General features: G+C 62.9%; 55 protein-coding genes (1 of these 55 running past the window's edge). 13 read left to right on the forward strand and 42 right to left on the reverse strand.

Annotated elements, in window-relative coordinates:
* Positions 1-213 precede the first annotated feature (213 nt).
* Positions 214-657: a MarR family winged helix-turn-helix transcriptional regulator gene (locus tag ACQ4WS_RS17305; protein WP_436478220.1), complete on the forward strand. Its 444-nt coding sequence runs from the start codon at positions 214-216 to the stop codon at positions 655-657.
* A gap of 48 nt (positions 658-705) precedes the next feature.
* Positions 706-1,968, forward strand: a complete 1,263-nt coding sequence (locus ACQ4WS_RS17310; protein ID WP_436478222.1) for an MFS transporter — start codon at positions 706-708, stop codon at positions 1,966-1,968.
* Between the two features lie 2 nt (positions 1,969-1,970).
* On the opposite strand, the gene fliR is transcribed toward ACQ4WS_RS17310, so the two are convergent.
* From fliR to ACQ4WS_RS17380, 14 genes are all read right to left on the reverse strand, one after another.
* A complete protein-coding gene (gene fliR / locus ACQ4WS_RS17315) occupies positions 1,971-2,825 on the reverse strand; it encodes a flagellar biosynthetic protein FliR (RefSeq protein ID WP_436478223.1) in 855 nt (284 codons plus the stop codon).
* 16 nt (positions 2,826-2,841) lie between these two features.
* Positions 2,842-3,111: a flagellar biosynthesis protein FliQ gene (gene fliQ / locus ACQ4WS_RS17320; RefSeq protein ID WP_436478224.1), complete on the reverse strand. Its 270-nt coding sequence runs from the start codon at positions 3,109-3,111 to the stop codon at positions 2,842-2,844.
* A 10-nt stretch (positions 3,112-3,121) separates the two neighbouring features.
* Positions 3,122-3,898: a flagellar type III secretion system pore protein FliP gene (fliP, locus tag ACQ4WS_RS17325; RefSeq protein WP_436478226.1), complete on the reverse strand. Its 777-nt coding sequence runs from the start codon at positions 3,896-3,898 to the stop codon at positions 3,122-3,124.
* Entirely contained in the window at positions 3,888-4,469 is a 582-nt protein-coding gene (fliO, locus tag ACQ4WS_RS17330) for a flagellar biosynthetic protein FliO (protein WP_436478228.1), read from the reverse strand. The genes fliP and fliO overlap by 11 nt, the downstream gene beginning before the upstream one ends.
* A complete protein-coding gene (gene fliN / locus ACQ4WS_RS17335; RefSeq protein WP_034754038.1) occupies positions 4,466-4,900 on the reverse strand; it encodes a flagellar motor switch protein FliN in 435 nt (144 codons plus the stop codon). The genes fliO and fliN overlap by 4 nt, the downstream gene beginning before the upstream one ends.
* Before the next feature lie 52 nt (positions 4,901-4,952).
* Positions 4,953-5,939 carry a flagellar motor switch protein FliM gene (gene fliM / locus ACQ4WS_RS17340; RefSeq protein ID WP_034754035.1) on the reverse strand — a complete coding sequence of 329 codons (987 nt, stop codon included), beginning with the start codon at positions 5,937-5,939 and terminating at the stop codon, positions 4,953-4,955.
* Positions 5,940-5,945: 6 nt separating this feature from the next.
* Complete coding sequence (fliL, locus tag ACQ4WS_RS17345) at positions 5,946-6,458, reverse strand: flagellar basal body-associated protein FliL (RefSeq protein ID WP_436478231.1); 513 nt, start codon at positions 6,456-6,458, stop codon at positions 5,946-5,948.
* A gap of 186 nt (positions 6,459-6,644) precedes the next feature.
* Positions 6,645-7,910 carry a flagellar hook-length control protein FliK gene (locus ACQ4WS_RS17350; RefSeq protein WP_436478233.1) on the reverse strand — a complete coding sequence of 422 codons (1,266 nt, stop codon included), beginning with the start codon at positions 7,908-7,910 and terminating at the stop codon, positions 6,645-6,647.
* 19 nt (positions 7,911-7,929) lie between these two features.
* On the reverse strand, positions 7,930-8,370 hold the full coding sequence (fliJ, locus tag ACQ4WS_RS17355) for a flagellar export protein FliJ (RefSeq protein WP_436478235.1): 441 nt from the start codon (positions 8,368-8,370) through the stop codon (positions 7,930-7,932).
* Between the two features lie 32 nt (positions 8,371-8,402).
* Positions 8,403-9,719 (reverse strand): flagellar protein export ATPase FliI, encoded by a 1,317-nt coding sequence (gene fliI, locus ACQ4WS_RS17360; RefSeq protein WP_225317475.1) that lies wholly within the window; start codon positions 9,717-9,719, stop codon positions 8,403-8,405.
* A gap of 89 nt (positions 9,720-9,808) precedes the next feature.
* Entirely contained in the window at positions 9,809-10,522 is a 714-nt protein-coding gene (locus ACQ4WS_RS17365; RefSeq protein WP_436478339.1) for a flagellar assembly protein FliH, read from the reverse strand.
* Positions 10,523-10,565: 43 nt separating this feature from the next.
* A complete protein-coding gene (fliG, locus tag ACQ4WS_RS17370) occupies positions 10,566-11,564 on the reverse strand; it encodes a flagellar motor switch protein FliG (protein WP_034787109.1) in 999 nt (332 codons plus the stop codon).
* The gene (gene fliF / locus ACQ4WS_RS17375) at positions 11,557-13,272 is read right to left on the reverse strand and encodes a flagellar basal-body MS-ring/collar protein FliF (RefSeq protein WP_436478238.1); all 1,716 of its coding nucleotides are present in this window, start codon (positions 13,270-13,272) and stop codon (positions 11,557-11,559) included. Before fliF ends, fliG begins: the two co-directional genes overlap by 8 nt.
* 85 nt (positions 13,273-13,357) lie before the next feature.
* Positions 13,358-13,702, reverse strand: a complete 345-nt coding sequence (locus tag ACQ4WS_RS17380; protein WP_436478349.1) for a hypothetical protein — start codon at positions 13,700-13,702, stop codon at positions 13,358-13,360.
* On the opposite strand from ACQ4WS_RS17380, the gene fliE reads away from it, so the two are divergent.
* Positions 13,599-13,901: a flagellar hook-basal body complex protein FliE gene (gene fliE / locus ACQ4WS_RS17385; RefSeq protein ID WP_436478341.1), complete on the forward strand. Its 303-nt coding sequence runs from the start codon at positions 13,599-13,601 to the stop codon at positions 13,899-13,901. The genes ACQ4WS_RS17380 and fliE overlap by 104 nt on opposite strands.
* 78 nt (positions 13,902-13,979) lie before the next feature.
* Here the strand turns inward: fliE and ACQ4WS_RS17390 are convergent, their stop codons facing one another.
* From ACQ4WS_RS17390 to ACQ4WS_RS17445, 12 genes are all read right to left on the reverse strand, one after another.
* Positions 13,980-14,726, reverse strand: coding sequence for a flagellar brake protein (locus ACQ4WS_RS17390; RefSeq protein ID WP_436478240.1), 747 nt, complete (start codon positions 14,724-14,726; stop codon positions 13,980-13,982).
* 25 nt (positions 14,727-14,751) lie between these two features.
* Positions 14,752-15,078, reverse strand: coding sequence for an EscU/YscU/HrcU family type III secretion system export apparatus switch protein (locus ACQ4WS_RS17395; RefSeq protein WP_436478343.1), 327 nt, complete (start codon positions 15,076-15,078; stop codon positions 14,752-14,754).
* A complete protein-coding gene (fliK, locus tag ACQ4WS_RS17400) occupies positions 15,071-16,249 on the reverse strand; it encodes a flagellar hook-length control protein FliK (RefSeq protein WP_436478242.1) in 1,179 nt (392 codons plus the stop codon). The genes ACQ4WS_RS17395 and fliK overlap by 8 nt, the downstream gene beginning before the upstream one ends.
* Before the next feature lie 26 nt (positions 16,250-16,275).
* Entirely contained in the window at positions 16,276-16,602 is a 327-nt protein-coding gene (locus tag ACQ4WS_RS17405) for a flagellar protein FliT (RefSeq protein WP_436478244.1), read from the reverse strand.
* A gap of 3 nt (positions 16,603-16,605) precedes the next feature.
* A complete protein-coding gene (fliS, locus tag ACQ4WS_RS17410; RefSeq protein ID WP_436478246.1) occupies positions 16,606-17,052 on the reverse strand; it encodes a flagellar export chaperone FliS in 447 nt (148 codons plus the stop codon).
* Positions 17,053-17,074: 22 nt separating this feature from the next.
* Entirely contained in the window at positions 17,075-19,753 is a 2,679-nt protein-coding gene (gene fliD, locus ACQ4WS_RS17415; protein WP_436478248.1) for a flagellar filament capping protein FliD, read from the reverse strand.
* Between the two features lie 244 nt (positions 19,754-19,997).
* Positions 19,998-20,366: a flagellar protein FlaG gene (locus ACQ4WS_RS17420; protein ID WP_436478250.1), complete on the reverse strand. Its 369-nt coding sequence runs from the start codon at positions 20,364-20,366 to the stop codon at positions 19,998-20,000.
* Between the two features lie 84 nt (positions 20,367-20,450).
* The gene (locus ACQ4WS_RS17425; RefSeq protein ID WP_436478252.1) at positions 20,451-21,932 is read right to left on the reverse strand and encodes a flagellin N-terminal helical domain-containing protein; all 1,482 of its coding nucleotides are present in this window, start codon (positions 21,930-21,932) and stop codon (positions 20,451-20,453) included.
* Positions 21,933-22,261: 329 nt separating this feature from the next.
* Positions 22,262-23,833 carry a GGDEF domain-containing protein gene (locus tag ACQ4WS_RS17430; RefSeq protein ID WP_436478345.1) on the reverse strand — a complete coding sequence of 524 codons (1,572 nt, stop codon included), beginning with the start codon at positions 23,831-23,833 and terminating at the stop codon, positions 22,262-22,264.
* Between the two features lie 201 nt (positions 23,834-24,034).
* Positions 24,035-24,682 carry a response regulator gene (locus ACQ4WS_RS17435; RefSeq protein WP_034753998.1) on the reverse strand — a complete coding sequence of 216 codons (648 nt, stop codon included), beginning with the start codon at positions 24,680-24,682 and terminating at the stop codon, positions 24,035-24,037.
* An 18-nt stretch (positions 24,683-24,700) separates the two neighbouring features.
* A complete protein-coding gene (locus ACQ4WS_RS17440) occupies positions 24,701-26,215 on the reverse strand; it encodes a sensor histidine kinase (protein WP_436478254.1) in 1,515 nt (504 codons plus the stop codon).
* 17 nt (positions 26,216-26,232) lie between these two features.
* A complete protein-coding gene (locus ACQ4WS_RS17445; RefSeq protein WP_436478256.1) occupies positions 26,233-26,820 on the reverse strand; it encodes a hypothetical protein in 588 nt (195 codons plus the stop codon).
* Positions 26,821-26,935: 115 nt separating this feature from the next.
* Between ACQ4WS_RS17445 and greB the strand changes: the two genes are divergently transcribed.
* Both greB and ACQ4WS_RS17455 read left to right on the forward strand, forming a co-directional pair.
* Positions 26,936-27,502, forward strand: a complete 567-nt coding sequence (gene greB, locus ACQ4WS_RS17450; RefSeq protein ID WP_436478258.1) for a transcription elongation factor GreB — start codon at positions 26,936-26,938, stop codon at positions 27,500-27,502.
* 69 nt (positions 27,503-27,571) lie between these two features.
* Positions 27,572-28,213: a transposase gene (locus tag ACQ4WS_RS17455; protein WP_436478260.1), complete on the forward strand. Its 642-nt coding sequence runs from the start codon at positions 27,572-27,574 to the stop codon at positions 28,211-28,213.
* 60 nt (positions 28,214-28,273) lie between these two features.
* Here ACQ4WS_RS17455 and ACQ4WS_RS17460 read toward each other — a convergent pair whose 3' ends face one another.
* The 4 genes from ACQ4WS_RS17460 to ACQ4WS_RS17475 all read right to left on the reverse strand — a co-directional run bounded on the left by ACQ4WS_RS17460 (position 28,274) and on the right by ACQ4WS_RS17475 (position 32,567).
* Positions 28,274-30,556, reverse strand: coding sequence for a RelA/SpoT family protein (locus ACQ4WS_RS17460; protein WP_436478263.1), 2,283 nt, complete (start codon positions 30,554-30,556; stop codon positions 28,274-28,276).
* Positions 30,557-30,638: 82 nt separating this feature from the next.
* Positions 30,639-30,842: a DNA-directed RNA polymerase subunit omega gene (gene rpoZ / locus ACQ4WS_RS17465; protein WP_010400723.1), complete on the reverse strand. Its 204-nt coding sequence runs from the start codon at positions 30,840-30,842 to the stop codon at positions 30,639-30,641.
* 59 nt (positions 30,843-30,901) lie between these two features.
* Positions 30,902-31,540 carry a guanylate kinase gene (gmk, locus tag ACQ4WS_RS17470; protein WP_099762610.1) on the reverse strand — a complete coding sequence of 213 codons (639 nt, stop codon included), beginning with the start codon at positions 31,538-31,540 and terminating at the stop codon, positions 30,902-30,904.
* Positions 31,541-31,676: 136 nt separating this feature from the next.
* Positions 31,677-32,567 carry a YicC/YloC family endoribonuclease gene (locus ACQ4WS_RS17475; RefSeq protein ID WP_436478266.1) on the reverse strand — a complete coding sequence of 297 codons (891 nt, stop codon included), beginning with the start codon at positions 32,565-32,567 and terminating at the stop codon, positions 31,677-31,679.
* A 301-nt stretch (positions 32,568-32,868) separates the two neighbouring features.
* On the opposite strand from ACQ4WS_RS17475, the gene rph reads away from it, so the two are divergent.
* From rph to hemW, 3 genes are all read left to right on the forward strand, one after another.
* Positions 32,869-33,597, forward strand: coding sequence for a ribonuclease PH (gene rph, locus ACQ4WS_RS17480; RefSeq protein ID WP_086140126.1), 729 nt, complete (start codon positions 32,869-32,871; stop codon positions 33,595-33,597).
* A 138-nt stretch (positions 33,598-33,735) separates the two neighbouring features.
* Positions 33,736-34,320: an RdgB/HAM1 family non-canonical purine NTP pyrophosphatase gene (rdgB, locus tag ACQ4WS_RS17485; RefSeq protein WP_425253697.1), complete on the forward strand. Its 585-nt coding sequence runs from the start codon at positions 33,736-33,738 to the stop codon at positions 34,318-34,320.
* The gene (hemW, locus tag ACQ4WS_RS17490) at positions 34,317-35,591 is read left to right on the forward strand and encodes a radical SAM family heme chaperone HemW (RefSeq protein WP_436478269.1); all 1,275 of its coding nucleotides are present in this window, start codon (positions 34,317-34,319) and stop codon (positions 35,589-35,591) included. Before rdgB ends, hemW begins: the two co-directional genes overlap by 4 nt.
* Here hemW and ACQ4WS_RS17495 read toward each other — a convergent pair.
* The 3 genes from ACQ4WS_RS17495 to ACQ4WS_RS17505 all read right to left on the reverse strand — a co-directional run bounded on the left by ACQ4WS_RS17495 (position 35,588) and on the right by ACQ4WS_RS17505 (position 39,819).
* Positions 35,588-36,775 (reverse strand): tetratricopeptide repeat protein, encoded by a 1,188-nt coding sequence (locus ACQ4WS_RS17495; RefSeq protein WP_436478271.1) that lies wholly within the window; start codon positions 36,773-36,775, stop codon positions 35,588-35,590. The genes hemW and ACQ4WS_RS17495 overlap by 4 nt on opposite strands.
* Before the next feature lie 130 nt (positions 36,776-36,905).
* Positions 36,906-38,624 (reverse strand): methyl-accepting chemotaxis protein, encoded by a 1,719-nt coding sequence (locus ACQ4WS_RS17500; RefSeq protein WP_436478273.1) that lies wholly within the window; start codon positions 38,622-38,624, stop codon positions 36,906-36,908.
* A gap of 121 nt (positions 38,625-38,745) precedes the next feature.
* Complete coding sequence (locus tag ACQ4WS_RS17505; RefSeq protein ID WP_436478275.1) at positions 38,746-39,819, reverse strand: patatin-like phospholipase family protein; 1,074 nt, start codon at positions 39,817-39,819, stop codon at positions 38,746-38,748.
* 204 nt (positions 39,820-40,023) lie between these two features.
* On the opposite strand from ACQ4WS_RS17505, the gene ACQ4WS_RS17510 reads away from it, so the two are divergent.
* Complete coding sequence (locus ACQ4WS_RS17510) at positions 40,024-40,884, forward strand: hypothetical protein (RefSeq protein WP_436478276.1); 861 nt, start codon at positions 40,024-40,026, stop codon at positions 40,882-40,884.
* A 67-nt stretch (positions 40,885-40,951) separates the two neighbouring features.
* On the opposite strand, the gene tal is transcribed toward ACQ4WS_RS17510, so the two are convergent.
* The 3 genes from tal to zwf form a co-directional block, all read right to left on the reverse strand.
* Positions 40,952-41,887, reverse strand: a complete 936-nt coding sequence (tal, locus tag ACQ4WS_RS17515) for a transaldolase (protein ID WP_436478277.1) — start codon at positions 41,885-41,887, stop codon at positions 40,952-40,954.
* Between the two features lie 154 nt (positions 41,888-42,041).
* Positions 42,042-42,896 carry an SIS domain-containing protein gene (locus ACQ4WS_RS17520; RefSeq protein ID WP_034750862.1) on the reverse strand — a complete coding sequence of 285 codons (855 nt, stop codon included), beginning with the start codon at positions 42,894-42,896 and terminating at the stop codon, positions 42,042-42,044.
* 230 nt (positions 42,897-43,126) lie between these two features.
* On the reverse strand, positions 43,127-44,599 hold the full coding sequence (gene zwf / locus ACQ4WS_RS17525; protein ID WP_436478280.1) for a glucose-6-phosphate dehydrogenase: 1,473 nt from the start codon (positions 44,597-44,599) through the stop codon (positions 43,127-43,129).
* A 563-nt stretch (positions 44,600-45,162) separates the two neighbouring features.
* Here zwf and ACQ4WS_RS17530 point away from each other — a divergent pair.
* Positions 45,163-46,116: a chemotaxis protein gene (locus tag ACQ4WS_RS17530; RefSeq protein ID WP_436478282.1), complete on the forward strand. Its 954-nt coding sequence runs from the start codon at positions 45,163-45,165 to the stop codon at positions 46,114-46,116.
* A 94-nt stretch (positions 46,117-46,210) separates the two neighbouring features.
* On the opposite strand, the gene ACQ4WS_RS17535 is transcribed toward ACQ4WS_RS17530, so the two are convergent.
* Positions 46,211-47,107: an SMP-30/gluconolactonase/LRE family protein gene (locus ACQ4WS_RS17535; protein ID WP_436478284.1), complete on the reverse strand. Its 897-nt coding sequence runs from the start codon at positions 47,105-47,107 to the stop codon at positions 46,211-46,213.
* A gap of 10 nt (positions 47,108-47,117) precedes the next feature.
* Positions 47,118-48,782: a glucose-6-phosphate isomerase gene (pgi, locus tag ACQ4WS_RS17540; RefSeq protein ID WP_436478286.1), complete on the reverse strand. Its 1,665-nt coding sequence runs from the start codon at positions 48,780-48,782 to the stop codon at positions 47,118-47,120.
* Between the two features lie 334 nt (positions 48,783-49,116).
* On the opposite strand from pgi, the gene edd reads away from it, so the two are divergent.
* The 3 genes from edd to ACQ4WS_RS17555 all read left to right on the forward strand — a co-directional run bounded on the left by edd (position 49,117) and on the right by ACQ4WS_RS17555 (position 52,363).
* The gene (gene edd, locus ACQ4WS_RS17545; protein ID WP_436478288.1) at positions 49,117-51,030 is read left to right on the forward strand and encodes a phosphogluconate dehydratase; all 1,914 of its coding nucleotides are present in this window, start codon (positions 49,117-49,119) and stop codon (positions 51,028-51,030) included.
* Between the two features lie 3 nt (positions 51,031-51,033).
* On the forward strand, positions 51,034-51,663 hold the full coding sequence (gene eda, locus ACQ4WS_RS17550; RefSeq protein ID WP_070260457.1) for a bifunctional 4-hydroxy-2-oxoglutarate aldolase/2-dehydro-3-deoxy-phosphogluconate aldolase: 630 nt from the start codon (positions 51,034-51,036) through the stop codon (positions 51,661-51,663).
* A 187-nt stretch (positions 51,664-51,850) separates the two neighbouring features.
* Entirely contained in the window at positions 51,851-52,363 is a 513-nt protein-coding gene (locus ACQ4WS_RS17555; protein WP_436478290.1) for a Rhs element Vgr protein, read from the forward strand.
* An 8-nt stretch (positions 52,364-52,371) separates the two neighbouring features.
* Here ACQ4WS_RS17555 and ACQ4WS_RS17560 read toward each other — a convergent pair whose 3' ends face one another.
* The 4 genes in view from ACQ4WS_RS17560 to ACQ4WS_RS17575 are tightly spaced (at most 19 nt apart) and all read right to left on the reverse strand, a layout consistent with a single transcriptional unit that may run on beyond the window.
* Entirely contained in the window at positions 52,372-53,379 is a 1,008-nt protein-coding gene (locus ACQ4WS_RS17560) for a LytR C-terminal domain-containing protein (RefSeq protein ID WP_436478292.1), read from the reverse strand.
* A gap of 13 nt (positions 53,380-53,392) precedes the next feature.
* Positions 53,393-54,343, reverse strand: coding sequence for a type II secretion system F family protein (locus ACQ4WS_RS17565; protein WP_436478294.1), 951 nt, complete (start codon positions 54,341-54,343; stop codon positions 53,393-53,395).
* A gap of 19 nt (positions 54,344-54,362) precedes the next feature.
* The gene (locus ACQ4WS_RS17570; RefSeq protein ID WP_436478296.1) at positions 54,363-55,337 is read right to left on the reverse strand and encodes a type II secretion system F family protein; all 975 of its coding nucleotides are present in this window, start codon (positions 55,335-55,337) and stop codon (positions 54,363-54,365) included.
* A gap of 10 nt (positions 55,338-55,347) precedes the next feature.
* Positions 55,348-55,748: the 3' portion of a TadA family conjugal transfer-associated ATPase gene (locus tag ACQ4WS_RS17575; protein ID WP_436478298.1), read on the reverse strand. Its footprint extends 967 nt past the window's final position; 401 of the gene's 1,368 nt are visible here — the last part of the coding sequence; the start codon falls outside the window, past its right edge — the gene reads right to left on this strand; it ends in the stop codon at positions 55,348-55,350.

Below are 55,748 nucleotides of genomic sequence, written 5' to 3' on the forward strand. Positions count from 1 at the left end.
GTTTCGCTGCTGGACACCCAGCAGCGCTTCCAGCTTGTGAAATGAACCGCCGTATGCGGAACCGCACGTACGGTGGTGTGAGAGGGCGGCTGAGGTAACTCAGCCCCCTACTCGATTCCGCCAAATGGCCGCCTTGACAATATAATCAGGCAAACTGTACAGTTTTCCTGACTATATGTTATAGTGGACTCCGTTGATCCACTTTCACTCCCAATGCACACACCACAAGAAGAGCACGAACAAGTCCTGCAACTGGCCGGCGAATTGCGCATCCTGGTCGGCAAGTTGCGCCGCCGCCTGCGCGAAGAGGCGCACCTGGGCGATGTCAGCATGTCGCAGGCATCCGTGCTCAGCCGTCTTGAGCGCGACGGCCCGGCCACGGCCAGCAGCCTGGCGCGCGCCGAAGGCATGCGGCCCCAGTCGATGGCCGCCACCGTGCAAGCCTTGACGGAGGCGCAGATGGTGACGGGTTCGCCCGATCCGCTGGATGGCCGGCAAACGATATTGAGCCTGACGGACAGCTGCCGCGCCTGGATTGCGGCCAGCCGCGCCGCGCGCGAAGACTGGCTGGCGCGCACCATTGAAACCCGGCTTACGCCGGCCGAAGTCGCCGAACTGAACCATGCGGTGGCATTACTCAAACGCTTGGCGGAGTGATCCGCTGAATTTTTCACCACGACCCCGGCAAGGAGCCCGCACGCCCAGATGAACAACACATTCCGTTCGCTACGCATTCCCAATTACCGTATCTGGGCCGGCGGCGCCCTCGTGTCGAATATCGGCACCTGGATGCAGCGCACGGCGCAGGATTGGCTGGTGCTGAGCGAATTGACGCAGCACAATGCCAGCGCCGTCGGCATCGTCATGGCCTTGCAATTCGGTCCGCAGCTGCTGTTGCTGCCCCTGACGGGCATGGCGGCCGATCTGCTCGACCGGCGCAAGCTGCTGCTGTGTACGCAGGCGGCCATGGGTTTGCTGGCGCTGGGCCTGGGCTTGTTGTGCATCAGTGGACAGGTAGCACTGTGGCATGTGTATGTGTTTGCTTTCCTGCTGGGTTGCGTGACGGCCTTCGATTCGCCCGTGCGCCAGACTTTTGTTGCCGAAATTGTCGGCGAGGAAGATTTGACGAACGCCGTGGCGCTCAATTCCACCTCGTTCAATGCGGCGCGCATGCTGGGTCCCGCAGTAGCAGGGTTGCTGATCAGCAGCGTCGGCAGCGGCTGGGTTTTCATCATCAACGCCGTCTCGTTTGCCGCCGTGATCGGTTCGCTGTTGCTGCTGCGCGTGGAATTGTTGCGCCGCGCGCCGCGTATCAAGGCCACGCGCGCCAGCCTGGGCGAGGGTGTCCGCTACGTGCGCCAGCGGCCCGACCTGATGGCCATCCTGCTGATGCTGTTCCTGATCGGCACCTTTGGCCTGAACTTCCCGATTTTCCTCTCGACCATGTCGGTGACGGCCTTCCATGCGGGCGCCGGCCAGTATGGCGTGCTCAGCTCCGTGATGGCTTGCGGTTCCGTGGCCGGCGCCTTGCTGGCGGCGGGGCGCGGCCAGCCCACCCTGGCTTTGCTGCTGGGCGCGGCTGCGCTGTTCGGCCTGGCTTGCGCGCTGGCCGCCGTGATGCCCAATTACTGGCTGTTCGGCATGATGCTGGTGGTCATCGGCATTGCCGCGCAAACGTTTACCACCAGCGTCAACAGCAGCGTGCAACTGTCGACGGCGCCCGCCATGCGGGGCCGCGTGATGGCGATACTCCTGGCCATCTCGGCGGGCGGCACGCCGCTGGGCGCGCCCATCGTGGGCTGGGTGGCCGACACCTTCGGCCCGCGCTGGGCGCTGGGCATCGGCGCCCTGTCCGGCCTGGCGGCGGCCCTCGTCGGTGTGCGCTACCTGGTCAAGCATCACCAGTTGCGTTTGCATGTCGACCTGCGGCGCTGGCGTCTTGCGCTCAGCAGCGACCAGCGACGCTAGTCTTACGGCACTGGCGTGGCCGGCGGCGCGGGGCGCAAGGGGTTCGGCGGCGCGGGCGGCGGTGGCCGGTCGCGCGTGGCAAAGCCGCGCGGCAGCAAACGCGCCGTTTCTATGCCGCGCAGGAACATGTTCTGGAAGGGCGTGGCCAGATAGGGCAGGACCATGCCGATCACCAGCAAGCCTACGCCCAGGGTGACGGGGAAGCCGATACCGAAAATGTTCAGCTGCGGCGCGGCCCGCGTCAAGATGCCCAGCGCCACGTTGGTCAGCAGCAAGGCGGCGATAATGGGCAGCGAAATTTGCAGACCGGAACGGAAGATTTCCCCGCCCCAGGCGGCCAATTGCTGGAAGCCGCCGCCGCTGATGGGACTCGACGAAATGGGCAGGCTGACAAAGCTTTCCGCCAGTGCCGCCAGCAAGACCAGGTGGCCGTTGACTGTCAAAAACATCAAGGTGGCCAGCATGACGAGGAACTGGCTGATGGCGGAAGACCTGCCCTTGGTTTGCGGGTCGAAGAACGAGGCGAAGCCCAGGCCCATGGTGAGACTGCTGAGCTCGCCGGCCATTTCGATGGCGGAAAAGACGATGCGGATGGAAAAGCCCATGGCCAGGCCCACCAGCATTTCCTGCGTCAGGATCAGCAAGCCGGGCAGGGACATCGGGTTGACGGCCGGTAAGGCCGGCACGGTGGGGGCGATGATCATGGCCAGCAGTGCGCCCAGGGTCACCTTGACGGTGGCCGGTACGGCCGCGTTGCCGAACAGGGGCGCGGCCGCGATCAGGCCGAGGATGCGGCTGAGCGGCCACAGCAATGCTGCGATCCAGGTATTGAGTTCGATGCTGGACAGGGTCAGCATGGCAATGGCGGCGGCACTAACCCACCAGGTTCGGGATGCCGGTAAATACCTGGCGCATGTAGTCGAGCATGATGGACAGCATCCAGGGGCCCGCCACGACGATGGCGACAAAGATGCCGACCAGCTTGGGGATGAAGGACAGGGTCGCCTCGTTGATCTGCGTGGCAGCCTGGAAGATACTCACGATCAAGCCGATGATGAGGGCGACGAGCAGCATGGGCGCGGCCACCATGAGGGTGATTTCCATCGCATTGCGGCCCAGGGTCATGACGCTTTCGGGTGTCATCGTATTTCCCCTAGTAAAAACTCTGAGACAAGGAGCCCAGCAGCAACTGCCAGCCATCGACCAGGACGAACAGCATCAGCTTGAACGGCAGCGAGATCGTCGCCGGCGACATCATCATCATACCCATCGACATCAGCACGCTGGCGACCACCATGTCGATGATCAAAAACGGAATGAAGATGGCAAAGCCGATCTGGAACGCCGTCTTCAGTTCGCTGGTGACGAAGGCGGGCACGAGGATGCGCAGCGGCACGTCTTCCGGACCTTGCAGGGCCGGCGAGCGCGACATCTTGGCGAACAGGGCCAGGTCGGCCTGGCGCGTCTGCTTGAGCATGAAGGTTTTCAGGGGATCGACGCCCTTGTCCATCGCCTGCTGCATGGTGATCTTGTTTTCCTGATAGGGCTGGTAGGCATCCGTATACATCTTGTCGAATACGGGGCCCATGACGAACAGGGTCAAAAACAGGGAGAGGCCCACCAGCACCTGGTTCGGTGGCGCCGATTGCGTGCCGATGGCCTGGCGCAGCAGGGACAGCACGATGATGATGCGCGTAAAGCAGGTCATCATCAAGAGCGCCGCCGGCAGGAAGGTGAGCGACGTCATCAGGATGAGCGTCTGCACCGGCAACGAGTAATTTTGCCCCCCGCCCGGCGCCGGCGTACTGTTGAAGGCCGGGATGCCCGGCTGGGCCATGGCCCACAGCGGCAAGGCCAGGGCGGCGGCCGCCAGCAACCAGGTCAGGGGAGTCTTCAAGGTGGACCACGCCATCTGCTGCTTATTTCCCATTGCGTTTTTCGATGGTCTGTTTCAGCCACTCGGAAAAATTGGCGGCCGCGGGGCCGTTTTGCGCCGTGGCCAGTTGCGGCAACTCGCCTTCCTGGCGTGGCATGGTTGCCAGCGCGTTGATCCTGCCGGGCGAGGCGCCGACGACGATCCACTGGTCGGCCACTTCGACGAGGACGATGCGTTCGCGTCCGCCCAAGTTGAGCGAACTGACGACGCGCATCTTGTTGTTGCCACCCATCACCTTGGGGCCATAGCGCTTCATGAACCAGGCCAGGCCGATCAAGAGGGCCAGCACGAACATCAGCGCCAGGATGGTTTGCAGCAAGCTGCCGGCCGAGCTTGTCGGCGCCATCGTCATGGGAGCGCCGGGCGGCATGGCGGGCAGGGCGGCGGCAGGCGCTGCGGCAGGTGGGGACGCAGGCACCGCTGCGGTTGGCGCTGTCTCGCTTGCCAGCGCGACGGAAGCGTTGGCGGCGCTGGCCGCAGGCGCGGCGGCGGCCGGTTCCGCTTGGGCAATGCTGCACGCCGCCATGAGCGGCAGCAGGGTGGAAATCAACAGGCCAGGCTTCATTTATTCAATTTTCGGATGCGTTCGGAAGGCGTGATGATGTCGGTCAGGCGGATGCCGAACTTGTCATTCACCACCACCACTTCGCCCTGGGCGATCAGGCAGCCGTTCACCAGCACGTCCATCGGTTCGCCGGCCAGACCGTCGAGCTCGACCACGGAACCCTGTGCCAGTTGCAACAGGTTCTTGATGGCGATCTTGGTGCGGCCCAGCTCGACCGTCAGCTGCACGGGGATATCGAGGATGAAATCGATATCGTTGTGCGTTTCCGACTTCGATGCCTGCTTGGAAAAATCCTTGAACACGGCGGCGCTGGCCGCGCTGGCCGTATTGGCGGCCTGGTTTTGCAGCGCTTCCGCTTCCGCCTTGGCCTGCTCGGCAATGGCCGCGCCCCAATCGTCTTCCGCGCTTTGGTCGTCTTGGTTGTCAGACATGTGTTTCTCCTGTTGTACAGATGCGGGCCGCAGCGCGGCCCGGGTGCATTACTTAATGATTGTTCATGTTGTCTGCGTTAGCCAGCAACTTTTCGACTTTCAGCGCATATTGTCCGTTCAACACGCCGTAGGTGCAATCCATCACGGGCACGCCATCGACGGTGGCGGCGATCAGTTCGGGAATATTCAGCGGGATGATGTCGCCCACCTTCATGTTCAGGATTTCGTCGAACGACACGCGCGCCGTGCCCAGCGAGGCCACCAGCTCCACTTCGGCGATCTGGATTTGCTGCGTCATCAGGCGGATCCAGCGCTTGTCCACTTCCAGCGCCTCGCCCTGCAGGCTCGAGGTCAGCGAATCGCGGATCGGCTCGATCATCGAATATGGCATGCAGAAGTGGATTTGTCCGGAAACGGAGCCCAATTCCACCGTAAACGTGGACGCTACTACCACCTCGTTCGGTGTGGCGATGTTGGCGAACTGCGTGTTCATTTCTGAACGGATATATTCGAACTCGACGGGGAAGACCGGTTCCCACGACTTGGTGTAGGCTTCAAAGACGATGTCGAGGATGCGCAGGATGATGCGCTGCTCCGTCTGCGTAAAGTCGCGTCCTTCGACGCGCGTATGAAAACGTCCGTCGCCGCCGAACAGATTGTCGACCAGCAGGAACACCAGGCCCGGATCGAAGACCATCAGGGCCGTGCCGCGCAGCGGCTTCATGTGCACCAGGTTCAGATTGGTTGGCACCACCAGATTACGGATGAACTCGCTGTATTTCGAGACGCGCACGGAACCGACCGACACTTCGGCGCTGCGGCGCAGGAAGTTGAACAGGCCCACGCGCAGCAGCCGGGCGAAACGCTCGTTGATAATTTCCAACGTTGGCATCCGGCCGCGCACGATGCGCTCCTGGGTTGCCAGGTTGTAGGTACGAACTCCCGTGACATCTTCCGGCGCCTGCGCGTCGTCCTGGTCTCCGTTGACGCCCTTCAGAAGGGCATCGACTTCTTCCTGGGAGAGGAAATTATCGGCCATGGCTGCTTATTGAATGATGAATGCGGTAAATAATACGTCCGTCACGTCCTGCTCCGGCCCTTTGTCCTCGAACGGCTGGTTCACCTGATTGATGATTTCGGCCGCCAGTTGCTGCTTGCCTTCCACGGTATTGAGTTCGGATGCCTTCTTGCCGGACAGCAGCAGCAGCAAGCGGCTGCGCACCTTTGGCATGTTCAGCTTGATGCTATCCATTTCTTCCGGGCTGCTGGCCTGCAAGGTAAACGCGATTTGCAGGTATTGCTCGCCATTTTCCGGCTGCAAATTGACGGTGAAGGAATCGATGGGTACGAAGACGGGCGGACCTGCCTTGGACGCGGCATGTTTTTTCTTGTTGGGCGCCGCTTCTTCTTTATCGGCCTTGCCATGCAGGAAGTACCAGGCGGCACCGCCACCGATGCCGCCAGCCACCAGCACCGAGGCCAGCACGATGATCAGAAGCTTCTTTTTCGAGGCGCCGGCGGGAGCCAGGCCTGCATCTGCTTTCGGATCTGCTTTCATTTTTGGATTTGCTTTCAATGGTACTCGAGTGCATGGAAGTGGCTCACGACGCCATTATGTCATTATCGGCAAATTCTGCGCAGAAGGATGCAGTGAAAAGAGGGTGGAAGCGCCCTCAACTCGCTGTTTTTATACGAAAAGTTACGCTGTGGGGCACGCCTGTGGCCCGAGGACGACGAATTATCTTCAGGCAAAGGTATCCACGGCACTCAGGCTGGGCCGGCTGCGTCCGCCTGCCGCCGGCGCGATGGCGATCTCGCCACCGGAAACGCCGCCACCCTGGCCATTGCCACGGCGCTCTCCCGGGGTGGCACGTTCGCCATTGTTTTGCTGTTCCGGCGTGCCGGCCGAGACGGTGGCGCTGCCAAAGGCAATGCCCGCTTCGCTCATCATCTCGCGCAGGCGCGGCATGGCCGCTTCCAGCGCCTGGCGCACTTCTGGCTGGGCCGACATGAAGGCGGCATCGGCCTGGTCATTGGTGACCGTCAGTACCACTTGCACCGGTCCCAGGTCGGGCGGATTCAGGGTCAGGGTGGCGCTCTGGTCGCCGCCGGCTGCCATCCACACGACTTTCTGTCCCAGTTGCTGGTCCCAGGCCGGTGTGCCGACCCGGCCCGCCAGCTTGTCGCTCGGCACGGCCACAGCGGCCGCCGCCTGCTGCAGCGCGCCCGGCTGCAACTGGGCCGCCAGACGGCTCAGGTCTGCAGGCGTTTCCTTGAGAATTGGTTCGGCTACGGCGGCGCCCGCCTTGGCGGTGGCTGCCAGTTGCGCGTCGATGGCCAGCTTGCCAGAGTCGGCCTTGCCGGTTGGCACGCTGGCGCCTGCTGTGGCGGCTGTCTTGCCCTGTGCCTGGCCCAGGCTGTCGGCAAAGTCGCCGCTGTCGGCTTGCGCGATGGCGGTGGCGGCGGCCTTGCTGCTGTCCTGGCCGGCTGCCAGCAAGGGCCCCGTTGCCAGGTTCTTGCCTTCGGCCTTGACGCTGGCGCGCGCCGGCAGTTCCGGCACGGCCTTGGCCGCTGGCGGCTGGATGGCCAGCTGGATGCTGCCCACCAGTGCCAGCATGTCGGCGGCCGGATCGGCTGGCGGCGTGACTGTCGCGTCGGGGGCGGCAGGCACGCTGGCCTCGGCCGGGGCGCTGTCGCTGGTGGCTGCCTCGGCGGACTGCGCTGGCGCCTGTTCTCTGCTGGCCGCCTGTTCGGTGCCCGCTTGCGCCGGTTTCGCTTCGCTGGCTGGCGCCTGCGTGGCGGCAGGGCTGGCGGGACGGGGCGCAGGCGCTTGTATTTGCGCTTGCGCCTGCGCCATATTGCGGCTGGCCTGGCGTTGCTCGATCTGGCGGTTCAGGGTGCGCTGGAAGTCGCCTTGCGTGCCGCTGGTGGACGGCTGGCTGCGGTTGGCGGCGCCGGGCGTGGCGTTCGGCGAGACTATCTGGGAAATCGGGGTTGGCTGGGTTTGCATGATGCTGCCTCAGTGTTGCTTAGCGTTTGTAATAGGCTTGTCGCGCCGCGTGCTCGTCCATTGCTTTCTGGTCGCGCTTGTTTTCCAGCTTCAGCGCCTGTTCCTGCGCCCGGTTATTCAGGGTGGTGTACGACATGCGCTTGCGTTCGGCCAACTGCCAGCGCATCTTTTCATTGTCGCTGCGCGCTTGCGCATGCTCGACCACTTGCTGCTGGCCCAGGATGGCGCTGTCGAGCTTGACCATGAAGGCCTGGAAGTTGCGGTAAGCCATGGGCGTCATGCCGCTGCTCATGCTCGCCTCGAAGCGCTTGGCATAGTCGTCGCGGTAGCCGGACAGCATGTTGAGCTTTTCGCGGCAATCGTCGAGCGCTTTCAGGGCCGCGCCCAGGCGCTTGGCGCAGTCATCTGTTTCGCGCTGGGCAAGGTCGATCAGGGTTGCAAGTTGGGAAGGGGAAGCCATGGCTGATTATATTCCCGCTAGGCAAGCCCTCATCACTCGAATAGAGCGGTAAGTTGCCCCAAGCTCTCGTCCATGCTGACCCGCTCCGTGATTTGCTGTTGTAAAAACGCCTCAATCTTTTCATGCAGGGCGATGGCCTGGTCCAGCACGGGGTCGGTGCCGGCGCTGTAGGCGCCCACGCTGATCAGGTCGCGGCTGCGTTCATAGCGCGAATACAGCTGTTTCAGCTTGCGCGCCTGCTGCTGGTGCTCGTGCGTGGTGATCGAGTGGGCGGCGCGCGAAATCGATTGCTCGATGTCGATGGCCGGGTAGTGTCCCGCTTCGGCCAGGCGGCGGTTCAGCACGATGTGGCCATCGAGAATCGCGCGCGCCGAATCGGCGATCGGATCCTGCTGGTCGTCGCCCTCGGTCAGCACGGTGTAGAAAGCCGTGATCGAGCCGCCGCCTTCCTCGCCATTGCCGGCCCGCTCCACCAGCACGGGCAGCTTGGCGAAGACGGACGGTGGATAGCCCTTGGTGGCGGGCGGCTCGCCGATGGCCAGGGCGATTTCGCGCTGCGCCATGGCGTAGCGGGTCAGCGAATCCATGATCAGCAGCACATTTTGCCCCTGGTCGCGGAAATACTCGGCAATGGCCGTCGCATACGCGGCCCCCTGCAAACGCATCAGGGGTGGCGTGTCGGCCGGCGCGGCCACGACGACGGAGCGGGCCAGGCCTTCGGCGCCGAGGATTTGCTCGATGAATTCTTTTACTTCGCGTCCGCGTTCGCCGATCAGGCCGACGACGATCACGTCCGCTTCCGTGTAGCGGGCCATCATGCCCAGCAGCACGCTCTTGCCCACGCCGGAACCGGCGAACAGCCCCATGCGCTGGCCACGGCCCACCGTCAGCATGGCATTGATCGAGCGCACACCCACGTCGAGCGTATCGACGATGGGGGCGCGGCCCAGGGGATTGGCGGGGCGTACATTGATGGGAGCGCTATCGGTCGTATGCAGCGGGCCGAGCTGGTCGAGCGGTCGTCCTGCGCCGTCGAGCACGCGGCCCAGCAGTTGCGGTCCCACGGGCAAGTGGCGCGCACGGTCGCTGGGGCGGCGGCGCGGGTGCGCCACGCTGCCCGGGCGGGGAATGGCCGGTTCGACGGAAAACACGCGCGTGCCGGGCACGATGCCTTCGACGTCGCTTTGCGGCATCAAAAACAGGCGCTCGCCTTCAAAGCCCACCACTTCCGCCTCGACCCGGCCGCCATTCGGCAGCGGCACGGTGCAGGCGGCGCCGACGGCCAGGCGCAAGCCCACGGCTTCCATCACCAGGCCGGCCACGCGCGTGACCCGGCCTGAAATTTGCATCGGCTCGACAAAGCCGACTACGGCCGAACAGTCGCTCAGGTAGGCGCGCCAGCGCGCCGCATGGGCAGTGGGGCCTTTGACGGGCTCGCTCACGGCGCCAGCCAGTCCACATCTTTGCCCAGCGCATGCGTCAGGCGCTGCCAGCGGGTGGACGTCTGCGCGTCGATCTGGTTGCTGGCCGTGTCGATCTTGCAACCGCCGCGTTCCACGCTGGGGTCTTCGATGACGCGCCAGCCACCCTTGTCGAGCTCATCGCCGATGCCGTCGCGCACCACTTGCGCGTCTTCCGGGTTGAGCATCAGCAAGGCTGGTTGTTGTAGAACGGGCAAGTATTCGATCGCTTCGCGCACCATCGGCAGCATCAGTTCGGGGCGCACGGGCAAGGCCGTTTTCAGCATGCCCTTGGCCAGTTGCAAGGCCAGTTCCATCACGTCGTTGGCGATCAGTTCATCGGCCTGCTGCACGGCCGTGCCGAAGTCGACGGCGATGGTTTGCAGATGCGCCAGCTCGACGCTGGAGGCGGCCTTGCCTTCCGCATACGATTGCGCATGGCCGTCGGCATGCCCGGCCGCATGGCCCTCCGCATAGCCGGCGGCGCGGCCTTCATCGAAGGCCGTGGCGCGTGCTTCTTCGCGGATGGCGTCGAGTTCTTCCTGCGTCGGGTATTCGAGCGGCGGCGCCGGCTCTTCGTCGTGCAGCTCGCCGTACGGATCAAGTTCCGGGTCGAATTCTGGTTCGGGGTCCGGTTCGAGCAGCTTGCGCGCCGCCACCACGCTGGGACGCTCGTCGCCAAACGAGGTCATTTCCCAGCGCTGGTAGGCGGTTTGCTGCTCTTTGGGTATTAAATTAGACAAACGAATCCTCGCCTTTTCCACCCAGTACTATCTGCCCTTCGTCCGCCAGGCGGCGCACGATTTGCAGGATCTGTTTCTGCTGCGACTCCACTTCCGACAGGCGCACGGGGCCTTTCGATTCCAGGTCTTCGCGCATCATCTCGCCGGCGCGCTGCGACATGTTCTTGAAGATCTTGTCGCGCAGTTCTTGCGAGGCGCCTTTCAGGGCGATGATCAGCATTTCCGACTGTACTTCGCGCAGCAGCAATTGAATGCCGCGGTCGTCGATATCGATCACGTTGTCGAACACGAACATTTCGTCCATGATCTTTTGCGCCATGTCGTTGTCGTAGTTCTTGATATTGTCCATGACGGAGCCTTCTTGCTCGCCGCTCATGAAGTTGAGGATCTCGGCCGCCGCGCGCACGCCGCCCAGCGACGATTTCTTGATGTTCTCGTTGCCAGAAAGTAACTTTGTCAGCACGTCGTTGAGTTCGCGCAAGGCGGCCGGCTGCACGCCGTCCAGGGTGGCGATGCGCAAGACCACGTCGTTGCGCAGGCGGTCCGTGAAATGGCCGAGGATTTCACAAGCCTGGTCGCGTTCCAGGTGGACCAGGATGGTGGCGATGATTTGCGGGTGTTCGTTGCGGATCAGCTCGGACACGGATTGCGAATCCATCCATTTCAGCGATTCGATGCCGGACGCATCCTTGCCGCCCAGGATGCGCGACAGCAGCACGGAAGCCTTGTCGTCGCCCAGCGCCTTGGTCAGTACCTGGCGGATATATTCGTCCGAATCGAGGCCGACGGTGGAATTGAGTTCCGTCTGCGCGCGGAAGTCGTCGAGCACTTCGACCACCTGCTCGTGCGCGATGCCCTTCATGGTGGCCATGGCGGCGCCCAGTTTCAGCACTTCGCGCGGACCGAGGAATTTCATGACCTCGGCCGCTTCGCTCTCGCCCAGTGCCAGCATCAGGATCGATGCTTTTTGCAATCCCGTAGTCTCAGTCATTATTGCCTATCCATGCTTTGATGACGTTGGCCACCACGCGCGGGTCTTCCTGCGCCAGTTTCCGGGCCATCGCCAGGTTTTCCCGATAACCGCGGGCCGTATCTTCTTCCAGTTCTTCCAGCTCCGCTTCGCTGAGCAGGACTTCGTTTGCTTCGCCATCCTTGGCCAGTTCCGGCTCGATGACGGGCGGCGGCGCGCCGAAATCGTCGATCTTGCGCATCACGGGGCGCAGCATCGGGCGCACGATCTTGATGAAGATATACAGCAAAATCAGGGCCGTGATGAGGAATTTCGCCAATTCCTTGGCCAGCGGCAAGTTGGCCGGGTCGCGCCACCACTCCAGCTTGCCTTCCGGTGCCCGGTCGATGCCATCGAAGGGCGAGTTGGCCACGCTGAAGCTGTCGCCGCGTTCCTTGTTGTAGCCCATCGCTTCCTTGACCAGATTATTGATCTGGACCATTTCGGCAGGGGAAATCGGCTTGACCGTGACCTTGCCATCCTTGTCGAAGCTGCGGCGGTAGTTGACGACGACAGCCACCGACAGGCGGCGCAAGCCGCCCATGGATTTCTGCTCGTAGCGCACGGTCTTATCAACTTCATAATTCGTCGTCGATTCTTTTTGCGTAGGTGCTGTCGGCGCGCCGCCCGGGGCGCCAGGCGCCTCGGCCGTCAACGGCGCCGTCGCCACGCCTGGCGGCTGGTTCGACAGCGCGCCCGGCACGCCGGACGGGTTGGCATTGCCGGCGCCCGTCGATTCGCTCGTTTGCTGGCTGCGGATAGTGGACGCTTCCGGCGGCGAGTTCGGCTTGTAGGTTTCTGCCGCCTGCTCGCTTTGCGAGAAATCCACGTCAGCCGTCGCTTCGGCGCGCACATTGCCTTCGCCGACGATGGGCAGCAAGATCGATTCGACTTGCTTGATCACGCTTTGCTGCAATTGCTGCACGTACTTTAACTGGTTCGGGTCCAGGCTCTTGATGCCGTTGGCGCGATCCTTGTCCTTTTCCTGATTCGACAGCAGGGTGCCGGCCTGGTCGACCACGGTGACATTGATCGGCAGCAACTCCGGCACGCTGGACGCGACCAGGTGCACGATGGCGCTGACCTGTAATTGGTCGAGGCCGCGGCCCGGATGCAGGTTCAGCAGCACGGAAGCCGTCGGTTTTTGCTGTTCGCGCACGAAGACGGACGGTTTTGGCAAAGCCAGGTGGACACGCGCCGTGTCGACGGCGGACACCGATTCGATCGATTTCGCCAGTTCTCCTTCCAGTGCGCGCTGGAAATTGACCTGTTCCAGGAATTGCGACACGCCCAGCTTCTGATTTTCCATCAGCTCGAAGCCCACATTGCCGCCCTTCGGCAAGCCTTGCGCGGCCAGTTTCAGGCGCGCATCGTGGACTTGTTCGGATGGCACGAGTATGGCGCCGCCCCCTTCGGAAAACTTGTGCTTGATGCCCAGCTGGTCCAGCGAAGCGGTGATGGCGCCGCCGTCGCGGTCCGTGTAGTTGGAGAACAGGACTTTGTATTCGGGCGGCTGGTTCCACATGTACAGGGCCACGCCGATGGCGATCAATGCCGCCACGCCCAGGCCGCGCAGGAAATTCTTGCCCATCGGCGTCTTGGCGAAGGCTTGCACGGACTCCACGGGCGAGCGGGCAGGCGCCGCTTCAGGCGGTATGCGGTTCACATCGATTTCTTCGGCTACAGCCATGATTGCCTTCCAGGGCGTGTGGTTTGACGGGTATTCGGTGGTGCGTCGGGGCCGCTTCCTCGGGAGGAGGGGGCGATATGCAGAATTATCCGCCACTGTCACGCGCTTCAATCGTCCAAATAGAAGGCGCTTTTGCCGCCTGCTCGGCCGAGCGGCTGGCGTTGGCGCTGGTATTGTGGAACCTTGGCAACATGTGACGGAAGTTATTGTACCCGTCGTTGCCTTGCTGACTGGAGTTTTGTTCTCCGGAAGCAACAGGCAGGAATAGACGAGAATCGGGAGGCAAAGTGAAAACAGGCGGTATCGATAGCAGCAGGATCGAGGCGATGATCGCGCAACTGAAGTCGGCGGCCACGCGGCCGGAGGCGAAAATACCGGCGATCCAGACCGAGATGCCGGCGGCGAAGGTGAATTTTGCCGATGCCTTCAAGAGCGCGCTCGATTCCGTGAGTGGCGCACAAAAGGCCTCGTCGGCGCTGGGCCAGCGCTTCACCATGGGCGACGAAAAGGTCAGCCTGTCGGACGTGATGGTGTCGATGCAAAAGTCGAGCATCGAATTCCAGGCGACGGTGCAGGTGCGAAATAAATTAGTGGCGGCGTATCACGAGATCATGAATATGCAGGTTTAAGTTATGACAACCCCAAGCGCAAGGGCCGGGGTCGGACCTTAAGGTCCGACCCCAGTCTTCGTTTTGGGTTAACTATGATCAGCCCAACCCCGCCATGCGCGCATTACGCTCGCGTTCGAGACGCGTGATATAGCGCTGCACGTGCGCCAGCATGTTGCGCGGCAGGTCGACGAACTGGCAGCCCAGGCGGCGGTTCAGCTTATTGTTCAGCAAGGTCATGTCCAGCGAATTGCGAATTTGCAAAGTCGCAGTGACGATGCCTACGTCGGGCAAGTCGATGCGGCAACCGGGATAGTCCCTGCCGATGGTCTCGCCCAGCATCAGTTTATTGTCCAGGATGGCGATGCCGCCGCAGCTGATGTCGGCCAGCGGGAACAGCGTGTCGGCGCCGCCCAGCGAGGGCGGCAGGGGAATCGAGACGCGCACGGGATTGCTCACGGGCGTCGTCATGCGGTAATACTCGCGCCGTTGCAAGCGGATCAGTGTTTCTGGAATGGCAATTTTCAAGGCGGGCGTGCCGCCGTAATTGCACTCTTCGACCAGGGCGCTGGCAAACAGGATGCGGATCTTGTCGAGCGAGGTTTCAAACGAGATGCCCTTGGCGGCCACCATGCGCCGGTTCTGGTCGGCGTTCACGGAACGGTCGAGGATGACGGTATTGTGGTCGGCATCGACTTCCAGGATGGAGGTGACGCATACATCGGATTCACCGTGAATCAGGATGCGGATCAACTGGTTCTTTTCGCTGATGCTGCGCAGCAATGCGATGATTTCCCGCCGCGATTCCACTTCAAAGTCATGCCAGTTTTCGAGGCCGGAATCCATAATATGTGCTTGCATTGATGCCTGTCTATGTATCGGTGAGGTTGATGCTGGTGTCGGGCGGGGGCGGGATCGGCCCGCCATTCGCAGATTCAATATGATATAACCAGGCCAGCAGTTCCGCAATCGCCCGATACAGGCCGGGCGGAATCTGGCGGTCCAGGTCGACATCCATCAGCAGCGCCACCAATTCCTTCGATTCATGCACGAAAACGCCGTGTTCGCGCGCCGTGCTGATGATCTGGTCCGCGATCAGGCCGCTGCCCTTGGCCACCACCTTGGGCGCGGGCGTGCCGCTCTGGTAGGCCAGCGCGACGGCCGTCTGCGGCACCTTGCGCTTGGCGTCTTCAAGCATCATCTTCTCCAGCCGCCTCGGACTTGCCGGCGATCGTCAACGACGACAAGGGCCAGCCCGCCGCGTCCAGCGACGCTTCCAGCCGCGCCGCATGCTGGCGCAAGGTGTCGGCGCTGCCTTCGCTGCCCGCTTGCAGCTGGATGGCCACGCGGCCGCCCTGCAAGACCACGTGCGCGGCCAGGTCGCCCAGCAGGGGAAACTGGAAGCGCACATTGCTGCGCCAGGCCGTCGCTTCCTCGTCGCCATCGCGCCCATCGTGCTGCTGTCCTTCCGGCGCATCGCGGCTGACATCCCACTGCATCTTCTGGCCGGGCCAGGCTTCGCCCTGCCACTGCACGCGCGCCTGTTCGTGCGTATGCAGCTGCAAATTGATCAGTTGCGCCGAGGCCAGGTCGGTACCCGTCCTGGGCATCTCGCCCTGTGCCGCCTTCTGCATTTGTGGCTCCAGCAGCAGCGACGCCAGAGGCCGCTTGCCTTCGGCCCATTCGGCCACATGCGATTCATAGAACAGGCCGCTGCTGCCGACCGCATCGCGCAGTTTGTGTGCCACTTGTGCCGGATCAAAGCCCGGCGTGGTCATCAGCGGCGTCTTGCCGACCAGGGACAGGGGCGCGCCGGGCACGCTTTCGGCCTGGCCGAGCACCGTGCTGATGGCGCGCGCGGTGGTGCTCAGCTCGGGCGCTGGCGTGTCGCCTGCAAGGGCGGGCAGCAGATTGGCTGGTGTCAGCGGTGCGCGGCTGAGCAGGGTGGCGGCTGCGCTGCTGGCGCGCGTGCCCGCGTGGGCGGCGCCAGTCTGGGGACCGCGCGCTTCGGCAGCGTCGGGTTCGGCTTCCGCGTCCGCATACGTCAGCAGGGCGCTGGCGGCCTGGTCGCGATTACTGCCGATTTGAAAGGAGGGGCGGGGATGGATGCCGATCAAGGTCAGCGGGATTTCCGTGCCCAGCTGGGTGCCGGCGGGCAGCTGCATGCGGGCCGGCGTGCCAGCCACGCGTACCAGGTAGCTGCCATCGCCCATGCGGGCCAGCACCTGGCCCTGCATGGATTTGCCGATGAGTCCCTGCAGCGAGCGCTGGAACTCGGCCTGGCGCGGGTCGGCGACGGCATCGGCCGCCCGCGTGGCCTTGACCGGGGTCAAGGGCGTCATGCCGATCGCATCCATCTTCGGCAACATGATAGGTGACCTTGCCCCGTGTGCGCTTACGCGCCGTAGGCGTTGGCCAGGCGCCTTTCGGTGCCCGTGCTGTTGATCAGCTTGGACAATTGCGCCATCCACGGCATGGTCAGGTCGCGGATCTTGCGGTCATCTTCCAGGATCTGCTTGATCAGGGCGACCTTGCGCTGGCGGCCAGCGCTTTCCAGCACGACTTTTGCTTCATTTGCCTTCAGCGCTTCCACATGCGCGCCCACTTGCTGCTCCAGTGCTTCGAGCTCATCCCAGTCGGCGTTGCTGGCGGCGGTCACCATCCGGCCCGTCAGGGACTGCATGGTTTCATAGGTGGTCAGGACTTCTTGATTCGTCATCATGGGTCAGGCACTCGCAAGGCTGGGCATACGTTTCAAATCGGCGCCGGGGATGGCGGCGGGCGTGGCGCCGATGGCGTTCCATGTTTCACGCAAGTCGGTCAGCAGGCGCTGTACTTCTTCCAGCATGCCGAGGTCGTTGCGGATGTTGGCGGCCAGCAGGCGCGCGCCCATGTATTCATACAGGGAGTCGAGGCCTTCGGCGATCTGGCCGCCCGCTTCCTTGTCCAGGCTGGCGCGCAAGCCATTGTCGATGATCTGGATGGCTTTCGAGATGGACTTGCCTTTTTCCGGGATATTGCCCGATTTCATGTGCATCTGCGCGCTGAGCACGGCCACCAGGGCGCCGTCGTACAGCATTACGATCAGCTTGTGCGGCGAGGCCGAGACGATGCCCGTTTCCAGGCCGACCTTGGCATAGGCGTTGACGCCGCGTTGTTGGGTTCCAAACATGTAATTCTCCTGATGTATGGGCTTAACGGTTGGCGGCGATGGAGGCCAACTGCTGGGTCAAATAAGTTTGTGTGGCCGTCAATCTGCTCAGCGTTACGTCGAGGCGCGAGAACTGGGCGCGGTAGCGCGCCTCAACGGTATTGAGCTTGTCGGCAAAGCGCTGGCGCTGATCAGCCACATCCTTGATGCTACTGTTGATGCCCTTGGTGCGGCCCGTGATGAGACCGTCCGTGCCGAGGAAGGAGGTAGCCAGATTGTTCAACTGGTAGGCGTAGCCTTGCGAAAAGCTCACCGTGCCCCGGTCGCCCACGGCGCCGCCAGTCACTTCCACCTTCAGACCATCGGCGGGCGAACCGGGGGCGCCCGTCAGGGTCTGGCCCGAACCGATGACGGGCTGGCCGCCGATGGTGCCGGCCACGTCCGTCCCCTTGGTGGGCGTGACGCCGGCACCGATCAGCGATTCCACACCCGTACCGGTGACGCTGGCCACGGCCAGGTTGGAGACGGAACCATAACGGGACGACGCCATCACCAGGCGGCCGCTGCCGTCAATCGATGCCGTCACGGATGCGCCATTTTCACTGAAGCCCTTGACGCCATTGATCGACGACTGGATCAAGCCGGCCAGCTGGGCAGGTGTGTAATTGCCCGCAGGAATGGTCACGCTGGCCGTATTCTTGGCCGCCGCAGGATCCGTGTCGTTCAGCGTGACGCTCCAGGTGGTGTCGCTGGCAATCGTCGTCGACGCGGGCAAGGTCAGGGTGCCTTTCAGGGTGCCCTGGCTGGCCATATTGGTGATGTTCAGTGCGTACGTGCCAGGCTTGGTGGCGGCCGTCGAACTGGTGAAACTGACGTTGCTGTCCGTGGTTTTTCCCAGGGCGGAGAAGAGGCCGGCCACGTCGGAGAAGTTGGCGCTGATGGCCTTGTCCAGCACGGTCGCGTCCAGCACCAGGCTGCCATCTTTCTGGAACGTAATGCCAACCTGGTCCAGCGTCTTCAGGTTGCCGGCCAGACCACTGATCGAGGTGCTCAGCTGTTTGCGCAGTTGGGACTGCATCGTTTGCGTGGTCGAATCGCCGAGCATGACGCCCGCCTGCTTGGTTTCCGCGTTGTACGACGTCATCTTGGCGATCGACGCGTTCAAGTCGTTGTAGGCCTTGACGAAGGCGGTGACGCTGGTCTTGACCGTCGACGTGTCTTTCGACACGGACAAGGAGCTGCTGCCCACTTTCAGCACGTTCAGGGTCACGCCTTCGATGGCGCTGTCGATGCTGTTCGAACTGTTCGTGATGGGGATGCCGTTGACGCTGAGCATGGTGTTTTGCGCGGCGCTATTCTGCTTCAGGTTTTGCGTGCCCGATGCATCGTAGGACAGCAAGTCGCTCAGCGCGCTGTCGGCGGGCTGGCCATCGCTGCCGCTGAGCGAGATCTTCATCGATGAGTTGGCGCCGGACTTAGACGAGCTCAGCACCAGATGGTACGGCTTGTCCGAACCATCGGAAACGATGCTGGCGGTCACGCCCAGGCCCGCATTATTGATGGCGTCGCGGATGCCTTGCAGCGAGTTGTTGGTCGAGTCGATGACGACCGTCCCCGTTGCCTGCGTGGCATCCTGGGTAAAGCCGCTGCCGATATACGCACCACCGGTGCCGGCCGTCAGCCCGGCCGCCGCCGGATTGCTGCCAGCCACCGTGATGGGGCTGCCGTTGGTCGAACTGAGCGTGATGGAGCTGGCAACGTTGACGTTGAAGCCCGTGTTGGTGGCCGTCGAGGCATGGCCGATGCCGCCCTTGACATCGCCCGTCACGACTTCCTCGATCTGGATATTCGTGCCGTCGGCGCGCGTAAATTGCAGGGTGCCGTCGGCAGCCTTGCCGGTGACGGTAATGTTGGCATCGGCCAGCGCATTCGAGATGGCGTTGGGGCCGGCCAGGGTGGTGTCGAGCGAGGCGCCCGTGATACCGGCGCCGGCAGCCACGCCATTGCCTTGTGTAACGATATTGATGCCGCCGACGGACAGTGCATACGTGCCATCTGCACCGGTGGCAACATTGCCGTAGCCGGCGAACAGGGTGGCGCTGCTGGCGGCCGGCTGTGCCGTGGCCGTCACGCCCGTGGTGCTGCTCTTGGCATTGATGGCTTCGGCCAGCGCGCGCGCGCTCTTGGTCGTGCTGTCCGTGGGAATGGCCGTGCCATTCAGGCTCAAGGAACCATTGCTGATGCCATTTTGCAAAGTGGCGCCGCTGAGGGCCGTGCCGTTCATGCCGAAGGTGCCGCCGGCAACTTTACCGAGCTGGAAGGAAATGGTCGTCTTGGCGCCCGAGCCGATGGTGGAAATCTTGCTGGCGTAGCTAGCCGAGGTCAGGGTTTGCGACTGCGCCAGCTGGCTGACATTGATATTGTAGTTGCCGGCCACGGCCTTGGCGCCGGCCGAGGCAGTAAATACCAGTGGGTCGGCCGGCATCGCCGAGACGGCGCGGAAATTGTTGCTGTTGCTCAGTCCCGAGAGTGACGTCTGGAACGCGCCCACGGCCCCGCTCAGGGTGCCCAGCGCGCTCAACTTGGCCTGGTAGGAAGCGGTTTTCTTGTCATAGCCTGCCAGGGGCGCCGCTTCGGCGGTCATCAGCTTATCGATGATGCCATTCACGTCCAGGATGCTGTTGCCGATGCCCGGAGAGGATAAGGTTGGTGCGATGGCCACTGTCTGCTCCTAGGAAAACACTAATATAAGCTGTTATCGGCAGAATTAATCAGGACTTGAGAGGGACTTTTCTGGTCCTGTTTCCGATTTGCGGAAAAGTCAGGCGGGAAATGCGGAGAAGTATTGCATGAATGGCATGGAAAAAGACCGGGCCAGTCCGGAAGTTATCTGGCTGGCCCTGGCGCGCGCTTCCCTTGCTATGTTGCGATACTGCATTGGCCCCGCGCTCGTTGTCGGCATGGATTCAGGCGCTCTGGCTGATCAGCTGGCCTTTTGCCGAGGCAAATGATTTGGCGATTTCCAGCGCTTCCCGGGTGGGAATCTGGCGCAGGACTTCCTGCGTTGCCTGGTCGATCACTTTGACCACGGTACGCTGGCTGTCTTCGTCGATGGAAAACTGCAAGCCCTGGGTTTTGACCTGTGGCGACTGGTTCAGTTCCGAAACGGCCTGGTCCAGCTCTTCGCGGCTCGGTTCCTTGGTTTTGTTGGCCATCGCGTCGATGCCGGTGTTCGCGTTGCGTGCCGCCTGCGCGCGCGCGGTGGCCGGTTCTGTGGATGGATAGTTCTTGTCGATGCGCGCTGCGGAGGCGGCAGCGATGGTGTCGATAGTCATGTTGCTCCCCTAGTGAAAATTCCCCTGCCGAAGAAATCCGGCAGGGGAACCTGAGTCCAGCGATGTGACGTTGCTAATCGAAGATTAGCCGCGCAGCAGGCTCAGCACGCCGTTTGGCAGCGAGTTCGCTTGCGCCAGCATGGCGGTACCAGCTTGTTGCAGGATCTGGCCACGGGTCAGGCTGGCCGTTTCTGCAGCATAGTCGGTATCGACGATGCGGCTGCGTGAGGCGGACAAGTTTTCCGTCGTCGATTGCAGGTTGGCGATCGCCGAGGAGAAGCGCGATTGCAAAGCACCGTACTGTGCGCGTTGGCTGTTGACCGTGGACAAGGCTGCATCCGTGATCTTCAGTGCCAGCTGGGCGCCGTCGAACGTGGTGACGTCGAGCGAGGCAACCGATTTCAGCGTCGAACCAACGTTCGTAGTTGCCGCTGCTGCCGCGCCCAGACCCAGGCCGGAACCAGCATCGGTAACGGAGAAGCTGCTGTCGGAGTCGAATGTCACGGTGCCGTTGCCCACTGCAACGATATTTGCTGCTTTGGTGTCGGATGCCGTCGTCAGGCCGCCGGCCAGCGTATAGCTGGCCACGTCCAGACGCGGCGCAGCGGTGGTGCCGTTGGTCAGTTTGATGTCGGCACCGTTGGTATTACTCAGCTTGATACCCTTATTCGTCGAGTCGTAGCTGGCGCTGATGCCAGTTTTCGCCGTTTGAGCATTAATCGCGTTGATGCCAGCGGCAAAGTCAGCGGATTGGTTGGCCGAACCTGTTACTGAGAACGAGACGGTTGCCGCAGCACCGGCGCCGGTATTGTCGCCGACTAATGCGAAGGAGTACGAACCGGCATCCATGCCGACGTTGACTTCCGTCTTGGCCGTTGCCGTTACGCCCGTCGAGGCGGTTTTGGCGTTCAGGGCGGCAGCGATCGATTTGGCGGAATCACCTGCGGCGGCGGGCGTGTGACTGGCCGTGCCCAGTTTACCGTTGATCGTGATCGCGCCATTCGTGGTTTTCGAGGTGGTGCCGACGGCGACTGCACTGTTTTCCACGCGGTTATTGCCGTAGGTGCTAGTCAGGAAGTTGGCGCCATTGGCCGAAATCAATTGGTTGGAATCGGCACCGACCTGGAAGTTGGCCGTACCCATCGTGCCGTCCAGCAAAGCCTGGCCGTTGAACGAGGTGGTGGTGGCGATACGGTTCAGTTCCGAGTTCAGCTGGCCGACTTCGGTTTGCAGCGCCTGGCGGTCGCTGGCCGAGTTGGTGGCGTTCGACGATTGCACGGCCAATTGGCGGATGCGTTGCAGGATGTCGCCCGAGCTCGACAGTGCGCCTTCGGCCGTTTGCGCCAGCGACACGCCGTCATTGGCATTGCGGGTCGCTTGCGTCATGCCGTTAATTTGCGACGTCATGCGGTCGGAAATCGCCAGACCGGCGGCATCGTCTTTGGCGCTGTTGATACGCATACCGGAGGACAGGCGTTGCAGCGAGGTGCTCAAAGACGATTGCGAGGTCGACAGGTTGCGTTGCGAGTTCAGGGAAGCGATGTTGGTGTTAATTACTGCAGCCATGATAATTCTCCAAACGGGTACTACATTGCGCTATGTGCTAGTCACTTTGGCCTGCCCCGCTGTTCCGGGACAATCAAGCCGCTGTTGTTTAGGGTAACGGTTGCTCTGCAGGAAAATTGATGGCGAGAAGCGCTTTAAATTTTAATTTTCAGCCCTTCAGTTTGCGACTGGCCGCGCGCTAAACGGCATGTTTTAGAGAAACTTGAGGGTAAAAATAGTTTTATTTTTATATCGCGCGGATGCTGGAGGAGTACTGCTTGTTATTGTTTTTGCCATGAAGGTGCCGTCCGGCCGGGTGGCGGGACGGCATGTCGTGCAGCGGGCAGGGCTCAGTCCGCCACCACCACGCGGTTCTTGCCCGTTTGCTTGGCCTGGTACATGGCGCGGTCGGCGCGCTTGACCAGCTCGGCCTGGTCTTCGTTGGGCAGGCGCAGGGCCACACCGGCGGAAAAGGTGATCAAGACTTTTTCGTTGTCGTGCAGGAAGAAATGCCGGGTCAGCTCGCGCTGCAGCCGCGTCATCGTCGAGGCGGCCGCATCGACCGTGGTTTCTGGCAGCAGGATGAGGAATTCCTCGCCGCCGAAACGGGCGATGACGTCCATCGAGCGCAGGGTTTCCTTGACGATCTTCACCAGGTGTTTCAAGGCGGCATCGCCGGCCAGGTGGCCGTAGGTGTCGTTCAGGCGCTTGAAATCGTCCAGATCCAGCATGGCGATGCACAGCGGCGTGCCGCGGCGGTCGGAGCGGGCCGTTTCGCGTTCGAACACGTCATCCAGGCCACGCCGGTTCAGGCTGCCCGTCAGCTGGTCTTCCCGCACCAGTTCGCTCATATGCTGGAGCTTCGCTTCCAGGGTGTGGATGCGTTGTTCCGCATCCTGCACTTCCTGGCGCGCCAGCACCATTTTGTCGCGCGCGCGCAAGGCTTCGTTCTGCACCATGCGCGTTTCGCGCAAGACTTCGTCGAGAACGCTGTTCAGTTCGCTGATATTTTCTGCCTGGCTGATCTTTTCCGAATAGCCGCCGATCTTTTCATGGAAGTCGCCCGTGCTGGCCGCCACTTGGCCCAGTCGGTCGATGAAGGTCATCATCATGTTTTTGACCGTCAGCTTGACGTCGGACAAGCTATGCTTGAGCTGGCCTTGTTTGTAGATGACTTCCTTCAAGCTGCGTGTGGCGTCTTCCAGCGCGCGCTGGTCGAGCGGGCCGGCGATCAGGTTTTGCACGGCATCGACCTGGCCGCGCAGCCAGCTGTCGTCGTCGAGCAACTGGCTGACGTTGTCCAGCAGCAACTTGAACAGGCGCAGCAGCAGTTCCTGCTGCTCGGCCGTGTCGCCGCTTTTCAATTCGATCTGGTAGCACAGCTGTTTCAGGCGCAGCGCCGCTTCGTTCAGCGCTTCTTCCGTATGGGCCAGTTTGATGGCCGCGCCCAGCGATTCGGCTTCTTCCACCAACGCTGGCGTGCCAGTCAGCAAGGTGGCGACGGCAAAGCCCAGGGTACGGCTGAGCAATTCACGCAGGGTGCGCGTCTGTTCACCGTCCGGCAGGGGCGGCAATTCGATGCCGCCGCCTTTCTTGACCTGTTTTTCCGCCAGTTGCGCCAGGGTGCGCGCATAGCTGTCCCAGTCGCGCGCTTTCAGGGCGCGCTGGAAACGCCGGCCAAAGTCGCCCAGTTCGCCCGCTGATTCGCTCATCTTGGCGGCAAACTGCGTCAGGACGTTTTCCGCGCCACTCTCTGTGGGTGCGCTGGCGGCCAGCACGGCTGCCGGCGCGGCAGGGCTGTCCGCCGGTTCGCTGATGCCGGCGATTTCATTGTAGATATCGCGGTAGGCGCTCGGCGTCGGGGCGATGCGGCGCGTCGCCAGGCGGCGAAACGCTTCGCGGGCGATGTCGGCCGGGTTCATCGCCGCAGCGGCGGCGGTACTCGTGGCGCCAGCGGGAGCGCCTGCTGGTGAAGATGGCAATTTACTGGACATGTAGGCACAGCCTTTTCAGATATTTCTCATTATCCTCATGATATGCGAGTTGGCAAAGAACTTATTGTGCGAGAAGCAAGGAGAAGTCCTGTCAATTCGCCCGATGCCAGCGGGCATGCCGCTTTGCCGTCAGTCGACCAGCTGGTTGCGGATGGCGTAATGCGTCAGTTCGGCGCTATTCTTGAGTTTCATCTTGACCAGCAAACGGGCGCGGTACTCGCTGACGGTTTTCACGGACAATTTCAGTTCTTCGGCGATGGCGCCCACCGCCTTGCCCGAGGCGATCATGACCAGGGTCTGGTATTCGCGGTCCGACAAGGTGTCGTGCAAGGCCGTTTCGTGGTCTTCGCCCACCGTGTTGGCCAGTTCCTGCGCCAGCGAGGCGCTGATGTATTTTAATCCCTGCGCCACCTGGCGGATGGCCGTGACCAGCTCGCGCGGCGCGCTCTGTTTCGTCAGGTAGCCGGCCGCGCCCGCCTTGAGCGAGCGGATGGCGTACTGGTCCTCGCGGTGCATGGAGAGCATCAGTACGGCCAGTTCCGGCTTTTCCTTCTTGATCTGCTTGAGCACCTCGATGCCGCTGCGGTCGGGCAGGGAGATGTCGAGCAGCAACACCTGGCATTTCGAGCCGCGAAACAGTTTGATGGCGTCGTGGCCATTCTCGGCCTCGCCGGCCACGATGATGTCCTTCGTATCGGCAAGGATTTGCTTCAAGCCCTCGCGCACGATCGCATGATCGTCGGCGATGAATACCCGGATGGTGGCTTTTTCTTTCATGACTGCGTTGTTTCCTATCTAATTCACCTGCTCGGCCGCGTCTGGCGGCGGCCCGCTGTGCGCGGGCGTACTGGCTGCAGCCGCTATTATCGCCTCTCGCGCTGTGCTCAGCCGGATTTTTATGCTCAGGATGGTGCCGCCATCCGGCCCATCCATCAGGCTCAGGGTGCCGCCCAGCGCGCTGGCGCGTTCGGCCATGCCGCGGATGCCGAACGATTGCGGCTTGGCGCGGTCGGACAGGCGCATGCCGACGCCATTGTCGGCGATCGACAGGCTGATATGCTGGCGCTGGCGGGCCAGGCGCACGCTGACCTTGCTCGCATGCGCATGCTTGGCGATATTCGTCAGCGCCTCCTGGGCGATGCGGAACAGGCTGGTTGCCTGGTCCAGCTCCAGTTCGATATGCTGGCGGTTTGACATGAACTGGCATTCGATGCCGGCCTGGCGCGCGAATTCCTTGACTTGCCAGTCCAGCGCGGCAACCAGGCCCAGGTCCAGCATGGAGGGGCGCAAGTCCAGCGAAATGCGGTGCACGGCATCGATGCTGCGGTCGACCAGGGCATCGACATAGTCGGCCTTTTCCTGCAGCAACGGGTCGTCCGGCGGCAAGCGGCGCGTCAGCATGGCCAGCGCCATCTTGATCGCCGTCAAATTGCCGCCCAGATCATCGTGCAGTTCGCGCGCCAGGCGCGTGCGTTCGTGTTCCTTGACCTTGTCGATATGTGCCGTCAGCTCGGCCAGGCGGGCGCGCGACTGGCGCACTTCGATCTGTTCCAGCCGGCTTTCCGTGATATTCGTCATGATGCCTTCCCACTGCACCGTGCCGTCGGCCAGCGCGCGCGGCGTGGAGCGCAGGTTGATCCATTTGACGTCTTTCCAGGCATCGATCCAGATGCGGCCTTCCCAGTTCCAGCTCCACAAGGCGTTTTTTGAGGCCTGCATCGATTCCAGATACGAGGCGCGGTCATCGGCCAGGATCAACTCATAAAACAGTTCCGGGCGCGCGTGCAGTTGCGCCGGCCCCAGGCCCAGCAGGGCCTGGCAGCCATCGCTCAGGTAGGGAAAGGCGGCGCGCCCATCCGCATGCAGGCAGAACTGGTACACCAGGCCCGGCGTATTCGAGACGATGGCGTTGAAGCGCGACTGCACCTGCGCCAGGGCGGCCGCCGTCGCCTGCGGCGTGCGCAAGTCTTCGCCCTCGGCCAGCAGCAGGGCGCGCCCCTGGCGGCTGGCGCGCGACAGGTGCAGGCTGAGCGAATACAGGCTGCCATCGCGGCGGCGCTGCTGCACGTGCAGCCGGGCTTGCGCGCCGATGCTGTCGTCCAGGGTGGCCAGCACGGCGGCCAGGTGCTGCGCGTCAAGCTGCGGCGCCAGCGTGAAGGGCGTCATCGCCAGCAATTGCTTGCGTGCATACTGCAAGTTGTCGCAGGCGGCATCGTTGGCGTCCAGCAATTGCAAGCTGGCAGCGTCAAACAGATAGATTTCCGGCGCCGCCGCGCGCATGGCGGGCGCCAGCCGGGGAGTGTGGTGCATGGAGTGGCCTTTCTTCATCAGCGGCGGGCGCGCCAGAAGGCGGCGAAGCGGCGCAGCACCCTGGCAGGGCGGGAATGATGGCGCCCTGGCGTGCCCTTGCGCAAGCGCTGCCACCAGGCGCGGCGGGCGCGGCCCAGCGCGGCCGACAGGCGGCTGACACGGCGCCAGGGGCGCGTGGCGCGCAGGCGGGCGATCCAGCGGTCCTTGGTTGTCATGAACCGGCCGTGCCAGCGCGCAAACCACGGCAAACTCAATAGGGTAGGGCGCGTCAGGCTGTACAGGCGGGCCACGGCGGCCGCGCCGCCCAGCTTGGCGATGACGATCACGCCGATGCCGGAAAATGCATGGCCGCGCGCGATCGCCAGCAGGGCCAGCAGCTTGACGGGGAACAGCAGCACGGCCGGCAGCACGAAGATGGCCAGCGCCCAGTACGGCGGCAGGCGCTTGATCCACGCTTCCAGTGCATGCAGGGGCGGAAATTGCGCGATCACCTGCATCAGGCGCGTCCCGGTCGCCCACAGCCACTCCTCGATCAGCAGGAAGATGGCGGCCAGGTAGACCAGCGGCGCAAACAGCCAGCGCCTGACTCTGTAGAATTTTTTCATCCGTCTCCGTGTGCGGCGCAGATTTGCCGCGATTGCCACGATGATACGTCAAAAAAGCCCGTTTGCCCCCGCATCCCGTGTGCCTGCGGCTCCCTGGCGGGGCTACAATAGGCAGATGAATAAAGCCTTTGTAAAAGAATCCGACAACGACGACGATGAAGAAGCGGCCGCGCTGGCGCTGGCCATTCCCGCCGGCGCCAAGAATTACATCACGCCGGCCGGCTACCAGCGCATCAAGGAAGAGCTGCTGCAGCTGATCGACGTCGAGCGTCCTGAAGTCGTGCGCATCGTCCATTGGGCGGCGTCGAATGGCGACCGTTCGGAAAATGGCGACTATATCTACGGCAAGCGGCGCCTGCGCGAAATTGACCGCCGCATCCGCTTCCTGACGAAACGCATGGACCTGGCCGCCATCGTCGACCCTAGCGTGCACCATGGCAACGACCAGGTGTTTTTCGGCGCCACGGTGACCTACCGCACCAGCGACGGCGAAACGCACACCATCACCATCGTCGGCATCGATGAGTTCGACCCCCTGAACGGCAAGATCAGCTGGGTCTCGCCCATGGCCCGCACCATCACCAAGGCGCGCGAAGGCGATCTGATCACCCTCAACACGCCGCTGGGCGAGCAGGAACTGGAGTTGCTGGAAGTGACGTATCCGGCGCCGGGGGAGGCGTAGTTTGCGTTGACGCAGGGTTAGTCTTAGTAATCGTGTCACGCTGGGAGTTTCCTTTACGGGAGTGCGACCATGGCCCGCGTCCAGCGTTTGTTTATGCCTGGCATGCCCTTGCATGTGGTGCAGCGTGGGGCGGACAGGCAAGCATGTTTTTTTGAGCCCGCCGATTTCCTTTGGTATTCACAACAATTGCAGCGGCACTCCAATACCCAGGGCTGCTTGCTGCATGCCTATGTCTTGATGACGAATCATGTGCATTTGCTGCTGTCCGCAGATAGTGTTCTGGCTGTATCGCGCATGATGAAGGCGGTGGGGCAGGAGCATGCGCATTACATCAACTGGCGCCGCCATCGTAGCGGACCGCTGTGGGACGGGCGCTACAAGTCCTGTGTGGTGCAGGATGTGAGCTACTTGCTGATATGCCAGCGTTACATTGAACTCAATCCCGTGCGTGCCGGCATGGTGTGCTATCCGGGACATTACCGATGGTCCAGTTATCGTTGTAATGCAGAGGGGCGCGAGGATGCCCTGATACACCCACATCCACTTTATTTAAGCATGGGCAAAAACAAGGGTGAGCGGCAGCAAGCCTATGCTGCTTTATTTCATGTTGATGAAGAAGCGGCGCGCCAGGCATTGCGTGTCGCCAGCCGTGGAAATGCGGTCGTTGGAAGTGCCGAATTTGTGAGGGAATTGCAAACCCGCAAAGCGTGAGGGCCGGGGTCGGACCCTGAGGGTCCGACCCCAGTCTTCGTTTTGGGTCTGACCCCAGAGCTAGTTACGCTCACGCAGGATGCGGTTGACCCCGGCGACCCGGCGCACATTGCGCAGCAGGGCGGCCAGGTGGACGCGGTCTTTCACCTGCACGGTGAAGCGCAACTGGTCGAGGACGTTGTCCTTGTCTTCGTCCATGCCCACATAGATGATGTTGGCGTCGGACTCGCCGATCTCGGCGGCCACGCGGGCCAGAATGCCCCGTTCGCTGTTGATCAGCACCTTGATGCGGCAGTCGAAGCGGCGGTTCAGTTCGGTTCCCCAGCGTACGGCGATCCAGCGGTCCGGTTCCTTGGCGCGCTGGCGCTTGGCTTGCGAGCAGTCGCTGGTGTGCACCAGCAAGCCCTGGTCGCGGCGCAACTGGCCGATGATCTGGTCGCCGGGAATCGGCAAACAGCATGGCGCCAGCTGCACGGAGACGCCTTCGGTGCCACAAATGGTGACAGGGTCGAGTTCGCTGCCGCTATTGTGTTCCACGGGCATGCTGGCCGCTTCGCCGCCGATCAAACCAAAAATGTGGCGCGCCACCAGGGTGGCCATGCGCTTGCCGATGCCGATGTCCGCGTACAGCTCGTCCATGGAATTGGCGCTCGATTCGTTGAGCAGGCGTTCTACCAGCGGCGCCGGCAGGTCGGCGTCGATGTTCAGGGTGTGCAGCGCCTGCGACAGCAATTGCTGGCCCAGGGCGATCGATTCGGGCAGGTTGATCGTGCGCAAATGGTGGCGGATGGCCGAACGGGCCTTGCCTGTGCGCACGAACGACAGCCACGTCGGGCTGGGGCGCGACGAGGAATCGGTGATGATTTCCACGATGTCGCCATTGTGCAGCTCGGTGCGCAAGGGCGAGGTTTCGTTGTTGATCTTGACGGCCACGGTCTGGTCGCCGATGCCCGTATGGATCGAGTAGGCGAAGTCGATGGCCGTGGCGCCGCGCGGCAGGGCGATGATCTTCGACTTCGGCGTAAACACGTAGACGGAATCGGGGAACAGGTCGACCTTGACGTGTTCGAGGAATTCGGCCGAGTCGCCCGTCTGCTGCTGGATGTCGAGCAAGGATTGCAGCCACGCATGCGTGCGTTGCTGCAAGTCGGACGGGTTCGATTCGCCGCTCTTGTACAGCCAATGCGCCGCCACGCCGGATTCGGCCGTGCGGTGCATTTCCTGCGTGCGGATCTGGAATTCGACGGGCGTGCCGTAGGGGCCAATGACGGTCGTGTGCAGCGACTGGTAGCCGTTCAGCTTGCGGATCGCGATGTAATCCTTGAACTTGCCCGGCATGGGCTTGTACAGGCTGTGCAGGGTGCCCAGAGTCACGTAACAGTCGGCAAAACTGCCCACCACCACGCGGAAGCCGTACACGTCCAGCACTTGCGAAAACGACAAATGCTTGCTGCGCATCTTTTTATAGATGTCGTACAGGGTCTTTTCGCGGCCCGTGACGTCGGCCTCGAGTTCGGCCATGGACAGGGTGCTTTTCACCGCTTCCATGATCTTGTTGACCACTTCGCGCCGGTTGCCGCGCGCCGCCTTGACGGCTTTCGCCAGGGTGCGGTAGCGCATCGGATACAGGTGCGAGAACGACAGATCCTGCAGCTCATGGTAAATATTGTTCAGGCCGAGACGGTGCGCGATCGGCACGTACACTTCCATGGTCTCGCTGGCGATGCGGCGCTTTTTTGCCGCCGTCATGAAGTCCAGGGTGCGCATATTGTGCAGGCGGTCGGCCAGCTTGATCAGGATCACGCGCACGTCGGACGCCATGGCCAGCAGCATTTTGCGGAAGTTTTCCGCCTGCGCTTCGATCTGGCTCTGGAATTCGATCTTTTCCAGCTTTGACAGGCCGTCGACCAGGTGCGCCACGGGTGCGCCGAAGCGCTCGATCAATTCATCCTTCTTGACGTCCTGGTCTTCCATGACGTCATGCAGCAGGGCTGCCATGATGGCTTGCGCGTCGAGTTTCCAGTCGGCGCAGATTTCGGCGACGGCGATCGGATGCGAGATATACGGCTCGCCCGAGCGGCGCATCTGGCCCAGGTGCATTTCGTCGGAGAAGCGGTAGGCTTCCTTGACTTTTTTCAGGTCGGCGGGAGACAGGTATTCGGCCAGCTTGTCGGCCAGGTGACTGACGGAGGCCACGCCCAAGGCGGGTGCTGGCGGTGAGGTGGAGGCATTCCCGGTGGACGTGCCGACGCCGGACGCGGAAGCGCCCTGCGATTTTGCCGCCTGGCGCGAGGCCAGGGGCGGCAGTGCTGCGGAAGTCGTGTCGGCTGGGGTCAGACTCATAAAACGTCGCGATGCTTCACAGTGTGAATAAAGGATACGGTAGAACCAGGGGTCAGCACTGTTCCGGCACGCGGGTTCCCACTTACATCGGGACCTTTTTCAGCATCTCGATGCCGACTTTGCCGGCAGCGATTTCACGCAGTGCGACAACGGTAGGCTTGTCCTTGGCTTCCACCTTTGGGGTGTGGCCTTGCAACAACTGACGTGCGCGATAAGTCGCAGCCAGGGTCAGCTGGAAACGGTTAGGGATCTGCTTCAGGCAATCTTCGATTGTGATACGGGCCATAGTAACTCCTAAATTTTATGCGTGGTGCGGGGCGCTGTGTGAACTGGCGTGCAGACGAATTACTCTGCGTGCAGGCCCAACTGGGCGAATAGCGATGCGTTGCGGGCCGCTTGTTGCGCAAACCGGCAACGGGCCGCTCTCACGATCGCGCTCAGTTCGGACAAAGCGACCGTAAACTCTTCATTGATAATAACATACTCGAACTCGGGAGCGTGTGCGATTTCGCCGCCGGCCGCCAGCAGGCGGCGCGTGATCACGTGCTGCTCGTCCTGGCCGCGCTTGTTCAGGCGTTCTTCCAGCGCATCGATCGATGGCGGCAGGATGAAAATGCCGGCTGCGCGGGGGAATTGCTTGCGCACCTGGCGCGCGCCTTGCCAGTCGATTTCCAGCAGGATATCGGTGCCGGCGAGCATCTGCTGTTCTACCATGATGCGCGAGGTGCCGTAGTAATTGCCATGCACTTCCGCCCATTCCAGGAATTCGCCCTGGTCGGCGCGCGCGACAAAGTCTTCCGCCGTCGTGAAGTAATACTCGCGGCCATGCTGCTCGCCCGGACGGGGCGCGCGCGTGGTGGTCGAGATCGATAATTTGATGCCGGGCTCTTGCGCCAGCAATGCATTGACCAGTGTCGATTTGCCGGCGCCCGATGGCGCGGCGACCACGAACAGGCTGCCGGAGAAGGCGGTAGGGTGGCTCATGCGGATCTTTCAATAATCGTGTTGTTGGCGCCGATGCTCGCACAGGCGGCGCCCAATCCGGTATTTTACCAAGAGGCAAGGCTGTGAGCCAGTCCCAAAGAGGCCGGCATGGCCGGCGCCTGGCGTGGCTGACGGCTTACTCCAGGTTCTGCACCTGTTCGCGCATTTGCTCGATCAGCAGCTTCAAATCCATCGAGGCGTCGGCCAGTTCCTTGACGGACGCCTTGGCGCCCAGCGTGTTGGCTTCGCGGTTCAGTTCCTGCATCATGAAGTCGAGGCGCTTGCCCACTTGCCCGCCCTTGGTAAGGATGTGGCGCGTTTCGCCCAGGTGGGCTGACAGGCGCGCCAGTTCTTCCGAGACGTCGATGCGGATACCGTACAAAATGACTTCCTGGCGGATGCGCTCCATGGCGTCCTGGCGCGACAGGGCCGAATTCGAGCCCTGGCTGGCCAGACCCAGCGCATCCTGCATGCGTTCGATGGCTTTTTGCTGGAAGGCCGCCACCACTTGCGGAATCAAGGGCGTGATGCGCTTGACGATGGCTTCCATTGCCTCGATGCGCGACACCAGCACCGCTTCGAGCGCCGCGCCTTCGCGCTTGCGGCTGTCGACGAAGGCGGCCACGGTGCGCTTGGTCAACGCGCCCACGTCCGCCTGCAAGGATTCTTGCCCCACTTGCGCTTCTTCGATGATGCCAGGCCAGCGCAACAGTTCGGCCACCGTCATGACGGGGGCGGAGACAAAATGCTGGCCCACTTCGTTTTGCAGGCGCGCCAGTTCGGCAAGCAGGGGCAGGTTCAGCGCCTGCGTGCCGTTTGTGGCGGCCTTGCGGCCAAAGCTCAGGCGTACCTCGACTTTGCCGCGCGTGATGGCGGACATGACGGCGGCGCGCAAGTCTGGCTCCAGGGCCCGCAGATCGTCGTTGATCCGGAATTGCAGGTCGAGAAAGCGCGAGTTGACGCTCTTGATTTCAATTGTCAGTGTGCCTGCAGCACCTTCGCTGGTGGCAACCGCGTAGCCTGTCATGCTTGAAATGCTCAAAGGATTCCCCGATTTGATCTTGTATATAGTCACTTATACACTTAATCAGCCAGCGCAGGCAATACCGCCCGCGCCGCAAAACAGGACCGAAGAGCACGGTGGCCTGAAAATTGCTGAATAGTGTGCGTTTTACGGCATTGTAAAGAAAATTGTGTTTGGCGGGGCAGGATTGTAGGGATCATGTGCGCGCCGCCTGCCATTGCGTCTTGCGCTGTTGCATGACTGCAAATAGACGGGCGCGCGGTGGTAAAATCGCTGCCGCAACCCCAATCACACAGGATATCCCATGACATTTGAATCCCGCCCGAGCGGCCGCGCCGTCGACGCGCTGCGCGCCATCCGCATCACCCGCCAGTACACCAAGCATGCCGAAGGCTCGGTGCTGATCGAGTGCGGCGACACCAAGGTCATCTGTACCGCCAGCATCGAAGACAAGGTGCCAGGTTTCCTGAAAGGCAAGGGCCAGGGCTGGTTGACGGCCGAGTACGGCATGCTGCCACGCTCGACGCACACGCGCATGGACCGCGAAGCGGCACGCGGCAAGCAGTCTGGCCGCACGCAGGAAATCCAGCGCCTGATCGGCCGCTCGCTGCGCGCCGCCTTTGATTTGCAAGCCTTCGGTGAACGCACGCTGCACCTCGATTGCGATGTCATCCAGGCCGATGGCGGCACGCGCACGGCCTCGATCACGGGTGCCATGGTGGCCGCGTATGACGCGTTCTCCCAGCTGCAGGCGCGCGGCGCGATTGCCGCCATTCCCGTCAAAAGCTTTGTCGCCGCCATCTCGGTGGGCGTCTACCAGGGCATGCCGGTGCTGGACCTGGACTATGTGGAAGATTCGGGCTGCGACACGGACATGAACGTGGTGATGACGGAAGCGGGCCACTTCATCGAAGTGCAGGGCACGGCCGAAGGCGCCGCGTTTGACCGCGCCGGCATGAACCGCCTGCTGGACCTGGCGCAGGGCGGCATCGCCGACTTGATCGCCCTGCAGAAGCAGGCGCTCGGCCTTTAATCTTTACCTGGATTTACATCCTCTTGCCCGCCGCGCCGGGCAAGCAGCCCGCATTTGCCGCCGTTCAGCGCGGCGCTGGGCCAAGGTGAGGGGAGCGCAAAAGGTTTACAATGTCGGCACTTCAACCGGACTACTGACATGACCCAACGCCTCATCCTCGCCTCGAATAACGCCGGCAAGCTCAAGGAATTCAACGAGCTGCTCTCGACCATCGGTTTTTCCGTCCACGCCCAGGGCGAGTATGCCGTGCCGGAAAGCGACGAACCATTTCACACCTTCGTTGAAAACGCCCTGCAAAAGGCGCGCCACGCATCGCGCCTGACGGGCTTGCCGGCGCTGGCCGACGATTCCGGCGTGTGCGTCAATGCGCTCGGCGGCGCGCCGGGCGTGTATTCGGCCCGTTATGCGGGCGAACCGAAATCGGACGCCGCCAACAGCGCCAGGCTGATCGCCGACCTGGAAGCGCATGCCGACAAGTCCGCGTATTACTACTGCGTGCTGGTGTATGTGCGCCATGCGGACGACCCGCAGCCGGTGATCGCCGACGGCCGCTGGAATGGCGAAATGATCGCCACGCCGCGCGGCAACGGGGGCTTTGGCTACGATCCGCATTTCTTTATTCCCGCGCTGGGCAAGTGCGCGGCCGAACTGACGTCCGACGAAAAGAACGCGCTGTCGCACCGTGGCCAGGCCCTGCGCGCGCTGGTGGAAAAGCTGCGATGATCCCTATCAAACTGGTGGGCGCCGTCGCCAAGTCGGCCGCCAAGCCCGGCCCCGCTCCCGTGCCGCAGGAAGGCATTTCCGGCGCCGCCGGGGCGGCCCTGAAATACCTGCAGCCGGGCGCGCTGAACCTGGCGGCCCTGCCGCCGCTGTCGCTGTACATCCATTTCCCGTGGTGCGTGAAAAAATGCCCGTATTGCGATTTCAATTCGCACGAGGTGCGCGGCGACTTGCCGGAAGCGGAGTACCTGGCCGCCCTGCGGCTGGACCTGGAAATGGCGCTGCCGCTGATCTGGGGCCGCAAGATCCACACCATCTTCATCGGCGGCGGCACGCCCAGCCTGATGTCTGCGGCGGGGCTGGACCGGCTGATGTCGGACGTGCGTACCTTGCTGCCCCTGGAGCCCGACTGCGAAATCACCATGGAAGCCAATCCGGGCACCTTTGAAGCGGAAAAGTTCAAGTCCTACCGGGCCAGCGGCATCAACCGCCTGTCGATCGGCATCCAGAGCTTCAATGGCCGCCATTTGCAGGCGCTGGGCCGCATCCACGACGACAACGAGGCGCGCCGCGCGGTGGACATCGCGCACGCCAATTTCGACAATTTCAATCTCGACCTGATGTACGCGCTGCCCACGCAAACCCTGGCCGAGGCGCAGCAGGACCTGGAAACGGCGCTGTCGTTCGCGCCGCCGCATTTGTCGCTGTACCACCTGACGCTCGAACCAAACACCCTGTTCGCCAAGTATCCGCCGGTGCTGCCGGACGACGACGAGAGCGCCGACATCGCCGACATGGTGGCCGCGCGCGCGGCGCAGGTCGGCTACGGCCGCTACGAAGTGTCGGCCTATGCGCAGCCGGGCCGCCAGGCCAGGCACAACCGCAATTACTGGGAATTCGGCGACTATCTGGGCATCGGTGCGGGTGCTCACTCGAAGATTTCGTTCCCGCACCGCGTGCTGCGCCAGGCCCGCTACAAGCAGCCGCGCGCCTATATGGACGCGGTACTGGCAGGTAAGCCGGTGCAGGAAGAGCGCGAACTGGCGCGCGAGGAAATGGGTTTTGAATTCATGCTCAATACCCTGCGCCTGACGCAGGGTTTTTCGCCGAACCTGTTCGCCGAGCGCACGGGCCTGGCCATCAACGCCATCGAGCAGCCGCTCAACGCGGCCGAAGCGAAAGGCTTGCTGTACCGCGACCACCAGGTCATCCGTCCGACGGAACGGGGATTGTGCTTCCTGAATGACCTGCAGCAGATGTTTTTGGAAGATTAATACGCGGTGGCGGCGCGCAGGCGCTGCAGCTTGGCCGCGTACAGGCCATGGTCGCTGCGCGTGGTGCTGTTGTCCATCGCCAGTTCCAGCTGGCGTCCAGCCTGCGCCAGCTGGCCCATGCGCGCATACGCCTGCGCCAGCCAGAAGTGGAATTCATGATAATAGGGATCGCGCGCGATCTCGCGCTTGAACAGGCGCGCCGCTTCCTGATAGTCGGCGGCGTCCATGGCGCGCTGGCCCAGCTTGAAAAAGTGGAAGGGCGGTTCTGGCTGCAGGGCCAGCAATTTGCGCCGCAGCAGCTGCGCTTCATCTGCGCGTCCCAGGCCGTCGAGTGCCTGCGCCAGGTTCGACAGCAACACGGTGTTCGATGGCGAGCGTTCCAGTGCGTAAGCGAGCGTGCGGCGCGCCGGCTCGATGTCGCCGTGGCGCAGCTGGATGATGCCCAGGGTATTGAAGGCGCCGACAAACGTGGGGTCTTGCAGGATGGCGGCGCGGGCATACCAGTAGGCTTGATCGAGCTCGCCGCTGGCCATGGTTTCGGCGGCGCGGTTATTGAGGTACATGGCCAGGATGGTTGCCTCGCTGACCGTGCGCGTGCGCTGCCCCGTCAGATCCTGGGCCGGCAGGAAATCGATCAGCAGTTCCGCATCGGCGTCATAGCTGTCGCTGTTCTGCGCCAGCTTTCGGCCCAGCACCAGGTTGACGTGGCCGGCGACAAAATACATGTCGCCGCTGCGGCTCCAGCTGTTTTCCCCCAGCACGCTCTGGTAGCGTACTGCCAGCCCCATTTCCTTGGCCAGCGCGGCCGTCATCAGCACCAGCGACAGGCAATTGCCGCTGCGGGCATCGAACGCCTGCGCCGCCGTGCGCGTCATGGCGGCATCATATTCCAGCTGCAGCCCGGCCCTTTTACCCAGAGCATCGGCGAGCGCGCGGCGGGGATTCTTGCCGCGTGCCTCGCGGGCGATATCGATGCGTACATAACGGTGCATGGCCTCACTCACGGCAAACGCCTGCTGCGGCTCGACCGGCACGGTGGGCGCGGCAAAGCTGGCATCGTTGAACAGGTCGGGCGGAGGCGGGGTGGCGGGCGCCGTGGCGCAGCCGGCAAGGGCTGCACACAGGAGCAAGGGGCGCAGGAGAACCTGGCGCAGCTGTTCGCTGATGCCGCGGATACATTTCATGTTCGTGCTCCCGCAGAACTATGTCAGGCGCAACACATATTGTTGCCGGTGGTGCACCCTGCCACCTGAAACAAGTATCCTCGCGCGCCACGGCGCTGTCAAACCCTTTTGACGGGCCCAGTTGCCAGTCTTAAAACTCTTCCCAATCCTGCTCGCCAGCCAGGTTCGCCTGGGGCTTGCGTGCAGAAGGCGCGCTGCTGGCCGCGATGCCCGGCTGCCTGGCGGTGACGCTCCTGGCAGCCGGCTTGGCCAGCTGGGTGTGCACCGGCCGCGCGGCGCGCACCGGCGCTGCCGTAGCCATGTGTTCGAGCTGGAAGCCGGCCGCCACTTGCGCCAGGCGCGCGGCCTGGTCCTGCATGCTTTCGGCCGCTGCCGCCGCCTCTTCCACCAGGGCTGCATTCTGCTGCGTCACCTGGTCCATCTGCGCGATGGCCTGGTTGACCTGGTCGATGCCCAGGCTTTGCTCGGCACTGGCGGCAGTGATCTCGGCCATGATGTCGGTGACGCGGCGCACGCTGTCGACCACTTCGCCCATGGTGCTGCCGGCTTGTTGCACCAGCCGCGTGCCGTTGTTGACCTGTTCCACCGAGTCGCCGATCAGGGTCTTGATTTCGCGCGCCGCCGCGGCTGAGCGTTGCGCCAGGCTGCGCACTTCCGTGGCGACGACGGCAAAGCCGCGCCCCTGCTCGCCGGCCCTGGCCGCTTCGACGGCCGCGTTCAAGGCCAGGATATTCGTCTGGAAGGCGATGCCATCGATGACGCCGATGATATCGACGATTTTCGTCGACGCCGTATCGATGGCGCCCATGGTGTCGACCACCTGGCTGACGATGCTGCCGCCCCGTTCGGCCACGCCTGACGCGGCCACCGCCATCTGATTGGCCTGGCGTGCATTGTCCGCATTTTGCTTGACGGTGCTGGTCAGTTCTTCCATCGACGACGCCGTCTCTTCCAGCGAGCTGGCCTGCTGTTCCGTGCGCGCCGACAGATCCTGATTGCCGGCGGCGATTTCGCCCGACGCCGTGGCAATCGCATTGGTGCCCGTCTGCACTTCCGACACCACCTTGCGCAGTGCCTCGTTCATGCCGTGCAGTGCGCGCATCAAGTCGCCGATTTCATCGCTGGCAGGCGTGCCGAAATGCGTGCGCAAGTCGCCGTCTGCCACGGTTTCGGCCACCTTCACGGCGGCCTTCAATGGCTGCGTGATCGAGCGCGTGATCAGCCAGGCGCAGACGCTGCCCAGCGCCACCACCAGCGCGCACAAGGTCAGCAGCAGGGTGAAGCTGCGCCCGTTGGCCGCCTCGATCGCTTGCGCCGTGGCGTCGATGGCCTGGCGCTGCTGCGACAGCAGGGCCTTGACGTTGTTCTGGTAGTTGGTGGCGGCGGGCGCGAAGCTGTCGCGGTAGATGCTTTCCGCCTGCGCCGCGTCGCCGGCCTTGCGCGCATTCATCACCAGGGTCTTGGCATCCTGGTACTTGACGCGCTCGGCAATGGACGCCTTGAAGATGGCTTTTTCTGCATCGCTGTCGAGCAGGGTTTCGATTTTCTTCAGCAGTTCGCTGCCCTGTTTCGTGCTGTCGGCGATGGTGTCGGCAAACACGTTAGACAGGGTTTCATCCGTGCTTTTGGCGATCATCGAGGTGCGCGCGATGGCCGAGTAAATCAGCACGTACCAGTCCGATACGAGGCGTTCCTTGGCCAACGGTTTTTCCATCATTTGCCGCGTCGCTTCGGCATTCACGTGGGCGCTGTACAGCGCGTACGAGGTGGAGACCGCGGACAGCAGCAGCACCAGCGCGAAGCCTGCAGCCAGGCGCGTGCCGATACGAAGGTGGGAGAGAGCGTGCATGGTCATAACTCCTGTCGCAGAGGGGTTGAAGATTGCCTGTGCGACATAGTATGCACTGAGAAGTGACCAATAGGTAAGCGAAAAACTGCCTGTTTTGGTGACTGTTGCAGCCACGCCCGTGCTACAGGTCGAGCGCCTGGCGCAGGTCCGGCTGCTCTGCCCAGCGGGCGAAGGCGGCCGCCATGCGCTCGCTTTCCGCGATGGCGCGGCGCCAGTCGCGCATGCGCGCCGCGTGGTCTTGCCCGTAATGGGGGAAGTCGCGCCGGTCCGGCAGTTTGCCGTTGGGCAGACTGGCCACGAAGGCGGGCGAAGGCGAGACGAGGATCATGTTGTCGAGTGCGCTATCGCCGCTGCGCGCGCGGCGCCAGGGCATGGCCTTGTCCAGCCAGCCCGGCACGATGTGGTCGGCAAAATGCGGGTACAGCACCAGGTCCGGTTCGCGCTGGTAAGGCAGGTGCAGATGATAGTCGACCAGGCCGCCGTCCCAGTAGCGCCCGGACGGCGCGCCGGCGATGTCCGTCACGGCGTCGAGCAGCAGCGGGATGGAGCCGGAGGCCAGCAGCGCGTCGCGCAGGTTCTCTTGCGCCAGCGGCACGAAATGCGAATGAAAGGCGTCGAAGCGCGAGCGCAGCCAGCTGGCGCCGTCCGGCCCGGCATGGAACACCGCGCGTTCCAGCGAGGCGGCCAGGCGCGCGCGCGCCACGGCGTTGCCGGCGGCCGCCAGCAGGAAGCCGCGCCGGTCGCGCCATTTGCCCGGCTGGGCCAGCGCGCCGATGCCGCGCACGGCCAGCACCGACAGGCTATGGCGTTCGTGCCGCAGCAGCTGTGCATCCTGGCCATCGAGGACGGCGTCGAGCAGGGCGCGGCAGGTGCGGCTGACGTGCGCCGCCTCGGGCTTGTCGGGATAGCGCTGGCTCACGTATTCGCGCACGAGACGGCGCTGCGCTGCCACCGGGTCGGAAAACACGGCGGCGGCCATGCGCCAGGCACCGATCGAGGCGCCGACGAAGTGGCGCGGGCGCGGCGCCTGCGCCAGGAAGTCGCCGAACAGCCAGCAATCGAGCTGGTGCAGGATCAAGCCTTTCGGTCCGCCTGCGGCGGCAGGGACGATGGCGACGTCAAGCGCGCGCAAGCCGTTGTCGGCGATGCGGGCGCGGGCGCGGCGGCCCAGGCGGATGGTGATCGGTGATTGCATGATTAGTCGCTGGCGGCCTGTAGCCAGGTATTTTACCGCCAGCGTGGCGCCACGACGCAATCGCACTCGCCATCGTCACATTGTTAGTATTAATAAATTTCTTTAGGGCAACCATTCCATTGAGAAATGTTGCATAATATAGGACGTTGAATTTTTGGCATGTGCCAAGGATTCCTTATGTCTTGCCTTTTTTATTGGAATCGTATGCAACTGAATCACGCTTTTGTTCTGACCCTGATCGCCGCTTCGCTCGCCGCTTGCGGTGGCGGCGGTTCTTCTTCCCCATCCGACTCGGCCGTTGCCGTGAATACGGTCAAGCCTGCTGATCCGGTGGCGCCCGTCGTTCCCGTCGTTCCCGCCGTGCCGGCCGCCACCGGCGAAAACACAGGCAGCGTCAGCGCCCGTTTCGTTAATGGCGACAACAGCCGCTACGTCTTTACGTCGATCGGCTTGCAGGGCAATGGCAAGGCCAGCACGCTGGTGCAGGATACCTCCGGCGCCTTGAGCACTATCGGCAGTATCGTTCTGACGGGCAACCCGTCCGTGACGCGTGAAATCAGCGGTGACGCGGCCTTTGCGCAGGGACGCTGGTTCAAGGGCGCGTTCAGCAACAGCTCCGGCGCTACGACGTTGAGCGGCAACAATGCCAGCGCGCATTACGTCGCCTATAACGTGCTCGCCGCACTGCCAGCGACCGGCACATTCACCTGCGATGCAGGCACGTTCACGGCGCCAAGCTATACGGGCGGCAGCAGCGTCTCGTCGACCGCTTACTTTGGTACCGTCAGCGGCAATGCCAGCATGTCCTTCGATGCCTCCGGCGCCAAAATTGCGCTGACCATCGACGCCAGCGCAGGCGGCAGCACGGGTAAAGTAACTGCTTCGACGACCATGGCATCGGCCGCGTCGAGCAGCATCACCGGTGGCTACCTGTCGAATGGCACGGGCGCGCAGCTGATGCTGGGCGACGGCGGCGCTGGCCGCTATCTGCTGATCGCCGCTTACAGGGCGCAACTGGCAAATGGCGCCAATTACCAGGGCGTGGCCACATTCCGTTGTTCTTGATCACGCGGGCATGAAAAAAGCGGCGCCGTGCACTGCACGGACGCCGCTTTTTTTACGCCCGTCGTGATTAGCGCAGTGCCGAGATCATCTGTTTCAGCTTGCCGGAATCGACGCAGAAGGCGCGGATGCCTTCGGCCAGTTTTTCCGTCGCCATCGCGTCTTCATTCATCATGAAGCGGAAGGCTTCTTCGTTCAACGACATTTGCACGATGTTGGTCGATGGCGCCGCTTCGGCGCTCAGCTTGCGCTCCACCGGCGCGTTGCTGTCGGCCAGCTTTTGCAGCAGGTCGGGGCTGATGGTGAGCAGGTCGCAGCCGGCCAGTTCGAGAATTTGCGACGTATTGCGGAAGCTCGCGCCCATCACCTCGGTCTTGTAGCCGAACTTGCGGTAGTAATTGTAGATGCGGCGTACCGATTGCACGCCCGGGTCTTCCGCGCCCACGTAGTCGATACCCGTCGATTTCTTGTACCAGTCGTAGATGCGGCCGACGAACGGAGAAATGAGCTGCGCGCCCGCTTCGGCGCAAGCGATGGCCTGGGCCAGCGAGAACAGCAGGGTCATATTGCAGCGGATGCCTTCCTTTTCCAGGATGGCGGCGGCGCGGATGCCTTCCCAGGTGGAGGCGATCTTGATCAGCACGCGCTCGCGGGCAATGCCGGCGTTCGAATACAGGGCGATCAGGTCGCGCCCCTTGGCCACCGTGCCTTCCGTGTCGAACGACAGGCGCGCATCGACCTCGGTGGAGACGCGGCCGGGGATGGTTTGCAGGATTTCCACGCCAAACGCGATCAGCAGGCGGTCGATGATTTCGGCGGTGGAGGCATGCGGATGGTCGCGCACGGCTTTTTCCAGCAGCGGCTTGTATTCATCCTTTTGCACAGCCTTCAGGATCAGCGACGGATTCGTCGTCGCATCGCGCGGCGTGTAAGCCTGGATCGATTGGAAGTCGCCGGTGTCGGCCACCACGGTAGTAAATTGCTTCAGTTGTTCGAGTTGGTTCATGGCTGCACGGGAAAGAGTGAATGGGCTTGCCGGGGTATTGTACATAATCAGGGGCGTGGTTCAGTCCTTTTGCTGCGGAAGAAATGCAGTGGTAGGAACCCAAAATTGAGGGCTGGGGTCAGACCCGGCGGGTCTGACCCCGGATTTCTGTTACCTAGCCGATGAAGGAATCGAACTGCATGTCGAATTCCTGCAGCGCCTTCTGCGCATTTTGCATCTTCTTGCGGAACTCCGGGCCCCGTTGCAGGGCCAGGCCCACGGCCAGCACGTCGATCACCACCAGGTAGGCCAGGCGGGCGGAAATCGGGGTGTAGGGGTCGGTGTTGAAGACCAGGTCGATCGGGATCAGCACGGTCGCCAGGTCGGCCAGCGGCGTGCCCGATGGGGCCAGTACGACGACGTCGGCGCCGCCGCGGCGCGCCAGTTTTACAGAGCGCACGAGGGCGGGGCTGTTGCCGCGCTGCGAGATGGCCACCAGGCAGTCGCCGCCGCGCAGCAGGGCTGCCGCGATGCTGTGGATGTTCGGATCGCTGTAGGCCACTGTCGGTACGCCCGAACGGAAGAACTTGTGCTGCGCGTCGGCCGCCACGATGCCCGACGTGCCCTGGCCATAGAATTCGATCTTGCTGGCGCGCGACAGGATGTCGAGCGCGCGCTGGATCGCTTCCGGGTTCAGGTTGTTGCGCAGGTCGAGCAGGGTGTTGATCGAACGGCTGCAGATTTTATTCACCAGGTCGGCCGCCAGGTCGTCCTGCGCCGGCTGCTCGTTCGCGCCCGGCATGGCCAGGGCCAGGCCCTGCGCCAGCTTCAGCTTGAATTCATGCCAGCCGTCGTAGCCCAGCGTGCGGCAAAAGCGCACCACGGTCGGCTCCGAGACCTGCGCGCTTTTCGCCAGCGCCGTGATGTTCTGGCTGACCGTCTGGTTCGGCTGGTCAAGCACGGCCAGCGCGACCTTCTTCTCCGACTTGGAGAGCGAATCGAGCTGGGTGCGGATGGAGTCGAGTAGCATTGATTAATCTTCTGGCAGTAATGCCGTAAGTTAGCGTCCTTGTTGCCCCAAAAGCAAAGTTCCGGGGTCGGACCCTCAGGGTCCGACCCCAGTATTTCGCCGTTCAGGGTTAAGCCAAATCTTAACGGCTTCAGTCTTCCGGCAGGGGTGGAGCAGGGGTTTCGTGGAGCACCGCTCCACGCCTGCGTAACGGTCTGGCCTTGCAAGGCCAGACTCCTTGCGCTTCCAAACTAGTCTTCAGGAAGCGCTTCTTCACGCCACTGCAAGCCATCGCGGCCGATCAGGGCGCTGGCGGCCGCGGGGCCCCAGGTGCCGGCCGTGTACGGAATCGGCGCGCTGTCGTTCTGTTCCCAGTGGTCGAGAATCGGCTCGACCCATTCCCAGGCCGCTTCCAGTTCGTCGCCGCGCATGAATAGGGTCAGCTGGCCGCGCAGGACGTCGAGCAGCAGGCGCTCGTAGGCGTCCATGCGCGGGGTCTTGAACGATTCGCGGAAATCGAGTTCCAGTTCCGCCGGTTTCAAGCGCATGCCGTCGCCCGGGGTTTTTGCCATCAGGTTCATGCGCAAGCCTTCGTCCGGCTGCAAACGGATCACCAGACAGTTCGGCTGGAAGCTGGACGTGGGCTGGTTGAAGATCGAATGCGGAATCTGCTTGAAGCGCACGACGATCTCGGCCAGGCTGTCGGCCATGCGCTTGCCCGTGCGCAGGTAGAACGGCACGCCGGCCCAGCGCCAGGTGTCGATTTCCGCCTTCAGCGCGACAAAGGTTTCGGTGCGCGAATGCTCGGGCGCATCCGGCTCGTCGCGGTAGCTCGGCACGGTGACGCCGTCGACGTGGCCGGCGCGGTACTGGCCGCGCACGATGTTTTGCGCCAGGGTGGTGGGCGTGAATTTTTTCAGCGAACGCAACACTTGCAGTTTTTCATCGCGCACGGCGTCCGGCGCGATCGACGTTGGCGGTTCCATGGCGACGATGCACAGCAGTTGCAGCAAATGATTCTGCAGCATGTCGCGCAGCGCGCCCGAGGTATCGTAGTAACCCATGCGGTTGCCCACGCCCAGCTTTTCGGCGATGGTGATCTGCACGTCGGAAATCCATTCGCGGCGCCACAGCGGCTCGAACAGGATATTGCCGAAGCGCAGGGCCAGCAAGTTCTGCACGGTTTCCTTGCCCAGGTAATGGTCGATACGGTAGATCTGCGATTCCTGGAAGACCTTGCCCACTTCGGCATTGATCTGCTTGGCGCTGGCCAGGTCGCGGCCCAGCGGTTTTTCCAGCACCACGCGCGAATTCGGCGTGACCAGGCCATTGTCTTCCAGGTTGTCGCAGATGAGGGCGAACAGATGCGGCGGCGTCGCCAGGTAGTACACGCGCGTCAGGTCGGCGTCGCCGCGCAGCGCTTCGACCAGCGGCGCGTACGTGGCCGCATCGCTGGCGTTGAGCGACACATACACGATGCGCGCGCAGAATTTGCTCCAGGTGGCGGCATTCAGGGTGCTGGCCTTGATGTGGGGGCGCGAGTTGCTCTCCACCATCTTCAGGAAGGCATCCTGGCCGCTGTCCTGGCGGCCCACACAGATGATGCGCGCCGTCGGCGGCAAATCGTTCGCGACGTCGCGCGCATACATTGCAGGCAGCAACTTGCGCATTGCTAAATCGCCGCTGCCGCCAAACAGGACCAGGTCAAAATCGGTAAGTGCCATAAGTGAGTGTCGTCGCAAAAGTAAAAGGGCCGGAGCGGGGAGGAAGCCGACCGGAAGTGCCAGTCTGTCGCTACTATAATCGGTGGTGTAAATTTACTACGTAGAACAGGCAATTGCAAGAAATTTTACTACATTCCATCCCTCGCCGTCGCCATTTTGCCCCGTATGCCTGCCAGTGCCGCCGGCATGGCCATTATATGCCGTTCGCTGGCGCGGGTACGCCGTCACGCTTTGCACGGGGCTTTTCAAAGCAACCATGGTTGCCAGGGAAATTTTCGATTCTCTCTATCATCATTTGCGCTGTAGCAACAAGCAAATCAAGAAATGCTGTCAGGATCGCCGTTGGCAGCGTAAAGTAGCTTTGAAGAAAGTAAAAAACCGTATAATCCAAGCTGAAATCAATAGCAACTATTGGTTATACAAAATTGTACGATACACACTGCACCGCTAGCGCCGGCCATGCCCCGAACCCGCCATCCGACGTCCATGCGACGTGCAGTCCGCACTGCCCGTAGCATCAGGGGCAGGCGACTTAACTTTACAAGACGGCTCAAGGGGACACAATGAATTCAATGCAGCAAGATGTCGATGAACGCACCAGCCTGACAGGCAATAACAAATTCGAACTGTTCCTGTTCAAGCTGGGCACCAGTGATCACTCGACCAGCCGCGAACTATTCGGCATCAATGTGTTCAAAGTCCGTGAAATCATGGAAATGCCGGCCATTACGGCGGTGGCCGGTTCGCACCCGCATATGCTGGGCGTGGTCAATATCCGTGGCCAGATCGTGCCCGTGATCGACTTGCCGATGGCGGTCGGCTGCAAGAGCAATGGCTTGAAGATCCTGATGGTGACCGAATTTGCCCGCTCGACACAGGCGTTTGCCGTGGAAGAGGTTGATGAAATCGTGCGCCTGGAATGGAATCAGGTGCTGTCGGCCGAATCGAGCGTCGGTGGCGGTCTTGTCACCAGTATCGCGCGCCTCGATGGCGACACGGACAAGACGCGCCTGGCGCAAGTGCTGGACGTGGAACAAATCCTGCGCAACGTGCTGCCGTCGGGCGACCCGGACGTGGACCAGAACAGCATCGGTCCGCAAGTGCGCTTGCCGGCCGGCGCCGTGATCCTCGCGGCCGACGATTCCTCGCTGGCCCGCTCGCTGATCGAAAAGGGCCTCGAAGCGATGGGCGTGCCGTTCATCATGACCAAGACGGGCAAGGAAGCGTGGGAGCGCCTGCAGGCCATCTCGGCCCAGGCGGCAACCGAAGGCAAGACGGCGAAAGACAAGGTGGCGCTGGTGCTGACCGACCTGGAAATGCCGGAAATGGATGGCTTTACCCTGACGCGCAACATCAAGAACGATGGCCGCTTCGCCAATATCCCCGTGGTGATCCACTCGTCGCTGACGGGCTCGACCAACGAAGACCACGTCAAGGGCGTGGGCGCCGATGGTTATGTGGCCAAGTTTGTGGCGGCTGAACTGGCCGAGACGATCCGTAAAGTATTGGCGCGGTAATCTCAACCCAAGGTCGAAAAGCTGGGGTCAGATCCCCGGGGGCGACAGCACAAGCCCCTGAGTTGGCGGCATTGCGGGTCTGACCCCGGAACTATTACGCCAGGTAAGCCGTTTCCGGTTGGCCCGCCACGTCCACGCGCACGGACAGCACGTGGCCCGTCAACGGGTAGTTGGCAATTTCCTCGGCCGAGCGGTTATGGCTGGCGCTGGTGATGTACAGGGTGCGCAGGTCCGGGCCGCCGAACGTCACCATGGTGGGGCAGCGCACGGGCACGGTAATTTCGCCCAGCAGGTGGCCATCGGGGGCGAAGCGCAAGATCTTGCCGCCTTCAAACATGGCCGACCAGTAATTGCCTTCGCTGTCGACGGCCGCGCCATCGGGGCGCCCGCCGTAATCGAACGCTTTCTTGTCCGTGGAAAAACGCTGGAACGGCTGCGGCGCGGAAATGGCACCCGTGGCCGCGTCGAAGTCGAAGCGGTCGATGCGGTGCGTGGTGGTATCTGAGTGGTACATGGTGCGCTTGTCGGGGGAAAAGCCCAGGCCGTTTGACACGGTCATGCCGCCAGACCAGACCTTGCGCACATTGCCCTTTTCCAGCACGAACATTTCCGCCGCATCGGCGCTGCGCGGCTCGAAAATCGTGCCGACCCAGAAGCGGCCTGCCGGGTCGACCTTGCCATCGTTGAAGCGCGTGGTGGCCATGTCGAATGGCGCCGGGGCGATTTCCGCCAGGCTGCCTGTCTTCGTGTCGAGGTGGGCAAAGCCGCTGCGCAAGGCCACGATCAGGCCGCCGCCCGCATTGATGGCCAGCGCCGACGGTTCCGTCGGCATGCTCCACTGTTCATGCTTGCCGCTGGCCGGGTGCAAGCGGTGCACGGCGCGGCCATCGATATCGACCCAGTACAGGGCCGCTTCCTTGCCATGCCATAGCGGGCATTCGCCCACTTGCATGGCTTTGTCACTGACTACCTTGATTTCGTAAATATTCATCTATCTCTTTTTAGTATGCGGCTTTTGCGGCCTTTGCCAAGGCAATCAAGCCATTGGTCGAGCTGTCGTGGTGGTCGGGACGGGCTTCGCCCGTCAGTTCGGCCTGGATTTTCTTCGCCAGCACCTTGCCCAGTTCCACGCCCCACTGATCAAAACTGTTGACGTTCCACAAGACGCCCTGCACGAAGGTCTTGTGTTCGTACAGCGCGATCAGGGCACCCAGGGTGGTCGGGGTCAGCTGGTCCATCAAAATGGTATTGCTGGGGCGGTTGCCGGGGAAGGTCTTGTGCGGTACCAGCGCTTCGATCTCGCTTTCTGGCAAGCCCTGCGCCTGCAAGTCCAGGCGCACTTCCTCGCCCGTCTTGCCCGTCATGAAGGCTTCCGACTGGGCGAAGCAGTTCGCCAGCAGGGCATCGTGGTGGCCCGGCAAATCGTGCGTGGCGCGCAGGGCGGCGATGAAATCGATGGGCGTGATGTCCGTGCCCTGGTGCAACAGCTGGAAATACGCATGCTGCGCATTCGTGCCGCAATCGCCCCAGATGACGGGACCGGTGGGCACGTCGACAGGCTGGCCATCCTTGGTGACGCGCTTGCCGTTGCTTTCCATGTCCAGCTGTTGCAGATAGGCGGCAAAGCGGCTCAAGTCCTGGTGGTACGGCGCGATGGAAACGGAGCCGCAATCGAGGAACTGGCGGTTCCAGAAACCCACCATGGCCAGCACCACGGGCATATTCTGTTCCAGGGGCGCCTGGCGGAAGTGCTGGTCCATCGCATGCGCGCCGGCGAGGAAGTCGCTGAAGTATTCAAAGCCGACGGACAGCGCCACGGCCAAGCCGATCGAGGACCAGACGGAATAGCGTCCTCCGACCCAGTCCCAGAACGGGAACATGTTGTCTGGCGAAATGCCGAAGTCGACGATGGCTTGCGTGTTGGTCGAAACGGCCACAAAATGTTGAGCCAGATCCTTTTCTTCGCCTTCCAGCAGGAACCAGGCGCGCGCCGTGTTGGCGTTGAGCATGGTTTCAGCCGTCACGAAGGTTTTTGAAGCCACGATGAACAGGGTGGTTTCCGGATCGACCTTGGACAGGGTCGCTTCCATGTCGTGCCCGTCGACGTTGGAAACAAAGTGCATTTCCAGGCCCGGGTTGGCGTAGGAGCGCAGCGCCAGGCAGGCCATTTTCGGTCCCAGGTCCGAGCCGCCGATGCCGATGTTGACGATGTCGCAGATGGGCTTGCCCGTGTAGCCGAGCCAGCTGCCATTGCGTACCTTGTCCGTAAACGCCTTCACTCGCTGCAGTACATCTTGCACGTCGGCATCGATATCCTGGCCATCGACGACCAGCCTGGTGCCGCGCGGCGCGCGCAAGGCGGTATGCAGAACGGCCCGATGTTCGGTAAGATTGATTTTCTCGCCCGTAAACATGGCTTCGCGCTGCGCTTCCACGCCGCGCTCGCGGGCCAGGTCCATCAGCAGTGCCATGGTGGTGGCGTCGACCCGGTTCTTCGAGTAATCGAGCAGCAGGCCGGCCGCATCGACCGTCATCGTCGAGAAACGTGCGGGGTCGGCCGCAAACAGCTGGCGCAGATGCACTTCGCGCAGGCTGGCACTGTGCGCTTGCAGGGACTGGAAACTGGCGGTGGCGGTGATGGCAGGAGTAGGTGCTGGCTGGCGCATGGCGGTCGGCTTGGGTGCTTGTCTCGGTTGAAAGGAGCGCGGCGCGTTCGTCGTGGCGAACAGCGGATCCGGCGTTGGTATGAGAATAATACATCAGAAAAACGTAATTTCACTACAGTTTGTGCAGGTGCATAGCATTTTCAGCATTTTTTCAGCGTTTTATCCGTGCTGCAATATGTAGGCAAGCAAGACGAGTAGGCATGGCACGCTGTTGTTTTGCCTTGAAAAGTCGCGGAAAAATGGATTATTTCTGCCACTGGCCACTGCGAGAGTGCTTCTGCGCGACCATTTTGTAGTAAAATTTCACGAAATACTCATTTTTAAGGAAATCCATATGGCGCTGCATCCAGTAGTCGAATCCGTAACAGCGCGCATCATCGCGCGCAGCCGGCCATCGCGCGGCGCCTACCTGGCGCATCTGGATGCGGCCCGCATCCAGGGCGTGCAGCGCGGCGCCCTGTCGTGCACCAACCTGGCGCACGGCTTTGCCGCTTTCCCTGCCAACGACAAGTTGTCGCTGAAGGAATACAAGAAACCTTCCGTGGCCATCGTGTCCTCGTACAACGACATGCTGTCGGCGCACCAGCCCTTCGAAGGCTTCCCGCAGATCATCAAGCAAGCCGTGCGCGAAGTGGGCGCCGTCGCCCAGTTCGCCGGCGGCGTGCCTGCCATGTGTGATGGCGTGACGCAAGGTCAGCCGGGCATGGAGTTGTCGCTGTTCTCGCGCGACACCATCGCCATGTCGACGGCCGTGGCGCTGTCGCATAATATGTTCGACTCGGCCCTGTACCTGGGCGTGTGCGACAAGATCGTGCCGGGCCTGTTGATCGGCGCGCTGCACTTCGGCCACTTGCCCGCCGTATTCGTGCCGGCCGGTCCGATGACGTCGGGCCTGTCGAACCAGGAAAAAGCCAAGGTGCGCCAGTTGTATGCGCAAGGCAAGGCCACGCGTGAAGACTTGCTCGAAGGCGAATCGAAAGCCTACCACGGCGCCGGCACCTGTACTTTCTACGGTACTGCGAACAGCAACCAGATGCTGATGGAAGTGATGGGCCTGCACTTGCCGGGTGCCGCCTTCATCACGCCGAACACCCCGCTGCGCGATGCGCTGACGGCCGCCGCCGCCCAGCGCGCCGCTGTCATCACGGCGCAAAGCGCCAATTATTTGCCAGTCGGCCATATCGTCGACGAGAAATGTATCGTCAACGCCGTCGTGGGCTTGCTGGCCACGGGCGGTTCGACCAACCATACCTTGCACCTGGTGGCGATCGCCAAGGCAGCCGGCATCGTTATCGACTGGAACGATTTCAACGAACTGTCGGCCATCGTGCCGATGCTTACGCGCATCTACCCGAACGGCGACGCCGACGTGAACCATTTCCACGCGGCCGGCGGCACCGGTTATCTGATCCGCGAACTGCTGGATGCGGGCTTGTTGCACGAAGACGTCAACACCATCCTGGGCCACGGCTTGCGCGCGCACTGCATGGAACCGTTCCTCGCTGAAGACGGCAAGGTCTTCTGGAAAGATGCTCCGGCCACCAGCGCCGACGAAAACGTGCTGCGCCCGGCCTCAAACCCGTTCGCGCCGGACGGCGGCATGGTCCTGGTCGCGGGTAACCTGGGCCGCGCCGTGATGAAGGTCTCGGCCGTCAAGCCGCAGCACCGCACGGTCGAAGCGCCAGCCCTGGTGTTCAATTCGCAGGAAGAATTCATGCTCGCCTACAAGGCCGGCACGCTGGACCGCGATTTTGTCGCCGTGCTGCGCTTCCAGGGTCCGCGCGCCAACGGCATGCCGGAACTGCATGCGCTGACGCCAGCGCTGGCCAACCTGCAGGATGCGGGTCGCCACGTGGCGCTGGTCACCGATGGCCGCATGTCGGGCGCATCGGGCAAGGTGCCGGCCGCCATCCACGTATCGCCTGAAATCCTCGCCGGCGGCCCCCTGGGTCTCGTGCGCGACGGCGACATCATCCGCCTCGACGCCTTCACCGGCGTATTGGAAGCGCTGGTGCCGGCCGACGTCTGGCACGCCCGTTCGCTGGTCACGGCCGATTTGTCGCCGAACCACGTCGGCATGGGCCGCGAGCTGTTTTCCATGTTCCGTTCCACCGTCAGCGCGGCGGAAGAGGGTGCCACCACCTTCGGCCTGCCGTCGCCGATTCCCACCACCGTCGCCTTGCACGACGCCGACAATGTCGGTGATACCGTACCGGGTTCCGATGAAGACTTTTTGGCTAGGAAATAAGAGATGACCATGACACTACTGGAAATTATGCGCACTTCGAGCGTGATCCCCGTGATTGCGATCGACGATCCTGAACACGCCGTACCGCTGGCGCGCGCGCTGGTGGCGGGCGGCATCCGCGTGCTGGAAGTGACCTTGCGTACCAAGCACGGCCTGGAAGCAATCCGCGCCATGTCGGCCGTGCCGGGCGCCATCGTCGGCGTCGGTACGCTCACCCGTCCCGAGGAATTCGCCCAGGCGCGCGACGCGGGCGCCGTCTTCGGCGTCTCGCCAGGCCTGACGTCGGCCCTGGTGGCGGCGGCGAAAAGCAGCGGCCTGCCTTTGCTGCCAGGCGTGATGACGCCGGGCGAAGTGATGGCGGCGCGTGAAAACGGCTTCCAGCAGCTGAAACTGTTCCCGGCCGTGCCGGCGGGCGGCATCGGCATGCTCAACGCCATCTACGGCCCGCTGCCGGACATCACGTTCTGCCCGACGGGCGGCATCTCGCAAGAGACGGCGTCGCAGTTCCTGGCGTGCAAGAACGTCGCCTGCGTGGGCGGCTCGTGGCTGACGCCGAAAGACGCGATCGCGGCCGGCAACTGGGACCGCATCACGGAAATTGCGAAAGCAGCCAGCGGCCTGCGCTCCGCCTAGTCGTACCTGACATAAGCTACTGCGCGTCGCGCTTTGCGGCCTGCGATGCTCACCGTACTAGAGTACGGTTGCGCTTCTTAGCCACAAATCACTGCCGCTCGCTACGGTTCTGTCAGGTACTTGCAGTTATAGTATTCGGCAGGCTTTTATGCCTGCCGTGCTTTATTCCATACTCATTATGCGAGTCTTGCGCCGCCCCCTCACCATCGGCGAAACCGCCATGGCCCGCAGCGTCTTTCAGGGCGCCATCGACTACGCGCGCGTGCGTGTGGTGCGCGGCTCCTTTCTACCGTTTGGCTTGCAGGACCAGAACACGGCGATGACGCCGCGCGGCAGCCTGCACTTCATGCCGGCCCAGTACCGCGACGATTTTTCCCGCGAAGGCAACGGCGGCAAGCTGTTCTTCATCCATGAGATGGTGCACGTGTGGCAGTACCAGCTCGGTTACGGCGTGCTGCTGCATGGCGTGCTGCTGGCGCTGTCCGGCGGCTATATCCGGCAGCGCGCCTACCGCTACGACGCGCAGGCCGGCGGCGTCCTGTCCGACTTCAACATGGAGCAGCAGGGCGACATCATCGCCCACTACTTCGGTGCGCGCCAGCTGGGCATTGCTGCTCACGTGGCCAAGCTGCCGCAGCTGCAGGAGATACTGCAAGGCTTCCTGCTCGACCCTGCCGACCGCCGCCTGCTGCCACGCTGATGCCGCCGTCACGGTGTCGTGTTCGACGCCAGGCGCACGTCCGGCGCGCGCAGGCTGGCTGCCGCATCCTTGCCCAGCAATAAACGCAGGTCGGCGCCCGCGCCGATGCCACTGTCGTCCGCCGCCTGCAGCTGCGGCATGCCACCCAAGGCCAGGGCCAGGGTGGCGGCCGCCTGCGCATGGCCGGGGCGGTAGACGATGCTGCTGGCCTGGACCGCATATGGCCGCTGGTTGCCCAGCCGCAGGACGCTGATGCCCATGCCGCCCAGCATGCCGCGCATGCGTGCCGCCATCCCCGTTGTACCATTGCCGTTGATGACTTCCAGCCGTGGCAGCGGCGCCACCGTTTTTGCCGGGACCGGCAGGGCGGCGTGCGCCGCCACGGGAGCGTCGCGCCAGCTCAGCGCGAAGATATTCGGCTGCAATTGCGTCAGTTGCAAGCGACTGGCCGGCGCCGCTGGCGCAGGCTGCGGCGCCAGGTCGGGCGCGATGGCCTCCGCGGTGACATCGACTGTGCTGATGCTGCGCGCCAGCGCCGCGATGGCCAGATCCAGGTTGGCGCGCGCCGGCTGCTGGCCGTTGTCGAGCTGCAGCGACTGGCGCAGCACGCTCGCCGCCTGGGCATACTCTCTCTGCAGGTACAGCACGTAACCGAGATTGTTGTACGTCCTGGCCGTCGGCGCTTCCTGCGCCAGCGCCTGCAGCATGCTGCGCGCCGTTTCCAGCTGGCCCAGCTGCGCGTGCAGCACGGCGGCGCCATTGCGTGCATCGGCCGAGTCCGGCGTCAGCAGCAGGGCTTCGCGGTAGGCGGCCAGCGCCGCGCGCGGGTCGCCCAGCTCCTGCATGCGCTTGCCCAGCTTGCAGAAAGCGGCAGTGCGGGTGGCGGGGCTGTCATCGATGCGCGCCTGGGGCGGCGCAACATGGCTGCCTTGGCTTGCCGGACCGGGCAAGTGGCCGCAGGCAGGCAGCAGGCCGGCGCAGGCAAGCATAAGCATCATGGTGGTGTGCTGTGACATGGCGGTTCTCCGGTCAGCTGCCGCTGCCCATGCTGGGCAGGAGCACGCGGTAAATTTGCAGGAAGGCTGGTCCCATCAGGACGACCAGCAGCGAAGGGAAGATGAAAAAGATCAGCGGGAACAGCAGCTTGAGGGCGATCTTCGCCGCTTCTTCCTCGGCCCTCTGGCGGCGCTTGGTGCGCAGCTGGTCCGACTGCACGCGCAGCGAGGCGGCGATGCTGGTGCCGAAGCGCTCGGCCTGGATCAGCATGGCCACCAGCGCGTCGACATCCTCGACGCCCGTGCGCAGGGCCAGGTTGCGCAGCGCCCGCTCTTTGGTGTTGCCGGCACGCAGTTCCAGCATCACCAGATGCAATTCCTCGGCCAGCACGGTGCTTTTCAGGGCGATTTCGGCCGCCACCCTGGCCAGTGCCGCATCCATCGCCAGGCCTGCTTCCACGCACACCGTCATCAAGTCCAGCGCATCGGGAAAGCTTTCGAAGATATCGCGCTGGCGCCGCTTGATCATTTGCGCCAGGACAATATTGGGCAGGTAGTAGCCGATGGCGGCCACGATCAGCAGCCAGAACAGGAGAGCTTTGCCCGCCATCTGGCTGCCCGAGGCGCTCAGTCCCAGGAACAGCAGCAGGGGCAAGCCGATGGCCAGCATGGTCTTGGCGGAAAAGAACAGGATGGGCGCCGACGCCTGGCGCAAGCCGGCATTCATGAAGCGCCGGCGCATCACGGAGCCTTCCCAGCCCTGGTCGGGCAGCGACAGTTTGGCCAGGGGACCGCTCAGGCGTACCATGCGCGCCAGCCAGGGGCTGGGCGCGGATGGTGCGCCAGGCGCTGCCGCGCTCTTGCCGGTGGCGTTGTCCATGCGCTGGCGCAAGGGGTCGGGGGCAAAGCTGCGCATGGCCACCAGCACGGTGCCGAAGACGGCAATGAAGAGCAGGGCGAGAAAGGCGAAATGGACGGGATTCATGAGGATTCTCCTTGCGGGCTCAGACGCGGATGCGGATGATATTGCGCATGACAAAGACGCCGCACACCATCATCACCAGGGCGCCGACGAGCATCTTGCGTCCGCCCGGGTCGACGAACAGCATTTCCAGGAATTGCGGATTGGTCAGGTGGATCATGGCCGCCGCGCCGAAGGGCAGCAGCGACAGGATCCAGGCCGACAGCCTGCCTTCGGCTGACAGCACGCGCACCTGTCCCAGCAGCTTGATGCGCTCGCGGATGATGCGGCTGATGCTGTCGAGCAGCTCGGCCAGGTTGCCGCCCGTTTCGCGCTGGATCAGCACGGCGATGACGAAGTAGCGCAGGTCCGTGCTTGGCACGCGCGTGGCCAGGTTCATCAGGGCGTCCTGCATGGCGATGCCGAAATTGACTTCGTCGAAGGTGGCGCGAAATTCCACGGCCAGCGGCGCATTCATTTCATCGCCGACCATTTTCAGGGCGGTGGGGAAGGCGTGGCCGGCGCGCAGGGCACGCGCCATCAGGTCGAGCGCATCGGGCAACTGCTGCTCGATGCGCTGCAGGCGCTTGGCCTTGGCGCGCAAGACCAGCAGCAGCGGCAGCAGGGCAGCACCGGCCACCAGCGGCAGGCGCAATATCCACGGCACGCTGAAGTAGCTCAGCAGCAAAAACGCGGCGCCGGCCGTGGCCAGCATCACGCCGGCGAAGCTGGCCACGCTCCAGCTCAGGCCCGATTGCTCCAGCAGGCGGTCGAGCGCATGCACGCGGGGCACGCTGAGCAACACGCGCTGCAGGGCCGGAGTGTCGCTCAGCAGGCGCTTCTTGATCATCGAGCTGCCCGTCTCGCCATGCGCGCCGGCCGACATGATGCGCAGGCGGCGCGCCACCCTTTCCGCTTCCGGCCCGCGCGAGGTGTTCCACGCCAGGTACAGTCCCTCGATCAGCAGCACCACGGCGATGAAGGTGAGGATGGCGAATACGTAGTAGAGATAGTCCATGATGCTCCCCTTAATGGTACTGGCGGGCGGGATCGAACAGGGTTTCCGGCAGGCTGATGCCGAAAGCGCGCAGGCGTTCCAGGAAATGCGGCCGCACGCCGCTGGCATGGAAATGCCCCTGCACCGTGCCATCCTCGGCGATGCCCGTCTGGCGGAAGGTGAAGATTTCCTGCATGGTGATCATCTCGCCTTCCATGCCCGTGATTTCCTGGATCGAAATGATCTTGCGCTTGCCATCCGTCAGGCGCGCCACCTGCACCACCACGCTGACGGCAGAACTGATCTGCTGGCGCATGGCTTTCACGGGCAGGCCCGCCGAGGCCATGCTGATCATGTTTTCCAGCCGCGTCAGGGCGTCGCGCGGGGTGTTCGCGTGAATGGTGGCCATCGAGCCTTCGTGGCCCGTGTTCA

It is taken from the genome of Janthinobacterium leeuwenhoeki (genome assembly GCF_051380795.1).
In the GTDB taxonomy this organism is placed as follows: Bacteria; Pseudomonadota; Gammaproteobacteria; order Burkholderiales; family Burkholderiaceae_D; genus Janthinobacterium.

Coding starts and splice junctions, on each gene's coding strand:
- ACQ4WS_RS17505 (WP_436478275.1), bottom strand. CDS start 39,819: ATGCAATCACCGATCACCATCCGCCTGGGCCGCCGCGCCCGCGCCCGC.
- ACQ4WS_RS17445 (WP_436478256.1), bottom strand. CDS start 26,820: ATGAAAAAATTCTACAGAGTCAGGCGCTGGCTGTTTGCGCCGCTGGTC.
- fliE (WP_436478341.1), top strand. CDS start 13,599: ATGATCGCGCAACTGAAGTCGGCGGCCACGCGGCCGGAGGCGAAAATA.
- fliQ (WP_436478224.1), bottom strand. CDS start 3,111: ATGACACCCGAAAGCGTCATGACCCTGGGCCGCAATGCGATGGAAATC.
- hemW (WP_436478269.1), top strand. CDS start 34,317: ATGATCCCTATCAAACTGGTGGGCGCCGTCGCCAAGTCGGCCGCCAAG.
- ACQ4WS_RS17405 (WP_436478244.1), bottom strand. CDS start 16,602: ATGATGACGAATCAAGAAGTCCTGACCACCTATGAAACCATGCAGTCC.
- fliO (WP_436478228.1), bottom strand. CDS start 4,469: ATGAAGCCTGGCCTGTTGATTTCCACCCTGCTGCCGCTCATGGCGGCG.
- ACQ4WS_RS17435 (WP_034753998.1), bottom strand. CDS start 24,682: ATGAAAGAAAAAGCCACCATCCGGGTATTCATCGCCGACGATCATGCG.
- rpoZ (WP_010400723.1), bottom strand. CDS start 30,842: ATGGCCCGTATCACAATCGAAGATTGCCTGAAGCAGATCCCTAACCGT.
- ACQ4WS_RS17535 (WP_436478284.1), bottom strand. CDS start 47,107: ATGAATATTTACGAAATCAAGGTAGTCAGTGACAAAGCCATGCAAGTG.
- tal (WP_436478277.1), bottom strand. CDS start 41,887: ATGAACCAACTCGAACAACTGAAGCAATTTACTACCGTGGTGGCCGAC.
- pgi (WP_436478286.1), bottom strand. CDS start 48,782: ATGCGCCAGCCAGCACCTACTCCTGCCATCACCGCCACCGCCAGTTTC.
- ACQ4WS_RS17520 (WP_034750862.1), bottom strand. CDS start 42,896: ATGCTACTCGACTCCATCCGCACCCAGCTCGATTCGCTCTCCAAGTCG.
- fliI (WP_225317475.1), bottom strand. CDS start 9,719: ATGCAAATTTCAGGCCGGGTCACGCGCGTGGCCGGCCTGGTGATGGAA.
- fliJ (WP_436478235.1), bottom strand. CDS start 8,370: ATGGCTTCCCCTTCCCAACTTGCAACCCTGATCGACCTTGCCCAGCGC.
- fliL (WP_436478231.1), bottom strand. CDS start 6,458: ATGAAAGCAGATCCGAAAGCAGATGCAGGCCTGGCTCCCGCCGGCGCC.
- ACQ4WS_RS17475 (WP_436478266.1), bottom strand. CDS start 32,567: ATGACAGGCTACGCGGTTGCCACCAGCGAAGGTGCTGCAGGCACACTG.
- ACQ4WS_RS17500 (WP_436478273.1), bottom strand. CDS start 38,624: ATGCACGCTCTCTCCCACCTTCGTATCGGCACGCGCCTGGCTGCAGGC.
- ACQ4WS_RS17510 (WP_436478276.1), top strand. CDS start 40,024: ATGCAACTGAATCACGCTTTTGTTCTGACCCTGATCGCCGCTTCGCTC.
- gmk (WP_099762610.1), bottom strand. CDS start 31,540: ATGAGCCACCCTACCGCCTTCTCCGGCAGCCTGTTCGTGGTCGCCGCG.
- ACQ4WS_RS17495 (WP_436478271.1), bottom strand. CDS start 36,775: ATGAAATGTATCCGCGGCATCAGCGAACAGCTGCGCCAGGTTCTCCTG.
- fliR (WP_436478223.1), bottom strand. CDS start 2,825: ATGCTGACCCTGTCCAGCATCGAACTCAATACCTGGATCGCAGCATTG.
- ACQ4WS_RS17390 (WP_436478240.1), bottom strand. CDS start 14,726: ATGGATTCCGGCCTCGAAAACTGGCATGACTTTGAAGTGGAATCGCGG.
- ACQ4WS_RS17440 (WP_436478254.1), bottom strand. CDS start 26,215: ATGCACCACACTCCCCGGCTGGCGCCCGCCATGCGCGCGGCGGCGCCG.
- ACQ4WS_RS17565 (WP_436478294.1), bottom strand. CDS start 54,343: ATGAATCCCGTCCATTTCGCCTTTCTCGCCCTGCTCTTCATTGCCGTC.
- ACQ4WS_RS17430 (WP_436478345.1), bottom strand. CDS start 23,833: ATGAACCCGGCCGACATCGCCCGCGAAGCGTTTCGCCGCCTGGCGACG.
- fliN (WP_034754038.1), bottom strand. CDS start 4,900: ATGTCTGACAACCAAGACGACCAAAGCGCGGAAGACGATTGGGGCGCG.
- ACQ4WS_RS17310 (WP_436478222.1), top strand. CDS start 706: ATGAACAACACATTCCGTTCGCTACGCATTCCCAATTACCGTATCTGG.
- ACQ4WS_RS17305 (WP_436478220.1), top strand. CDS start 214: ATGCACACACCACAAGAAGAGCACGAACAAGTCCTGCAACTGGCCGGC.
- ACQ4WS_RS17425 (WP_436478252.1), bottom strand. CDS start 21,932: ATGGCTGCAGTAATTAACACCAACATCGCTTCCCTGAACTCGCAACGC.
- fliM (WP_034754035.1), bottom strand. CDS start 5,939: ATGGCCGATAATTTCCTCTCCCAGGAAGAAGTCGATGCCCTTCTGAAG.
- rdgB (WP_425253697.1), top strand. CDS start 33,736: ATGACCCAACGCCTCATCCTCGCCTCGAATAACGCCGGCAAGCTCAAG.
- ACQ4WS_RS17460 (WP_436478263.1), bottom strand. CDS start 30,556: ATGAGTCTGACCCCAGCCGACACGACTTCCGCAGCACTGCCGCCCCTG.
- eda (WP_070260457.1), top strand. CDS start 51,034: ATGACCATGACACTACTGGAAATTATGCGCACTTCGAGCGTGATCCCC.
- ACQ4WS_RS17395 (WP_436478343.1), bottom strand. CDS start 15,078: ATGCTTGAAGACGCCAAGCGCAAGGTGCCGCAGACGGCCGTCGCGCTG.
- ACQ4WS_RS17570 (WP_436478296.1), bottom strand. CDS start 55,337: ATGGACTATCTCTACTACGTATTCGCCATCCTCACCTTCATCGCCGTG.
- greB (WP_436478258.1), top strand. CDS start 26,936: ATGAATAAAGCCTTTGTAAAAGAATCCGACAACGACGACGATGAAGAA.
- fliP (WP_436478226.1), bottom strand. CDS start 3,898: ATGGGAAATAAGCAGCAGATGGCGTGGTCCACCTTGAAGACTCCCCTG.
- ACQ4WS_RS17365 (WP_436478339.1), bottom strand. CDS start 10,522: ATGACCTCGTTTGGCGACGAGCGTCCCAGCGTGGTGGCGGCGCGCAAG.
- zwf (WP_436478280.1), bottom strand. CDS start 44,599: ATGGCACTTACCGATTTTGACCTGGTCCTGTTTGGCGGCAGCGGCGAT.
- rph (WP_086140126.1), top strand. CDS start 32,869: ATGACATTTGAATCCCGCCCGAGCGGCCGCGCCGTCGACGCGCTGCGC.
- fliK (WP_436478242.1), bottom strand. CDS start 16,249: ATGTTGCCGAAGATGGATGCGATCGGCATGACGCCCTTGACCCCGGTC.
- fliS (WP_436478246.1), bottom strand. CDS start 17,052: ATGTTTGGAACCCAACAACGCGGCGTCAACGCCTATGCCAAGGTCGGC.
- ACQ4WS_RS17350 (WP_436478233.1), bottom strand. CDS start 7,910: ATGCAAACCCAGCCAACCCCGATTTCCCAGATAGTCTCGCCGAACGCC.
- ACQ4WS_RS17455 (WP_436478260.1), top strand. CDS start 27,572: ATGGCCCGCGTCCAGCGTTTGTTTATGCCTGGCATGCCCTTGCATGTG.
- ACQ4WS_RS17420 (WP_436478250.1), bottom strand. CDS start 20,366: ATGACTATCGACACCATCGCTGCCGCCTCCGCAGCGCGCATCGACAAG.
- fliF (WP_436478238.1), bottom strand. CDS start 13,272: ATGGCTGTAGCCGAAGAAATCGATGTGAACCGCATACCGCCTGAAGCG.
- ACQ4WS_RS17530 (WP_436478282.1), top strand. CDS start 45,163: ATGAATTCAATGCAGCAAGATGTCGATGAACGCACCAGCCTGACAGGC.
- ACQ4WS_RS17560 (WP_436478292.1), bottom strand. CDS start 53,379: ATGTCACAGCACACCACCATGATGCTTATGCTTGCCTGCGCCGGCCTG.
- edd (WP_436478288.1), top strand. CDS start 49,117: ATGGCGCTGCATCCAGTAGTCGAATCCGTAACAGCGCGCATCATCGCG.
- fliG (WP_034787109.1), bottom strand. CDS start 11,564: ATGACTGAGACTACGGGATTGCAAAAAGCATCGATCCTGATGCTGGCA.